The organism is Chryseobacterium koreense CCUG 49689, assembly GCF_001045435.1.
Taxonomy (GTDB): Bacteria; Bacteroidota; Bacteroidia; order Flavobacteriales; family Weeksellaceae; genus Kaistella; species Kaistella koreensis.
Map to the genome: position 1 here is coordinate 57,672 of NZ_LFNG01000011.1, position 57,671 is coordinate 115,342.

At 39.4% G+C, this 57,671-nt stretch carries 57 protein-coding genes, 1 tRNA gene and 1 riboswitch (2 of these 59 cut by a window edge); of the genes, 22 read left to right on the forward strand and 36 right to left on the reverse strand.

The features are described 5' to 3' along the window. The 4 genes from ACM44_RS08905 to ACM44_RS08920 all read right to left on the reverse strand — a co-directional run. A protein-coding gene (locus ACM44_RS08905) for an alpha/beta fold hydrolase (RefSeq protein ID WP_048499690.1) crosses the window boundary here: on the reverse strand, window positions 1-171 show its 5' end (the start). The gene continues 612 nt to the left of window position 1, outside the view; 171 of the gene's 783 nt are visible here — the first part of the coding sequence; the start codon lies at window positions 169-171; its stop codon lies off the left edge, out of view. 19 nt (window positions 172-190) lie between these two features. Beyond that, entirely contained in the window at window positions 191-694 is a 504-nt protein-coding gene (locus ACM44_RS08910) for a hypothetical protein (protein ID WP_048499691.1), read from the reverse strand. A gap of 68 nt (window positions 695-762) precedes the next feature. Beyond that, window positions 763-1,212, reverse strand: coding sequence for a D-aminoacyl-tRNA deacylase (gene dtd, locus ACM44_RS08915; protein WP_048499692.1), 450 nt, complete (start codon window positions 1,210-1,212; stop codon window positions 763-765). A gap of 11 nt (window positions 1,213-1,223) precedes the next feature. Beyond that, window positions 1,224-1,673: a hypothetical protein gene (locus ACM44_RS08920; RefSeq protein ID WP_048499743.1), complete on the reverse strand. Its 450-nt coding sequence runs from the start codon at window positions 1,671-1,673 to the stop codon at window positions 1,224-1,226. Window positions 1,674-1,773: 100 nt separating this feature from the next. On the opposite strand from ACM44_RS08920, the gene greA reads away from it, so the two are divergent. The 7 genes from greA to ACM44_RS08950 all read left to right on the forward strand — a co-directional run bounded on the left by greA (window position 1,774) and on the right by ACM44_RS08950 (window position 7,756). Next, a complete protein-coding gene (gene greA / locus ACM44_RS08925; protein ID WP_048499693.1) occupies window positions 1,774-2,244 on the forward strand; it encodes a transcription elongation factor GreA in 471 nt (156 codons plus the stop codon). A gap of 86 nt (window positions 2,245-2,330) precedes the next feature. Further along, entirely contained in the window at window positions 2,331-2,720 is a 390-nt protein-coding gene (locus ACM44_RS08930; protein ID WP_048499694.1) for an HIT family protein, read from the forward strand. A 90-nt stretch (window positions 2,721-2,810) separates the two neighbouring features. Continuing rightward, window positions 2,811-3,992 carry an ATP-dependent Clp protease ATP-binding subunit ClpX gene (clpX, locus tag ACM44_RS08935; RefSeq protein WP_048499695.1) on the forward strand — a complete coding sequence of 394 codons (1,182 nt, stop codon included), beginning with the start codon at window positions 2,811-2,813 and terminating at the stop codon, window positions 3,990-3,992. 88 nt (window positions 3,993-4,080) lie between these two features. Beyond that, window positions 4,081-6,063 (forward strand): T9SS type A sorting domain-containing protein, encoded by a 1,983-nt coding sequence (locus ACM44_RS08940; RefSeq protein ID WP_083993683.1) that lies wholly within the window; start codon window positions 4,081-4,083, stop codon window positions 6,061-6,063. A 65-nt stretch (window positions 6,064-6,128) separates the two neighbouring features. After that, a complete protein-coding gene (locus ACM44_RS15005; protein ID WP_241477164.1) occupies window positions 6,129-6,290 on the forward strand; it encodes a hypothetical protein in 162 nt (53 codons plus the stop codon). Between the two features lie 60 nt (window positions 6,291-6,350). Beyond that, window positions 6,351-7,634, forward strand: a complete 1,284-nt coding sequence (locus tag ACM44_RS08945; protein ID WP_048499697.1) for a TlpA family protein disulfide reductase — start codon at window positions 6,351-6,353, stop codon at window positions 7,632-7,634. Between the two features lie 48 nt (window positions 7,635-7,682). Then, window positions 7,683-7,756: transfer RNA gene (locus ACM44_RS08950), tRNA-Met, on the forward strand. 282 nt (window positions 7,757-8,038) lie between these two features. Here the strand turns inward: ACM44_RS08950 and ACM44_RS08955 are convergent. The 4 genes from ACM44_RS08955 to ACM44_RS08970 form a co-directional block, all read right to left on the reverse strand. After that, window positions 8,039-9,106, reverse strand: coding sequence for a DUF3810 domain-containing protein (locus ACM44_RS08955; RefSeq protein WP_083993685.1), 1,068 nt, complete (start codon window positions 9,104-9,106; stop codon window positions 8,039-8,041). Next, window positions 9,096-10,544, reverse strand: coding sequence for an MFS transporter (locus ACM44_RS08960; RefSeq protein WP_048499698.1), 1,449 nt, complete (start codon window positions 10,542-10,544; stop codon window positions 9,096-9,098). Before ACM44_RS08960 ends, ACM44_RS08955 begins: the two co-directional genes overlap by 11 nt. A gap of 42 nt (window positions 10,545-10,586) precedes the next feature. Beyond that, window positions 10,587-11,312 (reverse strand): lysophospholipid acyltransferase family protein, encoded by a 726-nt coding sequence (locus ACM44_RS08965; RefSeq protein ID WP_083993686.1) that lies wholly within the window; start codon window positions 11,310-11,312, stop codon window positions 10,587-10,589. 77 nt (window positions 11,313-11,389) lie between these two features. Further along, a complete protein-coding gene (locus ACM44_RS08970) occupies window positions 11,390-11,848 on the reverse strand; it encodes a GtrA family protein (protein WP_048499699.1) in 459 nt (152 codons plus the stop codon). Between the two features lie 223 nt (window positions 11,849-12,071). Between ACM44_RS08970 and ACM44_RS08975 the strand changes: the two genes are divergently transcribed. Together ACM44_RS08975 and ACM44_RS08980 are read left to right on the forward strand one after the other, a co-directional pair. Further along, a complete protein-coding gene (locus tag ACM44_RS08975) occupies window positions 12,072-12,323 on the forward strand; it encodes a hypothetical protein (RefSeq protein ID WP_048499746.1) in 252 nt (83 codons plus the stop codon). A gap of 94 nt (window positions 12,324-12,417) precedes the next feature. Continuing rightward, complete coding sequence (locus ACM44_RS08980; RefSeq protein WP_048499700.1) at window positions 12,418-13,842, forward strand: CCA tRNA nucleotidyltransferase; 1,425 nt, start codon at window positions 12,418-12,420, stop codon at window positions 13,840-13,842. A gap of 74 nt (window positions 13,843-13,916) precedes the next feature. Here the strand turns inward: ACM44_RS08980 and ACM44_RS08985 are convergent, their stop codons facing one another. From ACM44_RS08985 to ppk1, 3 genes are all read right to left on the reverse strand, one after another. Then, entirely contained in the window at window positions 13,917-14,966 is a 1,050-nt protein-coding gene (locus ACM44_RS08985) for an NHL repeat-containing protein (RefSeq protein ID WP_048499701.1), read from the reverse strand. Between the two features lie 9 nt (window positions 14,967-14,975). Continuing rightward, a complete protein-coding gene (locus ACM44_RS08990; protein ID WP_048499702.1) occupies window positions 14,976-16,805 on the reverse strand; it encodes a TonB-dependent receptor plug domain-containing protein in 1,830 nt (609 codons plus the stop codon). A 31-nt stretch (window positions 16,806-16,836) separates the two neighbouring features. Beyond that, a riboswitch (cobalamin riboswitch) is annotated at window positions 16,837-17,061 on the reverse strand. Window positions 17,062-17,122: 61 nt separating this feature from the next. After that, window positions 17,123-19,198, reverse strand: coding sequence for a polyphosphate kinase 1 (ppk1, locus tag ACM44_RS08995; protein WP_048499703.1), 2,076 nt, complete (start codon window positions 19,196-19,198; stop codon window positions 17,123-17,125). A gap of 205 nt (window positions 19,199-19,403) precedes the next feature. Between ppk1 and ACM44_RS09000 the strand changes: the two genes are divergently transcribed. After that, window positions 19,404-19,961 (forward strand): fasciclin domain-containing protein, encoded by a 558-nt coding sequence (locus ACM44_RS09000; RefSeq protein ID WP_048499704.1) that lies wholly within the window; start codon window positions 19,404-19,406, stop codon window positions 19,959-19,961. A 129-nt stretch (window positions 19,962-20,090) separates the two neighbouring features. Here ACM44_RS09000 and ACM44_RS15520 read toward each other — a convergent pair whose 3' ends face one another. The 9 genes from ACM44_RS15520 to ACM44_RS09045 form a co-directional block, all read right to left on the reverse strand. After that, window positions 20,091-21,311, reverse strand: coding sequence for a hypothetical protein (locus ACM44_RS15520; RefSeq protein ID WP_183325370.1), 1,221 nt, complete (start codon window positions 21,309-21,311; stop codon window positions 20,091-20,093). After that, window positions 21,311-21,865 carry a Crp/Fnr family transcriptional regulator gene (locus ACM44_RS09010; protein ID WP_160303995.1) on the reverse strand — a complete coding sequence of 185 codons (555 nt, stop codon included), beginning with the start codon at window positions 21,863-21,865 and terminating at the stop codon, window positions 21,311-21,313. Before ACM44_RS09010 ends, ACM44_RS15520 begins: the two co-directional genes overlap by 1 nt. Window positions 21,866-22,029: 164 nt before the next feature. Then, window positions 22,030-22,797, reverse strand: coding sequence for an ABC transporter permease subunit (locus ACM44_RS09015; protein ID WP_048499706.1), 768 nt, complete (start codon window positions 22,795-22,797; stop codon window positions 22,030-22,032). Continuing rightward, the gene (locus ACM44_RS09020) at window positions 22,794-23,507 is read right to left on the reverse strand and encodes an ABC transporter ATP-binding protein (RefSeq protein WP_048499707.1); all 714 of its coding nucleotides are present in this window, start codon (window positions 23,505-23,507) and stop codon (window positions 22,794-22,796) included. Before ACM44_RS09020 ends, ACM44_RS09015 begins: the two co-directional genes overlap by 4 nt. Window positions 23,508-23,704: 197 nt before the next feature. Further along, window positions 23,705-24,931, reverse strand: coding sequence for a nitrous oxide reductase family maturation protein NosD (locus ACM44_RS09025; protein ID WP_048499708.1), 1,227 nt, complete (start codon window positions 24,929-24,931; stop codon window positions 23,705-23,707). A 5-nt stretch (window positions 24,932-24,936) separates the two neighbouring features. Beyond that, a complete protein-coding gene (locus ACM44_RS09030; RefSeq protein WP_152669327.1) occupies window positions 24,937-25,347 on the reverse strand; it encodes a nitrous oxide reductase accessory protein NosL in 411 nt (136 codons plus the stop codon). 61 nt (window positions 25,348-25,408) lie between these two features. Continuing rightward, window positions 25,409-25,993, reverse strand: a complete 585-nt coding sequence (locus tag ACM44_RS09035) for a hypothetical protein (protein WP_048499709.1) — start codon at window positions 25,991-25,993, stop codon at window positions 25,409-25,411. Between the two features lie 133 nt (window positions 25,994-26,126). Further along, window positions 26,127-28,127, reverse strand: coding sequence for a Sec-dependent nitrous-oxide reductase (gene nosZ / locus ACM44_RS09040; RefSeq protein ID WP_048499710.1), 2,001 nt, complete (start codon window positions 28,125-28,127; stop codon window positions 26,127-26,129). Window positions 28,128-28,175: 48 nt separating this feature from the next. Then, window positions 28,176-28,673, reverse strand: a complete 498-nt coding sequence (locus ACM44_RS09045) for a c-type cytochrome (RefSeq protein WP_048499711.1) — start codon at window positions 28,671-28,673, stop codon at window positions 28,176-28,178. A gap of 146 nt (window positions 28,674-28,819) precedes the next feature. Here ACM44_RS09045 and ACM44_RS09050 point away from each other — a divergent pair, with 146 nt between their 5' ends. Beyond that, complete coding sequence (locus ACM44_RS09050; protein ID WP_048499712.1) at window positions 28,820-29,200, forward strand: c-type cytochrome; 381 nt, start codon at window positions 28,820-28,822, stop codon at window positions 29,198-29,200. 145 nt (window positions 29,201-29,345) lie between these two features. Beyond that, window positions 29,346-31,241, forward strand: coding sequence for a molecular chaperone DnaK (gene dnaK / locus ACM44_RS09055; RefSeq protein WP_048499713.1), 1,896 nt, complete (start codon window positions 29,346-29,348; stop codon window positions 31,239-31,241). A 416-nt stretch (window positions 31,242-31,657) separates the two neighbouring features. Here dnaK and ACM44_RS09060 read toward each other — a convergent pair whose 3' ends face one another. The 13 genes from ACM44_RS09060 to hutI all read right to left on the reverse strand — a co-directional run bounded on the left by ACM44_RS09060 (window position 31,658) and on the right by hutI (window position 42,476). Then, the gene (locus tag ACM44_RS09060) at window positions 31,658-32,182 is read right to left on the reverse strand and encodes a DUF4252 domain-containing protein (protein ID WP_048499749.1); all 525 of its coding nucleotides are present in this window, start codon (window positions 32,180-32,182) and stop codon (window positions 31,658-31,660) included. Between the two features lie 173 nt (window positions 32,183-32,355). Continuing rightward, the gene (locus tag ACM44_RS09065; protein WP_048499714.1) at window positions 32,356-33,618 is read right to left on the reverse strand and encodes a DUF4252 domain-containing protein; all 1,263 of its coding nucleotides are present in this window, start codon (window positions 33,616-33,618) and stop codon (window positions 32,356-32,358) included. A 65-nt stretch (window positions 33,619-33,683) separates the two neighbouring features. Continuing rightward, a complete protein-coding gene (locus ACM44_RS09070) occupies window positions 33,684-34,334 on the reverse strand; it encodes a hypothetical protein (protein WP_048499715.1) in 651 nt (216 codons plus the stop codon). Window positions 34,335-34,344: 10 nt separating this feature from the next. Then, window positions 34,345-34,857: an RNA polymerase sigma factor gene (locus ACM44_RS09075; protein ID WP_048499716.1), complete on the reverse strand. Its 513-nt coding sequence runs from the start codon at window positions 34,855-34,857 to the stop codon at window positions 34,345-34,347. Between the two features lie 109 nt (window positions 34,858-34,966). Further along, the gene (locus ACM44_RS09080; RefSeq protein WP_048499717.1) at window positions 34,967-36,184 is read right to left on the reverse strand and encodes an outer membrane beta-barrel protein; all 1,218 of its coding nucleotides are present in this window, start codon (window positions 36,182-36,184) and stop codon (window positions 34,967-34,969) included. Window positions 36,185-36,237: 53 nt separating this feature from the next. Then, the gene (locus ACM44_RS09085; RefSeq protein ID WP_048499718.1) at window positions 36,238-36,651 is read right to left on the reverse strand and encodes a PaaI family thioesterase; all 414 of its coding nucleotides are present in this window, start codon (window positions 36,649-36,651) and stop codon (window positions 36,238-36,240) included. Between the two features lie 98 nt (window positions 36,652-36,749). Then, entirely contained in the window at window positions 36,750-37,094 is a 345-nt protein-coding gene (locus ACM44_RS15745) for a hypothetical protein (RefSeq protein ID WP_241477165.1), read from the reverse strand. Between the two features lie 264 nt (window positions 37,095-37,358). After that, window positions 37,359-38,489: a 3-hydroxyacyl-CoA dehydrogenase NAD-binding domain-containing protein gene (locus ACM44_RS09095; RefSeq protein ID WP_048499720.1), complete on the reverse strand. Its 1,131-nt coding sequence runs from the start codon at window positions 38,487-38,489 to the stop codon at window positions 37,359-37,361. Between the two features lie 85 nt (window positions 38,490-38,574). After that, entirely contained in the window at window positions 38,575-39,372 is a 798-nt protein-coding gene (locus ACM44_RS09100; RefSeq protein WP_048499721.1) for an enoyl-CoA hydratase/isomerase family protein, read from the reverse strand. A gap of 146 nt (window positions 39,373-39,518) precedes the next feature. Beyond that, window positions 39,519-39,980 (reverse strand): 1,2-phenylacetyl-CoA epoxidase subunit PaaD, encoded by a 462-nt coding sequence (gene paaD / locus ACM44_RS09105; RefSeq protein ID WP_183325368.1) that lies wholly within the window; start codon window positions 39,978-39,980, stop codon window positions 39,519-39,521. Window positions 39,981-40,105: 125 nt separating this feature from the next. After that, complete coding sequence (paaC, locus tag ACM44_RS09110; protein WP_048499723.1) at window positions 40,106-40,855, reverse strand: 1,2-phenylacetyl-CoA epoxidase subunit PaaC; 750 nt, start codon at window positions 40,853-40,855, stop codon at window positions 40,106-40,108. A gap of 77 nt (window positions 40,856-40,932) precedes the next feature. After that, window positions 40,933-41,214: a 1,2-phenylacetyl-CoA epoxidase subunit PaaB gene (paaB, locus tag ACM44_RS09115; protein WP_048499724.1), complete on the reverse strand. Its 282-nt coding sequence runs from the start codon at window positions 41,212-41,214 to the stop codon at window positions 40,933-40,935. 38 nt (window positions 41,215-41,252) lie between these two features. After that, a complete protein-coding gene (hutI, locus tag ACM44_RS09120) occupies window positions 41,253-42,476 on the reverse strand; it encodes an imidazolonepropionase (RefSeq protein ID WP_048499725.1) in 1,224 nt (407 codons plus the stop codon). Window positions 42,477-42,721: 245 nt separating this feature from the next. Between hutI and ruvB the strand changes: the two genes are divergently transcribed. From ruvB to coaE, 4 genes are all read left to right on the forward strand, one after another. Next, the gene (ruvB, locus tag ACM44_RS09125; RefSeq protein ID WP_048499726.1) at window positions 42,722-43,744 is read left to right on the forward strand and encodes a Holliday junction branch migration DNA helicase RuvB; all 1,023 of its coding nucleotides are present in this window, start codon (window positions 42,722-42,724) and stop codon (window positions 43,742-43,744) included. A 38-nt stretch (window positions 43,745-43,782) separates the two neighbouring features. After that, complete coding sequence (locus ACM44_RS09130) at window positions 43,783-44,391, forward strand: FMN-binding negative transcriptional regulator (RefSeq protein WP_048499727.1); 609 nt, start codon at window positions 43,783-43,785, stop codon at window positions 44,389-44,391. A 71-nt stretch (window positions 44,392-44,462) separates the two neighbouring features. Beyond that, complete coding sequence (locus ACM44_RS09135) at window positions 44,463-45,329, forward strand: MBL fold metallo-hydrolase (protein WP_048499728.1); 867 nt, start codon at window positions 44,463-44,465, stop codon at window positions 45,327-45,329. Window positions 45,330-45,343: 14 nt separating this feature from the next. Beyond that, on the forward strand, window positions 45,344-45,967 hold the full coding sequence (coaE, locus tag ACM44_RS09140) for a dephospho-CoA kinase (RefSeq protein WP_048499729.1): 624 nt from the start codon (window positions 45,344-45,346) through the stop codon (window positions 45,965-45,967). A gap of 114 nt (window positions 45,968-46,081) precedes the next feature. Here coaE and ACM44_RS09145 read toward each other — a convergent pair whose 3' ends face one another. Then, window positions 46,082-46,711 (reverse strand): response regulator, encoded by a 630-nt coding sequence (locus ACM44_RS09145; protein ID WP_206540195.1) that lies wholly within the window; start codon window positions 46,709-46,711, stop codon window positions 46,082-46,084. Next, a complete protein-coding gene (locus tag ACM44_RS09150) occupies window positions 46,701-48,653 on the reverse strand; it encodes a tetratricopeptide repeat-containing sensor histidine kinase (protein WP_048499730.1) in 1,953 nt (650 codons plus the stop codon). The genes ACM44_RS09145 and ACM44_RS09150 overlap by 11 nt, the downstream gene beginning before the upstream one ends. A gap of 190 nt (window positions 48,654-48,843) precedes the next feature. Between ACM44_RS09150 and ACM44_RS09155 the strand changes: the two genes are divergently transcribed. The 6 genes from ACM44_RS09155 (at window position 48,844) to ACM44_RS09180 (ending at window position 56,215) form a co-directional block, all read left to right on the forward strand. Beyond that, complete coding sequence (locus ACM44_RS09155; RefSeq protein WP_048499731.1) at window positions 48,844-50,700, forward strand: T9SS type A sorting domain-containing protein; 1,857 nt, start codon at window positions 48,844-48,846, stop codon at window positions 50,698-50,700. A gap of 62 nt (window positions 50,701-50,762) precedes the next feature. Then, on the forward strand, window positions 50,763-51,401 hold the full coding sequence (locus tag ACM44_RS09160; protein WP_048499732.1) for a T9SS type A sorting domain-containing protein: 639 nt from the start codon (window positions 50,763-50,765) through the stop codon (window positions 51,399-51,401). 11 nt (window positions 51,402-51,412) lie between these two features. Continuing rightward, window positions 51,413-53,101: an SBBP repeat-containing protein gene (locus ACM44_RS09165; protein WP_160303998.1), complete on the forward strand. Its 1,689-nt coding sequence runs from the start codon at window positions 51,413-51,415 to the stop codon at window positions 53,099-53,101. Between the two features lie 38 nt (window positions 53,102-53,139). Continuing rightward, window positions 53,140-54,414 carry a hypothetical protein gene (locus ACM44_RS09170; protein ID WP_048499734.1) on the forward strand — a complete coding sequence of 425 codons (1,275 nt, stop codon included), beginning with the start codon at window positions 53,140-53,142 and terminating at the stop codon, window positions 54,412-54,414. Between the two features lie 114 nt (window positions 54,415-54,528). Then, window positions 54,529-55,563, forward strand: coding sequence for a hypothetical protein (locus tag ACM44_RS09175; RefSeq protein WP_048499735.1), 1,035 nt, complete (start codon window positions 54,529-54,531; stop codon window positions 55,561-55,563). A gap of 25 nt (window positions 55,564-55,588) precedes the next feature. Continuing rightward, complete coding sequence (locus tag ACM44_RS09180; RefSeq protein WP_048499736.1) at window positions 55,589-56,215, forward strand: T9SS type A sorting domain-containing protein; 627 nt, start codon at window positions 55,589-55,591, stop codon at window positions 56,213-56,215. Window positions 56,216-56,520: 305 nt separating this feature from the next. On the opposite strand, the gene ACM44_RS09185 is transcribed toward ACM44_RS09180, so the two are convergent. Next, window positions 56,521-57,671: part of a T9SS type B sorting domain-containing protein coding region (locus ACM44_RS09185; RefSeq protein ID WP_048499737.1), annotated on the reverse strand (this coding region is incomplete at its 5' end). Its footprint extends 748 nt past the window's final position; the window shows 1,151 of its 1,899 annotated nt.

A 57,671-nucleotide genomic window follows, 5' to 3' on the forward strand; every position in this document is an offset into this window, starting at 1 on the left:
AACTTCGCCATAAATTTTCGACAAGCCGTGTCCCGGCAAATCAATCTTGATGATGGTGAAATCTTTGGAAAGACGCTGCTCCATCTCTTCCCACACCAAAATATTCTCCATGAAACCGTGGAGTAAAACGAGCTTTTCTTGTCCGTTTCCGGAAATTTCGTAATTCAGCATGTTTTTTAACGTTATGGGATTAATAATAAATGTCGATATACTCCACAAAACCCTCCCCATTCACTTTGTTTTGCAACCTCCAGAATTTTCCTTTTCCTTCGTCCATGAAAGTTGTTCTCCTTGTCCTGACAAATTTTTTGCCATTGATGACTTGTGAAATCCTGCCTTCAAAATTCAAATGTTTGTCTGAAACCCGCCGGATGACACCGGATAAAGAGACCTTATTTTTTCCGGAAACCGCTTTTCCCATTACATCATATTGGTCACGATCCACTTTTATGAAATCTACATTTCCCTTAAAAGTGACGAAATCATCAGTGAATGTCAAAGTTTTTCTTCCGGAAAGATCTCCCCAAATATTCCTTTGATTTAATATCCTAATGCTGTCGTTGAATTTTGTCCGCACAACATTGATGGATTCGATGATTTTAGCGCTGTCGGCATTTTTTGAGGAAATTCCGGTGGCGTTCTCTGAACAAGAAACCGCAAGCAGTACAAAAAAGAGAAGGAAGCATCTGTTCATAGGGGGATGTTTTTTCAAATTTAAAAATAATATTGAAAAAAAACCACTTCGCGATAAAAATCCTTTTCTTAAAGTTTTGTCTTGGAATCCATCACGATGGTGACGGGGCCGTCATTGAGCAGAGAAACCTTCATGTCTGCGCCGAAAATCCCGCTTTCGGTTTTCAGTCCGGATTTGGAAATTGCTGACTTAAAATATTCGAAAAGCGGAACTGCCTTTTCGGGTTTTGCAGCTTTGATGAAAGATGGGCGATTCCCTTTTTTGTAGTCTGCAATCAATGTGAACTGACTGATACAAAGTATTTCTCCGGAAATATCCAGGATGGAGCGGTTGAGTTTTCCGTCGTCATCACCAAAAACCCTCAGGTTCAAAATCTTTTGGACCAGCCAGTCTGCGTCTGCTTTTTCGTCGTCCTCATCAATTCCGATCAGTAGTAAGAATCCATTGCGGATTTCGCCCACTGTTTCGCCGTCTACTTTCACGTGGGCTTCGGAAACTCTTTGAATTACAGTTTTCACCTAGCAAAATTTTAATTGAAAATAGATAAGACCCCGGAATTGGAATCAAAATTATAACGATAAGTTTTTGGGGGTATTTGAGCAATTTTGGTTGGTTCGCCGGTAATCAGAATCCATTCTGCGCCGTCTTTGGGACAAACCACTTTTATGCTGCCTTCCACGTTTAGTGTGGTGTTCTGTTCCGGGCAAATATGGGGCGCATTTCTGTCATAGATTTTGAAGCCATTTGTGGTTCTCGCTACGATTAATCCTCGCGTTCCACATTCCTGCTCGTTCACATAAATCCAGCCACCCACATTTTGAAGTGCATAATAAGCGGGATAATTCAGGTTTAAAACGACATTGATTGGGGAGTTCGGGAAACAGTTCACCGTCTCATTTCGCTCGCTGCAGGAATTGACGAATAATGTGCTGAAAATGAATATTATTGATAAAAAAAGACGCACGATTCTTCTTTTCATTTTAAAATAATTTATATCTTTGTAAAACGAAACCACATAGAAAACATTGTCCGGCAAATGTCGGATTATTTTTTTATACTAACGATAAAGTAGAAAAATTATGGCAAGTTATGTAACCCAGGAAGGTTTGAATAAAATGAAAGTTGAATTGGAGCAACTGGAAACCATTGAAAGACCAAGAATTACTCAGCAAATCGCGGAAGCAAGAGATAAAGGAGACCTGTCTGAAAATGCGGAATATGACGCGGCGAAGGAAGCCCAGGGAATGTTGGAGATGAAGATATCCAAACTAAAAGACATGATCGTGAATTCAAAAGTGATCAATGAAAGCTTGCTCGATACTTCAAAAGTTTCCATACTGACCACGGTAAGACTGAAAAATAACGGGACCAATAAGGAACAGGTTTTCACTTTGGTTCCTGATAATGAAAGTGATCTGAAATCAGGAAAAATATCAGTGAATACACCCATAGCAAAAGGGTTGCTTGGGAAATCGGTAGGCGAAACGGCAGACGTGCTATTGCCCAATGGAAACCAACTTTCTTTTGAAGTTTTGGAGATCTCCCTTTAATGAAGGTTTTACCGGAGTCCCTCTACTGTGGAACTGTTTTTGCTGATTAAAGTGGCGAATTACCTAAAGCTAATAAAATAAAAATCATGAGTTCCATTTTCACGAAAATCATCAGCGGCGAAATTCCCTCCTATAAAGTTGCGGAAGACGAGAATTTCCTTGCCTTTTTAGACGTTAAGCCGATTGCTAAAGGACACACTCTGGTCATTCCCAAAAAAGAAGTTGACCTCATATTCGATTTGGAAAATGAGTATTTCAAGGATCTTTGGGGATTTGCCCAAAATGTGGCCAAAAAACTGGCGAAAGCATATCCCGAGCAAAGGATCGCTTCGGCCGTGGTGGGGCTAGAAGTTCCACATGCCCATATCCACCTGATCCCGATAAATAAGATGGAGGATATGAATTTCAAAAATGTCCGCTTGAAATTGACGGACAGCGAATATCAAGAAATTCGAGATTCCATCAGGAACGCTTAATTTAAAAACAACTTTTACCAGTTTTCTGAATGAGCTGGTAGCTTTCAATGGGTGATCATCTATCCCCGTTGTTCTATAATTATATAATTTATGAATTCAAACCAATGTTCTTTCTGCGGAAGGAAAAGAAATGAAGTGAAAATGCTGGTTTCTGGAAATAACGGGTTCATCTGCGAGAATTGTATCGAACAGGCGCACGTTATCGTGAAAGACAGCATGACGAAGAATGGTTTTTCCCCAGCCGATAAAATCGAAGACCTTAAAAAACCAAAAGAAATCAAGGAATTCCTTGATCAGTACGTGATTGGCCAAGACCAGGCGAAAAAACAACTTTCCATCGCAGTTTATAATCATTACAAGAGACTGCTCCACGCTAAAAGTGAAAATAAGGAAGTGGAAATAGAAAAGTCCAACATCATCATGATCGGGGAGACAGGAACCGGGAAAACCCTCCTTGCCAAAACCATCGCAAAGGAATTAAATGTGCCGTTCTGTATAGTGGATGCCACCATTTTAACTGAGGCAGGATATGTGGGCGAAGATGTGGAAAGCATCCTTTCCAGACTTTTGATGGTCGCAGATTATGATGTGGAAAAAGCCGAGAAAGGAATCGTCTTTATCGATGAAATAGACAAGATTGCCAGAAAATCAGATAATCCAAGCATCACTCGGGATGTGTCCGGAGAAGGTGTGCAACAAGGTCTATTGAAGTTGTTGGAAGGAAGCATAGTGAATGTTCCGCCGCAAGGAGGCAGAAAACACCCGGATCAGAAATATATCCAAGTGGATACGAAGAATATACTTTTCATTGCCGGTGGAGCATTTGACGGAATCAAAGAAATCATTGAAAGAAGACTGAATAAACAGGCCATCGGTTTCAGTTCGGAGCGGCTCAACAAGGTTGAAGAAGAAGATTTTATTTTGAGCCAGATCAATGCAATTGATTTACGGAAATTCGGTCTGATTCCTGAGCTTTTGGGTAGATTCCCGATTGTGACTTATTTGGACCGGCTCACCAAAGAAACCATGATCCGGATTATGAAGGAACCGAAAAATTCCATCATCAACCAATTTGTGGAATTATTCAAAATGGACGGGGTGAAGTTGAAATTTACCGATGAATCAATTGAGAGAATTGTGGAGGAAACCATAGAAAAAGGACTTGGAGCGAGAGGGCTTCGTGGAACAACCGAGAAAGTGCTGGAGGATTATATGTTTGACATCGCTGCCAGGAAGGAAATTGTTCTGTCTGGCGACAATGTTAAATTGTGAGTTTTCAGCTAATTATGTAATATTTTCAAAAAATAATGAATATATTTGCATATGAATCTGACTTCAAAAAACACAAAAACAAAACATAATGAAAAGAAATTTATTAATCGGTACTATGCTGTGTGCGTATATTTCGCTTCATGCACAGATGACCACAACACCGAAAGTACTTAGCCACATTGATGATGGTGCGGTGGTCTACGTAGGTAAAAATACATTGGTTTATAATGGAGGGGGATTGGAGGTGAAAGACACCGGTATCTTAGAAAATCATGGAAATATAATGATTGTAGCGTCAGATGCTGCAAATGATGTATTTCGGACTTTGGACGGAACCAATGATAAAATTGAAGGGGCCACTTCCGGAGGAACAATCTTGAATGTATTAAACGAACCTGCCACTTACTCCACCTGGAATGTCAATAACTCCACGGCAACGCCCACTTATACTTACGGGCAGTTGTATGTTCGGGGAATCAGCCAGGCAAATATGAAAGGGATCATTGATCAGCAATTTCGCGCTCCTAACCATGGTGCCTATCAGCAATTCTCATTGCCGTTTTATGGAAAGACTGCATCAACTTTGAGCAATGAACTTGGAAAAGTGTTCAATACCCAAAGATGGTCGCAGAACGAAATCCTGGTTTGGAATAATGACCAAATTGTATTTGACAACCTTCCGAATATTTCAACCGTATTAGGCAGTGCCACCTATGTTCCGTATTCGTACTATATTTTGGGCGGCAAGAATTTAGATGTGGCATCCCAAACCAGAACGGTGAAAGGAGTTCCAGTATCAGATGTCTCCTTTTTCTCTCGTACACTTTCTGGCGCAGGAGCCGGCATCAATTATGGAACGAACGGAAGTGCAATCAACCAATATAACGAGCGATATAATACCTATCTCGGAGATTCTTTCGCCTATTCAAGAGGCAAAGTTTGGGATGGTGTCGATTACGGAAAAAACATGTATTTTTTTGCTAATCCGTATCTTACCAATGTCGACCTTTTCAATCTGAATGTTCAAACAGATCCCGATTATGTTCCAAATATCAATGGTATTCGCCTTGAACCAACTAATGTTCAATATCATCCAAATGTGGGTGGAAGCATGGTTGGATTTAAGTTTGTAACCAACGTAAATGGGGTTTGGACAGGGGATACCGATTATCTAATGATTCGTCCTATGGGCACTTTCATGATCAAGCTTTTAGATAATTCTGTTGCTCCAACGATCAATCTGGCGAATCTCAGAAGATTTAATTATTATTCAAGAAATACTGGGACAACCTATGCAGTAAATGCAAATCGAGGAACAGCTAATGGAACGGTGAAGGAATTAGCTATAATCGGTCTGAACGCTAATGGAGGAGAGGTTGCCAGAACTTACTATGTTGTTTATCCCAATGGCGTTTCCGGGCATTCAAATGAAACAAAAGCACAGGTAACTGCCGGTTCCAGCAGCTTGCTGGGAACTTATGAAGAAGATCCAATAAATGGAGGTTACGATAATAACTATACTTCGTCATATTGGCTATATATTAATGAAGCCAACGACGACAATTTCAAAGGAAAAAATATTAAACTGGTGAAATATTCCGGAGATATTGTTTCCTACAAAATGCAAGTGAAGGAAAATGGTAACCTGATTCCTGATGGTGAACATTTATTGTCGAGTAACGATGGTTTTTATTTTAAAGGTTTTGATGGTGTTACCCAGCCAATCAATCAAAATATGATTTTGACCGCAGGAGGTGCTGCCACACAAGATTATGATGTTTATTACGGACTTCCTTCGGGTGTACTGGCAAATGGACAGGCAAATGTCCCTTCGAGAACGGTTATTGCATATAATCCAAGTATTGAAAATCATATAGTGATTTTTGATCCAAATTGGAAGAAGGCAGACATCCAAGTATTTGATATGAGCGGTAAACTTATAATCTCTGAGCGGGGAATTTCAACTTCCGGGAATTACACGATCAATCTGATGAAAAGTCTAAATAATGTATTTCTGGTGAAAATAATTTCTGACAAAGGAGAAATTGTACAAGGTAAGATTATCAAATAAAAACACCAATTATGAAACTATCCAATAAATTTATATTATTAGCTTTCTCATTAATGCATTTTTCAATGTATGCAGCAGATCCGCCACTTCCACCACCTGATGGAGGCGATACCGGAACACCGGGTGCTCCCTCTTCTCCGATTGATCTCTACTTATATGTTTTAATCATAGCGGCAATCGTCTTAACTTTCTACTTTATGAGGAAGTCCAACAGACAGATCGCATGAAATAATTTGTAATCACGATATGCTCACTGAAATCTCAGTGAGTTTTTTTATATTTACTCCATGAAAAAAATATTCGGAATAGTGGGCTTGGTCGCCATCAGCTCTGTGCAGGCACAGTTTAAGATTTCTGTTGAGGTACCGGCTGCGTTTGCGCCCAAGGAAGTCTATCTTTATACTTTAAACGGTTCTAAAGATATATTGAGTACAAAAGAGATGAGAAAAGGAAACACCTGGCAGCTTTCATATCCGAGATCGTATCAGGGGATGATGAAGCTGTATTTTCCTGAAAATGGCACATCTCTCAATTTTATTTCAGAAAATAAAGACGTCAAGCTGAAATTTGATACCAATAAAAATAAAATTTCAAAAATTGAATACCTGGATGAAAGCAATGCGCTGATGAATAATTTGCAGGATATCCAACAAAAGAAAGAATACATTCTACCGGCACTTTTTCAAATCAAAGAGTATTATAAAGACGGACAATCATTTGGGAAATCGCTTGAGGAAGAAATCCAAAGACTCTCGGCTGATAATGGCGATTTAAGCAAATTTCCGTTTGTGCAGTATTACCAAACCAATTATAAACGGTTTTTAGAAAAATCTACTACCAAAAAGCCATTGACACATGAAGAGATCATCCAATTTTTGGTGAACTCAGATGAAAAGCTGGAATCCTCCTCCTTATTGCGCCCGATTCTGGTGGCCTATCTAAATATTGGTCCCAATACCAATTTGACCAATGACGTGGACAAACTTTTGGCTCAGGTCAATACCGAAACTCCACGGGGACAAACCATACTGTCTGAACTGATCGAAATATTCGACACCTATGATATGCAGGAACTAAAAACCAAATACCTCACCGAAGCCAAGAATCTTAAATGCACCATTAACCAAAGATTGTCAGGAACAATTGCGGCCAATGTCAATACGGAAGTGGGAGCGAAATTCCCCGATTATAAGTTTAATCATGCGACCAACACCGCTGCAAAATCGATTTATGACTTGAATGCGGAAAAGAAGATCATCCTCTTTTGGTCATCCACTTGTTCTCACTGCGAAGCCGAGCTGCCTAAAATTATCGAAAAGTATAATCAGATAAAAGGTCAAAAAGCAGAAGTGATCGCGTTTTCATTAGATCAGGACAAGGAGGCTTATGAAAATAAGGTGAAAAGTTTACCATGGGTGAATGATACTGAACTCCGCGGTTGGTACAGCAGTTTTGTGGATGTTTACAATGTTCATGCTACGCCAACTTATTTTGTGCTGGATTCTAACAATAAAATTATAGCCAAACCTGACCATGTCGCAGATTTGCTTAAATTTTTAAACTTGAATTAATTTTTGCCACATCACAAAATATTTTTATCTTTGCACCACTCAAAACCAGGCGAGGTAGCTCAGATGGTTAGAGCGCAGGATTCATAACCCTGAGGTCACGGGTTCAATTCCCGTCTTCGCTACAAGCCGCCCCATAAACGGGGCGGTTTTTTTATTAGCATGAGTTATCCTTACCGAACAAGCATTAGTAAAAATTCAAAAAAAGATGGGGGTTATGCCTTAAATTCTCAATAAATACATGATATTTGATAGGAATGTCGGTATTTATGAAATAAATATTTTGGTATTTCGAAATTTTGTAGTACTTTTACCGCGCCTTAAATATGACACCTGTCTGTTTGAGGTAATAAATTTTTTTTCATCATTTGTGTTTTTAGAATCGTATCGCAAGATACGGTTCTTTTTTATTCAAGGTTGTTACTGTATTCATACCGAATCAGCAGATTGACGAAATAGGAATAGGTCACACTTCCTTCCTGCCGATTGGATTTTAGAAACAAATCATTGGTGATCCCAAAAAATGAATCCAGAATTCCTTCATGCTGTTTCACAAAAGCGTTCGCTGCAAGGCGGTCCCGCTTCATTCCAGGTGAGTATTCATTCAAAACCCATTTCACAAATTCCGGATTCTTTTCTGCCAGTGAATTCAAAAGTGATTTCAGCACAAAATATTCGGTACTGTATTTTAAGTCAGAATTCCTGGACTCTTTCCCGATGAGGTATCCCATAAAATTGGCTTCCTGTTCGCGGGCATAACCCAGTTGGTGCGAGCTTTCGTGTGCTAATGTAAAAGGAAGAAAAATGGAGGGAAGTTCCACATTGATTTGAGCTTCTGCCGAAAATGGATTGTAATATCCGAATATTCCCGTGTAACTCATGATGCCTCTAAAAAGACTTGGTTTAAAGGAGTTGATTCCAGTCGGTTCTTTCGATCCGAACATTTTCGGCAGGTGTTTTTGTCTTTCCAGGATTTCGGTTTCAATTTCCCGGAAATTTCTGATTTCGAAAACGCCGTTCCGATTTTCGTGGACCAAATTTCTGGATTTCCGGCAACGATCCAGGTAAATTAAAGCCAATTCCTTAGTTTGTTCCGCGGTGATTTCTCCTGTAGGAAGTTTTTCGCGGATGGGTTTCTGAAAATACATCATCCCCCATAAAATTTGGTAGATGAAATAGAAAGCATTTACCGCAACAAAAAGCCAAACCAAAGCTCTTTGGCGGGATGCTCGGCTAATGGTCTTAACCAGGAGGAAACAAAGAAAAATGAAAATAATAACATAAAACAAATCTCCCACGGAGAAGGGGACACCTGCAAATAAATGCTGATGAACCCTTTTCTTCAGTTCAAATGATTTTTCGAAAAGTCCAACTGCAAAGGTTATTTTTGAAAGTATGAAAAACAAAATAATTTGGGCAAGTAAAATACCTGCCCAAAACCTCTTTCTTCTAAATCTGTTTTTTTTAATGTTCACCTTCTTTTTGAAGCTTATCCAAATCAATTCCCTGTGCTTTTAATATTCCACTCACCCGAATCGCGTAGAAAGCCAGGTATGCAAAACAAAGAACTCCCACGATGTAGCTCAGATGAATATTTGTGGCATCGGCAAGAGATCCCTGAATCCATGAGATAATGCCTCCCCCCATAATCATCATAATTAGAAAACCCGAACCTTGGTTGGTGTGTTTCCCCAAACCATTGATCGCCAAAGCAAAAATACATGGCCACAAAGTAGAGCAGAATAACCCCACACTGGTGAAAGCATAAACTGACGTCATTCCAGTGGTCAGCATACCGATCAAGAGTGCCAGAATTCCCATCACTGAGAAAATCAAAAGCATCCTTGCCGGATTACCTTTGCTCATGATATCACAGATAATCATGACGAAAATGATTGTTCCATATATGTAAAAATGGGACAGATCATGTTGTGCAATCGCATTGACCAATAGGAAAACTCCGAAAGCAAGATAAGGTGCCAAAAACCTGAGTATCCTTTTGATTCCTGCGCTGAAATCGAATGCTTCCACTGCGCCTGTCCACCGGCCAATCATCAATGACGCCCAATATAGCGAAATATAGGGAGCAATATCCTTGGTCTCAAAACCCAGTGATTTTTCCATGTATGCCGGAAGATTACTTGCGGTGGAAACTTCCACGCCTACATAAACAAAAATAGCAATCATTCCCATGACAAGCTGCGGATATTGCAGCGCTGAAGTGCGGTGTTCACCCGGAACATCATCGTCCGTATTTTCAGTAATCGTCGGTGTAATTTGTGGGAGTGATGAAAATTTCAGGAGTATAGCTACCAAAATAAAAGCGCCTCCCAAAACGAGGTAAGGAATTTTCACGGATTCGATGCTGGCTTCCGTATTTGACGCGGTCGCTGATCCGAAAATGGCAAAAGCTACAATTAACGGACCTATCGTTGTTCCCAAATTATTGATTCCTCCCGCCATGGTCAAACGTTGGGAGCCGGTTTCAGTTGGGCCGATTTCAATAGCCAACGGATTTGCAACGATTTGCTGCAAAGAAAATCCGAGTCCCACGGTGAAAAGTCCAGAAATCATCAATGGAAATGAACCCATATTTGCCGCCGGATAAAATAACAGTGTTCCCGCCGCGGAAATAAGAAGCCCCGTAATCAGACCGTTTTTATAACCGATTTTATTGATCAAGTCCTGTTTAATCGCTTTTGAAATAAACATATAAATTAGTGAACCAACGGTGTAGGCCACATAGAAAGCAACCGCTACATACTGGCTTTGACTTTGGGTCAGGTTGAAAGCTTTCTTGAAAACCGGGATCAAAATGTCATTACTCGCAGCAACAAAACCCCAGAAAAAAAATACAGTTACCAATGGAACGAACTGCCCCCAATTGGTCTGTTTAGAATAATTTGTAGACATCTGTTAAAATTTGCTAAAAACAAATATAATTAAATAAAGGACTTAAACCGGGTTTTCCAAAACTTTTTTTATTTCCTGGTAAGCCACTGCTTTCAATTCGGCAGCTGAATTGGTCGGTTCCAAAATATCGCTGAAATAAACCCGCACTTTTCCGGGATGTCCTTTGGAATTGTCAAACGGGAACATTTCCTTTAAACCCACAAATGTGAAAACCGCAATTGGGACCTCATGTTTCGAAGAAAGGATAAATGCGCCGTCTTTGAAACTGTCCAGAAGAATCGTAGTGTCGTCCGGAACTCCGCCTTCCGGAAAAATCACGATACTTTGTCCTTCCTTCATTCTTTCGGCACACCTGCGGTATACATCTGCGCGGCTTTTTGCCGAATTTCGGTCAACCATCACGCAGATCCGCTTATAGATAGTCCCGAAAATCGGAATTTTCACCAGTTCTTTTTTTCCCACATAGCAAAGAGGGTGATTCGGCATCAGCAGACAAGGCAGCATCACATCCATCAATGAGGTGTGGTTGGAAATAAATACGTATTGCCGGTTTTTGTCGATTTTCTTATCGGTCAATTTAATCAGCTCGTAGCGGAACCCCATTCCGTAAAACATTCCGAAACACCAGATTCTGATGAACTTGTAGGCATACTTGTAATGCTCCTTTCGGATGGATAGGATCAGGACCGGAACCCCCAAAGTGATGGTCAAAATCGCGCCAAGAAGAATCATCCAGCCGCGCCAAATATAGTTTAGGAATTTCGTCATGCTATGCAGTACAGTAGTTTTGTAGTTTTGTGAAATAGTTGGTTTCAATAGGCCATCGGCAAATCCTCATATTATAATCAGCCATTGAAAATCACATTCTTTTTCACCGAATAATTTAAGATTGAAACCAAAAGGATCGCCGAAATTTTGCTTAACATCTCTTGGCTGAAGACAAAGAAACCGGTATCAAGATGGTCTGTGAATACAAACCTAAAGAAAATTTGGAAGAAAGTCAAGCTGAGAATCGTGGAAAGGAAGGAAACGAACATGAAATAAGCAAATTCTTTCTTTTTTGAATGTTTGCCGCGTTCAAACACAAACCAGATGCTTAGAAAATAATTGGTGATAATTCCACAAGTCGTTGAAAAAACATTGCTTAATGGAAAGTGAATCCCGTGAAAATTGGTTTCTCCTGAAAGAACGTGGGGAAGATAAACGCTGAAAATCTTAAATGAACCGATCTCCATAATCGCACTTAAACCGCCGGCAATGATGAATAGCAAGATCTGTCGCTGTCTCAGGAGAACTGTTCTCATACTTTGTTAATAGATGCAAATTTAAAACTATTGTTAAACAATTAGAACTATTGTTAAAATATTTTTTTTTTTCGATTTAATGTCTAAATTTATTCTTTCAAACGAGGAAGTTTTACCTGATAAATTTTCATTTTCAATGTGTTGTGAGATTGACTTTTATCTTGAAGACCTGTTTTTAAGTTGATAACATTTGACCACAACATTGAAAAAAAAAAAAAATAACATGAAAACACCGAACCGTTACCGAAAATTCATACCGGAACAAAAAAAGATCGAACAACTGGAGAAACGCAGTCCGCGTTTCAAAAGAATCTACTCCGAATACGAGCTGATGTCTGAGGAATTATGGAATCTGGAAAATAGCGATGCCTCAAATATTCCAGACGATTTCCTGGAGGCTGTGAAGTTGCAAACCGAATATTTGGAAGACGAAATCCATGACTGGTTGCTGGATGATCATCCGTCTTCGCAATAATTGCACCAAAATAATAGCTCAAAAACTCATAGCAATATGGGTTTTTTTCTTTTTTGGCTATCTTTGCACATTCTTAAAATCAGCCTACATCGCTATGCAAATCAATCTTAAACAAAATAAAAACCTTGCCCTCTTCAAACTCATTTCCCGGGTTGCAGAAGTGAATAATCAATCGGTTTTTATTGTAGGCGGTTATGTCCGCGATTTGCTGATGAAGCGCGAAGCACCAACTGACATCGATTTCGTGACCGAAGGAAACGGAATGGATCTCGCCAAAAAAACTGCTGCAGAAATAGATCCCAAACTGAAAGTCTCCATTTTTAAAACTTATGGAACTGCAATGTTCAAACACAAAGGACTCGATCTGGAATTTGTCGGAGCACGAAAAGAGAGTTATTCGGAAGATTCGCGAAAACCCTCGGTGGAAACAGGAACTCTGGAAGATGACCAAAAACGAAGGGATTTTACCATCAACGCTTTGGCGATTTCACTGAACAAAGAAAATTTCGGCGAATTGATCGACCCGTTCGACGGACTTTTAGACCTTAAGCAAAAAATCATCCGAACTCCACTGGAACCGTCACAAACGTATTCCGACGACCCATTGCGCATGATGAGGGCGATTCGTTTTGCCTCCACCTTGAATTTCAAGATTGAAGAAAATTCTTTGAACGCCATCAAAAATGAATCCGAGAGAATCAAAATCGTTTCCAAGGAAAGAATCATGGTGGAATTCAACAAGATCATGCTCTCAGAAAAACCGTCCGTCGGATTGAAGTTGATGGAGCAAACCGGACTTTTGCCTTTAATCATCCCTGAACTTACCGCCCTGAAAGGTATTGAGGAAGTGGAAGGTCAAACCCACAAAGACAATTTCTGGCACACTTTGGAAGTGGTGGATAATATTTCCAAAAATACAGATCAACTCTGGCTTCGTTGGGCGGCATTGCTCCACGATATTGGAAAAGCACCCACCAAAAAGTTCGACAAAAAAATCGGTTGGACTTTCCACGGACATGAGTTTGTGGGCTCGAAAATGGTGAAGCATCTTTTTCACCGGTTGAAACTCCCGCTTGGAACGGATATGAAATATGTGCAAAAGTTGGTGAAGTTGTCATCCAGACCCATTGCGCTGATCGATGATGGAACTTCGGATTCCGCATTGCGAAGGCTTTTGTTTGATTCCGGAGAAGATTTGGAAGATTTGTTCACTTTGTGCAAAGCTGACATTACCACTAAGAATGCAGGAAAACAGGAAAAATTCAAGAAAAATTTTGAGGTTGTTGCCCAAAAAATCAAGGAAGTGGAAGAAAAGGATCAAATCCGAAATTTTCAGCCGCCAATTTCGGGTGAGGAAATCATGGAAATGTTTAAAATAAAACCTGGCCGAGAAATCGGAATCCTGAAGGAAAAAGTAAAGGAAGCCATTTTGGAAGGTGAAATTGCGAATGACAAAAACGAAGCCAAAGCATTTGTCATTAAGGAAGCCGCGAATCTCGGATTGAAGATTCAAGCGTAATCTCCTTCCACATAAAATAGAAAACCCTTTCAAACCAATGGTTCGGAAGGGTTTTTTAAGATATTGATTTGAATTTAGTTTTTGTAAAAACCGTTGGTTGAAATCCCGGTAGTGATGGTTTTCATCAAAGTTCCGGAAAGGTTGTAGATTCTCACTTTGCTGTCGCCGGTGAAATTCGGATCAGAGACAAATACTTTAGAATCGATGATATTAAATCCATAAATAAAACCTGTGGCAACATCAAAAAGTGGAGTAGCGTTGCTGCCATCAAGTCGGTGAACTTTCTTCTCTGCCGTCACGAAATAAACCTGACCCCCATCTACCGCTAATTTTTCTCCGTATGGAATGTCAAACACTTCCTGTTGGGTAAACGCGCCGGTTTTTGAATTGATTTTGTAGAGGTAAGTATAAACCGCATCAGAAGTTAAAACATAGGTCGAAGTCTGATCAGAGACCAAATCACGGATGATTCCCGTATCGTTCAGCGTTATGGTTTTGTCCACGGTATTTGTCAAAGGATTAATTCTTGAAATGGTGTGTCCGGTCGCAATTTCATTGTAGTTGGTGTCATAAGTCAAACCGTCGGTCTGCACATAGATAAAACCGTCAGATGAGGTGATTTTCTCAGCATAATTTGGGAAATCAATACTTTTTACGAAAGCATTTGCATTGTCATAAATATTCACCTTTTTCACGTTGCTGAAATTGTTGTTGGTCACATAAATGTTGTTCGTGGAAAATGCGATGTATCTTGCCTGTTCCAGATTGGTAGTGATGGAACCGGTTTTTTTGAAGGTATATCGGTTCACGATTTCAATTTTATTCGGAACATTCAGAACCAAATAGGCCAAATCACCTCTGAAGCCAATCGATTGCAAAACATTTCCCAAACTTGCATTGGAGTTATTGTTTTTGAAAATCTGGTCTTCCTGAGTGACTAAGTCGTTGGAAAGATAGGTCACCGTGGAAGTGGGTGTGGAAAAACCACCTTCATTGGTGATCAGGATTCCGTTTTCATATTTCCCGAATGAAACCGGTGTCGGAGCTTGATCGTCTTTGCGGCAGGAAATGTTGAACAATAAAGTTCCTGCGAGAAGCAGTGTGGAGATTTTTGAAAATTTCATGTTTAAATTTTAAAAGTTGATTAATAAATTGACGCTGTAATTCCTTTTTGGCAAAGGATAAAAAGCGGTGGTTTCATAAATTTGGTCAAAGATATTCTGGATTTTAAAACCGAATCGATAATGTTTTAAAAAAGTCAGATTCAATCCAGCGTTGGCCACAAAATAAGATTTTAAAGCGTCCGAAATGCTTTCGTCTGAAGTAGTGAAAGTCAATCCGTTGTACATTCCCTGCAAGAAAATTTCTGCAAAATCATAGCGGTAACTTGCATTGGCAAAGAATTTATATTTTGGGACATACATCAGAAAACGGTTGGTTTCCAAATCTTTCGAATGGGTGAAAATAAAACCTGCTGAAATTTTCGCATGGTTTTTTCCAAAACTGTTCTCGAAATCCAGTTGTGATTCCAAACCATAAGATTCTACTTTTTCTGTGTTAATGGGCGACCAAATTCCCGAAGAAGTCGGCAGCCAACGAATCATATTCTCGATTTGCATATAATAAGGAGTCAGATTGAGCTTGAAATTCTTGTACTTGAAACGGTTTCCGAGTTCTGCCTGATGAGAAATTTCCGGCTTTAAATCCAGATTGCCGCCCGGTTTCCAATAAAGGTCGTTGAAAGTGGGGTATCTGAAATTTTTGGAAGCGTTGAAAGTCAAAGAATAGTAATCTGCGAGCTGAATATTTCCTGAAAAAGAAAACAAAAACGGCGCTTCAATTTTTTCCACGAATTCCTTTTTCGCACCGGCCTCCAAATACATTTTTTTCGAAGGTTTCCAGCGAATCAAACCCGCTACAGAACCTGCATTCCTGGATATATTCTGAATTCCTGAAAGGTAACCTTCCGCTTTGTTCACTTGAAATTCGGTGATCAGGTTGAAATCTATTTTTTCTTTGATGGAATAATTAAAATCATTTTTTGCGATATAGTTTTTCCCAATTCCACCGCTGCTTTTGGGATTGTCGATGTTTTGGAAGTAGTCGAATTCTTCCTCCAAATAAGCCCACTTCAAAATATTCTGAACTTTTTCGCCCCTGAAATTCCAACTCAGCAAACTTCTGAAATTATCGGTAAGGTATTTCGTTTTTGTGGAAAACTCCGAGAAAATCGGGTAGTGCTGATTTCCACTGTACAGCTGGCTTTGCCAAAAAACCGTATTCCGATCATCGATTTTGTAGCCGAAACCTAAACTGAAATTTTTATTGTGGTATTGCCCGTTAAGATTGATATATTGCTTCTCTGGAACTTCGTAATTATTCTCACTTTCCGAATAATTCGCGGCCAGTTTCACGCTGAGTTTTTCATTGCTGAAAGAAGATTTTAAAAAAGTGTTGTAAGTTTCAAACGAACCATATTCAAAGAATGCGGAATTCTTCAAACCGCGATTAAAACTCAATTCGTTGTTCAGGTGAATTGTTCCGCCGATTGCCGAACTGCCGTAAATCACACTTCCTCCGCCGGATTGGATTTCGAGATGATCGTAACCGAGAAGATTGAGATTGTTGAGGTCGCCTTGACCAAGAAACTGCGAATTCACATTAATTCCGTTCCAAACGAATGCGGTTTGCTGCGCCGTGGTTCCGCGAAAAGAGGGAGCCGAAACCATTCCGCGTCCACTTTCCTTGATATAGATCGGAGATTGAAATCGGAGAACTTCCGAAAGATTGGTAGCGTTTTTCAGTAAATCCTCTTCCTTTAATTTGGAGGTCTTCTGGATTTTTTTGGCGTTAACGAGTTGATTGTCAAAGATAAAAACCGTGTCTATGGTTTTTTCCTGTGCAGCAATCGAGAACGAAAACAACAGCAATACTGCCGATAAAATAGGTAAGGTCTTGAACATTTTCAGGGCTTTTCCTCCGAAAGCAATTTTTAGGGTTAATTTTCAGCAAGGTCTCCTGACTTTCACATTTCTGCGCCTTCTCTTCATTTTGTGAAAATGGCTGGTTTGCAGAAACTCTTTGCGGAATTAAGGAATTATTAATTCTTACTTAATCCTCCGTGATTTACAGTTGCGGGGACAGTTCGCGGATTTCACGCGATTCCCTTTTCTGAAAGTTTTACAAAGATAGTTTTTTTAATGATGGAAATACGGATTTTGGCTAACAAAATTGCAGGAAACTATTTTCATTTGGGACAGTTTTTTTTGAGGCTACAGTTTCAGTCCACCTCTTTTTCTGTTTTCCTCTTCAAATATTTATACGTCTCAATCTGCGACCGCACCTCGGTTTTTCCGCTCTCCACGTATTTGTTGCTCATTTTTTTGTCCAGGATTCTGGCTTTTACATTGTCATTTAACTGGATTTCCAGAATGTCCATGAGTTCTTTTTTCAGGTTTTTCTGGGTGATTTTTGCGGCGGCTTCAATCCGGTAATCCAGGTTTCTGGTCATCCAGTCCGCCGAAGAAATGTAGAGGTCTTCACTGCCTTTGTTGTAGAAATACATCACTCTGGCGTGTTCCAAATATTCATCAACAATACTTATTGCCTGGATTTTTTGTTTGAATCCCTTTTGGTTCACCGCACAATAAATTCCTCGAACAATCATCTTCACTACTACTCCGGCTTTTGCGGCGTCGTAAAGTTTGCTAATCAGATTCCGATCGCTTACTGAATTGACTTTGATGATCATTTCGGCTTTTCGCCCCGCTTTTGCCTCCTCAATTTCCTGCTCGATGTGGCGCACGATTTTCTCACGCATGAACTGCGGACAAATCATCAGATTTTTGCAGGTTTTCAAAACGGGATTTATGTCGTCTTTTGGTTTTCGCAATACGTGGAATACTTTATTGATGTCTGCCATAATTCCTCTGTCAGAAGTCATCAGCAAATGGTCACCATAGATTTTTGCTGTTTTCTCATTGAAGTTTCCGGTGCTTACAAATCCGTACTGAATGGTTTTGTTGTGGACTCTTTTTTTGATGACGCAAAGTTTCGCGTGAACTTTTTTATTGGGAATTCCCACTAAAACTTTCACCCCTTCCTGTTCCAGAATTTCCTTCCATTCCAGATTGCTTTCTTCATCAAATCTTGCCCGAAGTTCCAGCATCACCGTTACTTCTTTTCCGTTCCTCGCGGCATTAATTAACGCGTTCACGATCTTGGAATTACTCGCCAATCGGTACGCGGTAATTTGAATGGATTTCACATCGGGATCCATCGCGGCTTCACGCATCAGATCGATTACGGGAGTGTAGGTGTGATAGGGAAAAGTGAGCAGCACATCTTTTTTCTGAATCACATCGGTAACTCTTTTTCCAACAAATTCCTGGTGGTCGAAGGAGGTTCTTTCTTCGGGCTTTTTATAAGCTTTGAAAACATCCGGGAAATCCATGAAGTGTCTGAAATTGTGAATTTTTCCTCCGGGAATGATGCTGTCTTTTTTGCTGAGGTTCAGTTTCCGGATCAGGAATTCCAACAATGCTTTGTCCATTTCTTTATCAAAAACAAACCGGGTTGGTTTTCCTTTTCTCCTCGATTTAATCCCTTTTTCAATTTTTTCGGCCAGGGTAGTTTTAATGTCATTGTCCAAATCGAACTCCGCATCTTTAGTGACTTTGAAACAGTTTGCCTCAAAATCGTCATAGCCAAAATAGGAGAAAATGTGGGGTAGGTTGAATGTGATGACATCTTCTAATAGCATCACCGTTTTTTCATCTTTATCTTCGGAAGGAAGCAGCACAAATCTGCCAATAATCCGCGACGGAATCTCAATGATGGCGAATTTGCTTTCATACTGCCATTCTTTTTTCCGCATCGCAATTCCCAAGTAGAGTGATTTGTCCCGCAAATAGGGCATCGGAACATTATCGTGCAGCAAAATTGGAATCACGTTGCTTTCTACCACTTCATCGAAATATTTCCGAACGAATATTTTTTGTTCTGGACTGAGATTCTTGGCGCTTTTAATAAAGATTTTCTGCTCCGCCATCTCCAGCTGGATTTTCTTCCAGGTTTTGTCAAAATCCTGCAGTTGTTTGATGACGATTTCGTTGATGTTCTGCAGAATTTTTGATGGCGGCTGATAAAATGATTCCGTGATGAATTTATCCTTGAAGTCCATTGCACGCTTTAATCCGGCGACACGCACCCTGAAGAACTCATCCAAATTATTGGAGAAAATGCCCAGAAATCGTATTCTGAGGTGGAGCGGTACGTTCTCGTCCATTGCTTCCTGCAAAACTCTTTCATTAAAGGCAAGCCACGTGATGTCTCTCGGATTAAACTGATTCGGCATTTTCGGGGTTATATGATTGCTCAAAAATAGAGATTTCAGTGAAAATTTCAATGACAAAGGTGGAAATTTAATATTGAAGACTTTGTCTTGGCCAAATCTTCGTGGGCAATCGTGATAAATGTCACGAAATCAATTCTTTATTATATGACTATAGTCATACTACATCATCAGAAAATCTGACTACTTTTAACAAAAAATTAAACAGATGAAAAGGTCAATTCTAATTTTAAGTATGGTGGGATTTGCATTGCTTTCTTGCCAGAAAAACGAAGCAGCGGCAGCTGAAAACACAGCTTCTGCAACTACTGAAACCGTAGGACACGGACAGGAAGGAGTACAGGACGAGGATTCCAATCCGAACATCGTGCAACTTGCAGTGAAAAATCCGGATCTTTCCACATTGGTGAAAGCGGTTCAAACAGCAGGATTAACTACTTCTTTGAGCAACGCAGGTCCTTTCACGGTTTTTGCACCTGTCAATGCGGCTTTTGACAAATTGCCGAAAGGTACCGTTGAAGATCTGCTGAAACCTGAAAACAACGGGAAACTCACCGATATTTTGGGTCATCATACCTATGTGGGCGTGATCAAGGAAGATCAAATGAGCGACGGACAAAATCTAGGGATGGTGGACGGAAAAAATATTACCATCAAAATGGTGGATGGAAAACCAACCATCAATGGGACAGCACATATTTTAGCAACTGTTCCGGCTTCTAACGGTATCGTTTATGCAATTGACGAAGTGATCGTTCCGGAATAAAAAGATGTAATAGTTTATTAAATTTAATGTTTTTTGGTGCGGTTTCAGGATTTCTTGGAACCGCTTTTTTGTGGAATTAAGAAAAAGGCCGATTTAAACAGCTGCCATTTTCAAAATGTGCGTTTCGAATCAGAGCTGGTTTCGGTTTTTGTATTTCAACTGCACAAAAATGACCAACAAAGAAAACATCATCAGCAGTGAAATATAAAACAAAGCATGATTGGCGTAAGGAATGGAATTATAAGTAATTGAGAAAATACCCATTAATCCAAGTACTGCCTCATTTAAAAATATACCGAGAAGGAGCAGTTTTAGTCCCAAAAAAAGAGATTTGCTAGTGCTGAAAAGATTGGTTGCCAGGATTTGATTGATCAAAAACATTGCGATACACATCAGCAAAACCAAATGCAGATAAGCAATCACAATGTTGCGGAATCCAAATGCGAACTGATTCACTGCCCGAATATTGGAACCGAGCTGCAGTGCAATTTTCACCGCAAATGCAAACCCGGCAAAAAGCAGGATAAAGCGCTGCATGGGAGACCAATTTGCTGAAATTTGGTTCCAGTTTTTCTTGACAAATCCATACAGCATCGCTGCTCCAATTGTTTGCCCAATGGTGGCAATAGCGATCAAAGTGAATATATAAACCGGCATTTTGAACCAAAGAATAGAAAGTCCAAAACCAATCAGGCAACCCATAAACATTAACCAAAAAAGTACATTATTCTTTTTTTCACCAATTGGGGAACCGATTTCCTTCATGGAGTAAAGCAGCAATCCGATACAGGAAAAAATGAAGAACCCATTGTATTGGAAATGGAGATAATAATATTCCGAAGCCAGAAACATATTCTGTGTGGTACTATTTGTGGCACTCATATAGCCTAAGTTGAACACGCCAAGCGAAGAAATCACTGCAAAAAATAATCCCCCGAGAAACCATTTTTTTGATGGATCCTGAAATTTCCGGGAATCCGAATAAAATAGATAAGCGAAAACAAAACTGACGAGCAACGCGGCGGTGGAAAAAAATACCGACAGCGAAAAATAACCGCCATAGATGAAAGCAACCAGCATCCCAAAAGACGATATGATGTTGGCAATAATGAGCGCCTTGTATTTGGTCAGTTTCAGATCGGGTTTCATCTTACTCAGATAAATCGCCACCAAAACATAAATAGCATTGGTAATCCAAGCATAAAATGCAAAGTGCGAATGGGCTTCCTGCAAATGCTTCTGGTCTAAAAATGGAAATGAATAAACGATTTTATAGCGCATAATTACGCCCAAAACTGCTACTAGGAAAAAGTTAAAGACTGAAAATTTTAGCCAGAAAGCTTTGTTCATCAGAATAAGATTTTGTGATTAATAAGTTCTATTTTTTGCTCCCGTTCCATTTTTTTTACCGTTCGGATCACCGTTTCGATCGCTAAACCGGTGGAATTTGCCATTTCTTTTCTGGTCACCTCGATGATGCATTTTTCGGTGAGTTCCAGGTTGTTGCTTCTTTTGTAGTTTTTCAGAAAATTCAGAATTCTTTCGTGGGGATTTTGGTGCACGATCGATTTCAGCTTCATGGTTTTGTTGTACGCTTTTCTCGCAATCTCATTCGTGAATTTGAGCAGCATATCCGGATTTTCAGTCATAAACTGCTTAAAATGTTCATTGCTGAATCTGAAAATTTCAGCGGTATCACTGATGATTACGGAATTGGCGGGGTACCTTTCGCCTAATAAAAACGGCGGCTCACCCAGGAATTTGAAATGGGAAACCTTTTCGATCAGGAACTCTTTGCCTTCAGAATCGGTATTGTAAATTTTGATTTCTCCATCCGTCAAGAAATACAGATTCACAGCTTTTTCATCTTCGCGGAAAAGGGTGTCTTTCCTCTTCAAAAGCATTCGCGGAACCTTATTTTTCAACAGAATTTCTCGAGAAAACATATTTTTTGGTTTGATCAAAGATAGTTAAAAAAATAAATATTTGTTGCTGATATCAGTCAGCGAGAAACTTCGCCACGGTTCAATATTCCCATTAAAATCCTCCTTCAATTCCAAAAGATTTCTTATAAATCCTTCTTGTTGAACTTGATCAATGACAGTACAAATGGGATGATTGCCCAAACCGCCATTACCACCAATGAGATTCCCATTCCGCCGCCAGAACCAAAAACTTGTTTGAAAATCGCTCCCGAAGCTCCAAGCATTGCTGAAACATCAAGCTGAAGCAAAACGAAAATTCTCGCCAAACCAATCGGGTTCAATCCCGCCAAAGTCGCCATAATTCCCTCAATGGGGTAATCTGCAAACTGGAACATCAGGACCAGAAGAATTCCATCATAAATAATTGCAAAGAAAATCCATAGGAAAATGGAGATTCCGATTCCTTTGGCCTTGTCGCGACTTGAAATCGCGGAAAGCATGGCAAACGAAGTGAAAATAATGGACAGAAAAATACCGATTATTATCAGAGAAAAACCAGTCTCAATCGATGAATAAAGCAATATTGGGACACCGCAACCAATCAGGAATGCGAAAACCAGCGCGGTGGAAAGTCCCAGAAAAATATTGAACCAAACTTTGGTTCTGGGAACCGGCTGACTCAATAGCAATTCCACAAACTGACTGCTGTTATAGACATAAATGGTGGAAAAAATGATGCTTACCAATGGCACCACCAGTAAAACCACGTTTAGTAAACTCAAAGTCGCTTTGGTGTAATTGCTTTCCAAACCTAGAACAGACCAAGAAAGTATAAACAGCAACACCGTGTAAAACAGGATGATTTTGTTTTTTAAAATATCAAAAAGGATAAAGCGTGCTATTTTGTTCATTTCTTCATTTCTTTTAAAATACTGACGATCGATTCTGAAATTTTTCCGGAATTGGTTTGTTTCAGCAGTTCATCCACGGATTGGTGAACCAGAACTTTTCCTTCGTTCATGAAGATGATTTCGCTCACGATTTCGTCAAGCTCACTCAATAAATGCGAAGTAATCAGGATGAGTTTTCCCTTGTTTTTTTCCTTGATGATTTTCTTTTTCAGGATTTCGGAAGCCAGTGGATCGAGTCCTGCAGTCGGTTCGTCCAGGATGATGATCTTCGGGTCAAACATAAAGGCCAAAACTGCACTCACTTTTTGGGTGGTTCCTCCCGAAAGGTTTCCCATTTTCTTGTCGTATATTTTTTCCAGCTCGAAGGCTTCCAGAAGTTCGGTGTCCAAATGTTCTTCAGGCAGTTTCCGGGTGTCCTTGATCATTTGGATGGTGTGACCAATCGTCATGTTTTCCGGATATCGGCCGATTTGCGGCATATATCCGATATCTTTTCTGTAGAGATAATGGTCTTTCACACTTTTTTCATTCACCAAAATATCTCCTTCTTCCACCACATTTAGGCCGAGAATGCATTTGATCATGGTCGTTTTGCCGCAACCGTTTGGACCGATGAGCGCAATGGAATGGCCGTCCTGCAAATCGAGGGTCACGTCTTTCACCGCGGTGAATTTCCCGAATTTTTTGGTTAATTGTTTTACTTCAATCATTTTTTAAGAGGGAAGGTGGTTGATGTAAGTTTTCAAAAGAACTTCTATCTGCCGTCACCTTCAATTTTTTTTATAGTTGATTTATCAATGCGATTATTAGGTTCATTAACTTAAAACAGAACTCATCATTTTTTTGAGAAACTTCATTTAAACTCCTTTTTTTGCCTTCTTTCACTTTCTGTTTCGAATTACACGCTTTAAATCTTCACTTTTTTCATCAGCGGTTGCTCATCCACAAAGGTTTCAGGTGTAAGACTGGGAATCACTTTTTCGGTTTTGTCCAATAAATCCACGATGAATGTCTTGAACAAAAGCATCACGGACGGATTTTTCTCCACCAAATAAGAATAGAGACTCAACGGGTGAAATGCAATGTCGCCGATTCCGTCTTTGTTTAAGTCGTAACCTTCATACTTGTCCCAATAATTATTTTTAAAATCATTCATCACCATCGTTCCGTTGGTACTCACGTCGAAAGTATTGTTGATGAAATTATTTCTTTTCACGCGGTTTTCCATGCAGTTGGCATTGATTTTCATTCCCCATCCGTTGTTTTGGAAATCGTTTTGGTAGAAGTCGATTTTTGTGGCTCCGTCTAAAAAAATGGCTACCGTGTTGCTTTCGAAAACATTGTGTTTGATTTTGCTGAATGAGATGTCCTTCAGCAATAATCCATAACTTCCGTCGCCCCAGTTGTTGATGAATTTATTTCCGACCATTCCCACATTATTGCTGTACATCACGGCAACTCCCGCATTATTATTGTCGAAAATGTTGGAAACGTACACATTGTCATTAGAAAACATGAAATGAAGTCCATAACGAAGATTTTTCACCGAATCATTATTGTAAATGTATGATTGGACCACTTTTTCCAGGTAAATTCCGTCTTTGTGCCCGGAAATATAGTTGTTTTTAATCCAAAGTTCCTGGCTTACCCAAGCGTGAATTCCATCACCAACTCCTTCTTGGGATTTGGCACGGCTGGTCGTGATTCTGTTGTTTTGGATCAAGCAGCGGTAACCGCGCTGAACATAGATTCCAAAATAATTATTCTCGAAAATATTATTTTCAATAGTGGTAAAATGACTGTCGTAAAGGCGGATCGCGCCAATGTTTTCCACTTCGTCTTCGCCCGAATTGATGATTTTGAATCCTTTTAGGATGATGTGGTTGGACCGAAAGGAAAGGATTTCGTATTTGAACTCGCCGTCCAAAACCGGTCTTCCAATCCCGATGAGCACTAATGGTTTGGTGATGCTGATGTTTCCTTCTTTATAAACGCCACTTTCCACCAAAATACTGTCGCCACTTTTTGATGAGGCGACAGCGCTTTTAATGGTTTTGTAGGTTTCATTTTTCCCAACTTTCAGCACTTTTGAAAAGAAAATTACGGGAAAAAGCAGAAACAGAATTCTGAACATTTTAGCTATTTCGTTAAAGTTGCACCGAGTTTTGCGGCTGCTTTTTCAGCATCTGCCTTATTTTTGAAAGCCTGCGTGTTTCCACCCATCGGAGATTTGATGTTTCCACCTTCGATTAGTGTGGCATTCTTTTTTTCCAAAAACTGATCTGTAGGAAAATCTATGACATAGGTTTTTGCATTTTTTGCCTTGTCAGGATTGGAAACTTCATACATGTTCATACAGCTGATATCGTCAAATTTATAGACTTTTCCTTTCTCAGTGATGAGTTCGGTACCGTACTTGATGTCGGTGATTGTCATTTTGCAATTATCACACTGGTCGCTTCCCAAAAGAAAATCTTTCGGTCCGGACTGTTGACAGGACATGAATGCCAATACCGAAACTGCGGCAATTAGAAATGGTTTTGCTTTCATAACTTTTTTAATTATAGCGTTTATATTTTAGCAGGATTTTGGGTAGTTCAGCTCCTGCAATTTATGCATTTTTTCTTTTTCTGATTTCCAGATAGGCTAAGATAACCAAAATTCCGGCAACTGCGAACATGATGATTCCGCCAATATCCGGATAGGAATATGCGCCAAAGTTCAAGAGCTGTTTAAATCCTATTAATGGCGGTTGGTAAGACATTCCGGGAACCACGATGGCCGCGTTCGGATCCAAATTGTGTCCGTAATTGTATTCCCAAGCCCAGAAATCTACCATAAATGCAACTCCGAAAATCAAAAATAGAATAGTGGTCAGATAAAGCCACAGCTTTTTATTGAGAAAGGCGGCGATCAAACAAAGCAGGCCGAAAAATCCCAGTGCATAAGGCAGAACTTTGAATTCCCAAAAATCTTCTTGGTGAATGGTTTTCATGCCGATGTAGTGATTCAGTCCATTGATGATTTGATAATCACCGGTGATTTTATTGGACCACAGAAACATTCCCAGTCCTTCAGGATATTGGGGAGCTTCCAAATAAATTGCCCATAGTGGGACAAAAATTGAAACGAACAAACCTAGTCCGCAAATGATTAGAAAGATGCGTGACCATTTGGATAATGAGGGGTTTTTCATTTGTAATGGTTTTGAATAACTGCTAGTAAATTTCGTGATTTTTGAGCAGTGCTCATGTGATTGAAATCACAAAATGACAACTATCATTAAAAGAAAAAAGGGCAGTGAAAACCGCCCTTTAAATTGATCTTTATTATTTGGTTTCACCTTCTTTCACAGGACCTACTGCATTGTCCTTCTTATTATTCAGCGAATAAATCAGAGGAGTATTGCTTCCCGCAGGTGATACTCTCACATAACCCTGCATTTCTTGGTGTAGTGCGGAGCAGAAGTCGGTACAATACATTGGGTACATTCCCGCTTTTTTAGGAACCCATTTCAGCGTGCAGGTTTCTCCCGGCATAATTAAGAGTTCTGCGTTTTCATTTCCTTTGATGGCAAATCCGTGCGGAACGTCCCAATCTTGCTCCAGATTGGTGACGTGGAAGTAAACTTCGTCTCCTACTCTGATTCCCTCGATATTGTCAGGTGCGAAGTGTGACCGGATTGAAGTCATGTAAACATGAACTTTGTTTCCTTCTCTCACCACTTTGCTTTCTGCTTCACCTTTGGTCACGTAAGGGTTTTTATTGTCCGCGATTTTGAAGAATTTCACTTGGTTCTTAGAAAGCAAATCTCCAGGACAAGCTTGTGCGTAATGCGGTTCACCAAAAGTTGGGAAATCCAGCAACAGTTTCATTTTATCACCACTGATGTCAAAAAGCTGAGCAGATTGAGCCAATTCAGGGCCGGTTGGTAAATACCTGTCTTTGGTAATTTTGTTGTAAGCGACCAAATATTTTCCGAAAGGTTTTTTGCTGTCTCCACCAGGAATCATCAGGTGACCTACCGAGTAGAAAGTCGGCTGTCTGTCCAAAACTTTCAGCGATTTGATGTCCCATTTTACCACTTCTGAAGATACAAACATGGAGGTATAACCGTTTCCTTTTCCGTCAAATTCAGTGTGTAGAGGGCCTAAACCTGGTTTTTGAACCTCCCCGTGCAATGCTGCTTCATATTTGATCACATGAACTCCGTCATAATCAGATGCGAAGGCTTTGTCTGCGATTGCTTTTTGGATTTTGTCGAAGCTGAAAACCGGGATCAACGCTGCCAATTTTCCGGAAGCCACGATGTATTCACCGGTTGGATCCACATCACATCCGTGTGGGGATTTCGGACAAGGGATCAGGTACATAGCTTCCTTCATGTCATCAATGGAAAGCACTGTAACTTCTTTCTTCATCGTTGAAGTTGCGGAATGGGTGCTTTCGTCGAACTTGTTGTGTGCGTATTCTGTCTGCACTTTTCTGCCTTTTCCGGCTTTCACCAATTCTGCTGCTTTCACCCAGTTCACTGCCAAAATGAAATCTTTGTCATTTTGTGAAGCATTTACTTCAAGAAGCGTGTTGGCCTTTTCGGAGTTGTAGCAAGAAAAGAAGAACCAATCGTGGGATTTTCCTTTACCTGCGTGAGAGAGGTCGAAGTTGATTCCCGGAGCTTCAATTTGGAAAGAAAGATCCATATCTCCGCTGTCTTTATTAATTCCGATGAAAGACAAAACTCCTTTGAAGTTTTCTTTCATGGAATTAATTGGAACATCTCCGTTTTTGTCATCGGTTGGAACGGCGAAACGAGTTCCAGCTACCACATATTCTGTATTTTCCGTTAAGAAAGGTGAGGAGTGGTTCCCCGCAGAGTTGGGCAATTCCAATATTTCAACAGTCTTGAATGTTTTCAGATCCAATCTTGCCACTCTCGGCGTGTTATTGGCATTTGCAAACAGCCATCTTCCATCCACTTCTCCATTGGTCTGTGACAATGAAAGGTGGTGTTGGTCATCCCAAGGAATAAATCCATGAGAGGTTTGTAGCATCGGTTTGGTTTCTTCACTGTAACCATAACCGTTTTCCGGGTTTTGCGAAAATACGGGAAGTACTTTTAAGAGTCTTCCGCTTGGCAAACCATAAACGTTTACCTGTCCATTGAAGCCACCGCTGACGAAGTTGTAAAACTCGTCATATTTTCCCGGGGCAACATAAACTTTCTCGGCAGCATCGCCACTTACAGCGTTCTCCGTTCCCTTTGGTTTACAGCCTGTCATCATCAAAATTGACATAAGGGCAGACCATCCAAAAAATTTTAGACTTTTCATATGAAATTGATTTACTGGATTTTTTCTTTTTTCTGCTTGAGAAAAGAATTACTTCGCTCCGTCGATTTCTCTCATGTATTCGAGAACTTCACGAGCATCTTTTTCATTTAAACCTTGGTTTGGCATTCTCACCAAGCAAAGTTCAAGTTGTTTTTGTAATTCTGGATCCACGTCGATCATTGGATCTGGATTAGAGATGAAATTCATAATCCATTCAGGGGTTTGTCTTTTGGTAACTCCTTTCCAACCCGGACCAACTAGTTTTTCTTCGGTTGGTTTGTGGCATGATGTACATTTCACTTCTGCAATTTTCTTTCCTGCAGCAGCCATCGCTGGATCAAATTTGCTCACATCGATGTTTTCATGTGGACCAAGACCTCTTTTTGGATCATAGGTTGCAGGATCTACCGCAGCTGGAGTTGCCGGTGCTTCCGTAGCAGCTCCATCAGAAGAGGCAGTCGGGATGGAGTCAGTTTTTTTGTCTCCTCCGCAAGAGAAGAGTGCGAACGCGAATGCAGCTAATGCAATTGTTTTTAAAGATTTCATATTTTATATAATTTAATGGTTCAAAAGTACAAGTTTTGCTTCCATGCTGATATGATCGCAGTCATATAAACGGTATGACATTTATCGCAAATTTTTTATTCGATTATTTTTAATAAATTTGGCGAATAATAAATATTGATAAAGATATGAATAAATTTTTGATTTTAGGAGGATTTTTTATAGCTGTTTCTTGCACAAAAAACGTTGATACTGAAAAAGAAAGCAATATCATGATGGAAGAGCCTGCTGCCACTACTGGAGATGCTGCTTCGGGAAAACATGAAGGTTTGGCACTCATTGAAGGTGCAGACTGTTTGACTTGCCATAAAATGGATACCAAAGTTGTAGGTCCTTCTTATCAAGATGTTGCAAACAAATACACGGATGCAGATATTGATATGCTCGCACAAAAAATCATCGACGGTGGAAAAGGAAACTGGGGTGAAATCCCAATGACTCCGCATGCAGGAATGAGCAAAGAGACTGCAAAAAAAATGGTTGAATATATTCTTACCTTGAAAAAATAATAATTCCAATTTTTGGGATACCGACGCCAGACATTACCGTTTGGCGTTTTTTTTTGTTCTATCTGTCAATTTGTCACAAAACTTTGGTCGGCATAAAATTGGAGAAAGCCAACACAAATCTTACTAATTAAAAAATATTAACAATATGAGCAAAATAATTGGAATTGACTTAGGTACAACCAACTCTTGTGTTGCCGTAATGGAGGGAAAAGACCCTGTTGTAATTCCTAATGCAGAAGGGAAAAGAACCACGCCCTCCGTAGTAGCTTTCACGAAAGATGGGGAAAGATTGGTGGGCGATCCCGCAAAAAGACAGGCGGTAACCAACCCCCATAATACCGTGTACTCCATCAAAAGGTTTATCGGGACCCATTTTAAAGACGATGCGAAAGAAGTGTCCAGAGTGCCATACACCGTGGTTTCGGGACCAAATGACACCGTAAAGGTAAAAATAGACGACAGAGAATATACTCCGCAGGAAATTTCAGCAATGATTCTTCAGAAAATGAAGAAAACTGCTGAGGATTATCTTGGCCAGGAAGTAACAAGAGCGGTGATCACTGTTCCGGCGTACTTCAACGATTCACAAAGACAATCTACCAAAGAAGCCGGTGAAATCGCTGGTCTTAAAGTTGAAAGAATTATCAACGAACCTACCGCAGCCGCTTTGGCGTATGGTTTGGATAAAAACCACAAAGATCAAAAGATTGCGGTTTACGATTTAGGTGGAGGTACTTTCGATATCTCGATTCTGGATTTGGGAGATGGCGTTTTCGAAGTGTTATCCACAAATGGAGACACCCATTTAGGTGGAGACGATTTTGACGATGTAATCATCAACTGGTTGGTTGACGAATTTAAAACAGAAGAAGGGGTTGACTTGAAAGCTGACCCAATCGCACTTCAAAGATTGAAAGAGGCTGCTGAAAAAGCAAAAATTGAACTTTCTGCCGCATCACAAACTGAAATCAACCTTCCTTATATTACCGCCACTGCAACCGGTCCGAAACACTTGGTGAAAACTTTGACCAGGGCGAAATTTGAACAGCTTTCAGAAGATTTGGTGAGAAGATCCATGGAGCCTTGTAAAAAAGCGTTGTCTGATGCCGGATTGCAGACTTCTGATATTGACGAAGTAATTTTAGTAGGTGGTTCCACCAGAATTCCGATCATCCAGGAGCAGGTTGAAAAATTCTTCGGCAAAAAGCCATCAAAAGGAGTAAATCCGGATGAGGTGGTAGCAGTAGGTGCGGCAATCCAAGGTGGGGTATTGACCGGTGATGTGAAAGATGTACTTCTTTTAGATGTGACTCCGCTTTCATTAGGTATCGAAACCATGGGTTCTGTTTTCACCAAACTCATTGATGCAAATACCACCATTCCTACCAAAAAATCTGAGGTGTTCTCTACCGCAAGCGACAATCAGCCTGCAGTTTCCATCAGAGTTGGGCAAGGTGAAAGACCAATGTTTAATGACAACAAGGAAATTGGAAGATTTGATTTGACAGATATTCCACCGGCACCGAGAGGCGTTCCACAAATCGAGGTAACATTCGATATTGATGCAAACGGTATCCTGAGCGTTTCCGCTAAAGATAAAGGAACCGGAAAAGAGCAGTCTATCAAAATCCAGGCAAGTTCAGGACTTTCTGAGGCCGAGATCGAAAGAATGAAACGTGAAGCCGAAGAAAACGCTTCTGCAGATGCCAAGAAAAAAGAAGAAGTAGAGCTCTTCAACAAAGCAGATGGCTTGATTTTCCAAACCGAAAAGCAGCTGAAGGAATTCGGTGAAAAACTTTCCGCCGACAAAAAAGCAGCGATCGAATCTGCTGCTGCAGAATTGAAAACCGCGTTCGAGGCAAAAGACACCGAATCGGTGAAAACCAAAACCGAAGCATTAGACGCAGCTTGGATGGCGGCTTCCGAAGAGCTATATGCAGCTGGACAGCAAGCACAAGGTGCAGATGCAGGTCCTCAAAACCCAGGCGGAAACGCAGGTGCAGAGGATGTGCAGGATGCAGATTTCGAGGAAGTCAAATAGTAATTTTCAGATAGTCCCTCTCTTTTTGAGAGGGATTTTTTGGAAAATATCAGTAATAAAAAACTGAAACAGAAAAACTATTTTTTCCATGCAATTTGCTTATATAGGTTCAGAAAGTGGCTTGTTGGCCACTTTTTTTTATTGAGGTAATTGGATTTGATTATTTGCCAAATTATTGGATAGAAGGATAATTCAGCAATACGTATCTTCTGGTAAGTCATTCAATCCATCTGCCATTTTCCGGCAAGAAATTGTCGTGTACTGAACGGGACAGCCAAGAAATGCTCTACTGGTTTTGTCAATGAGTCAAGGATTTTGCTGAGATAAAGTGATCTCATAAGTAGGAATGATTTTGAAATCTATTCAAAAAAATAACCGCAGCAAAACCGCGGTCATTAAAACAATTAAAGATAGTGTTACTTTGAAACCAGTTTCTTCATGTCATTCTTTTCTGAGAAATTAATGACTCGTGAGATATCTTCGGCGGTGAATTTTCCGCGCACATCCACATAAACCAATTTTGATCCGGAAGCGACGGTGATCAATAGGTTCCGAATTTCGTCACCTTTTTGTTTCGCCTGGAAATTGATGGTTTCCTTTTCCTTTTTAATGGTCATCCATTCTTCGAAATTATTTTTGGTAAGGTATTTCGAAAAATCGGCAACCATTTCCTGGTTTCCATTTTCGATCGTCATTACTTTCAGCTTGCTGATTTTCTTCACGATTGCCACAATCTCCTCGCTTTCGCCATCTTCGCGCAATGCTTTCTTCACAAAAGGTTTTGCGAGCCAAACCGGAACATTGATGCTCACAAACTTGGCGTCTTTGTAATCGTAATAAGGATTGTCAAAGAATCCCATATTCGGATTTTTGGAAACGATGCAGGATTGCAGACTGAAAATCAGGATTATAGACAGGTAAAATAATATAATTCTTTTCACGGTATTTTTTTTAAGGTTTATTATTTTTGGCACATTAGTCATATTAGTTTTGCTTGCCAATATTTTGTTGTATTTCAAAATTTTTGGTGGAAGGGTTTTTGATTTTTTTCCGACTGTCATTTTTTTGGAATCAAGAGTATTACCAATATGAATAATGTGCAAAAAAAGTTTGTTTAATTAATAGGTTTCGTGGAGCCGCCGCTATTGTTGGTGGATGAAAAATTATTCGGTTTCCCGGCATAGCGCACATTTCCGCCGGAAGAGGTGTTGGAAGAAAGGCTTTCAGTGGCATTCACTTTTAGACTTCCTGCTGAAGATGCATTTGCCGACACGGTTTTCGCTACCAGGTTCTGCGCATTGCAGCTTGCCGCACTCGAAACTTGAAAGGTAGCGGAGTCACTATTCCCCGTAATTGATGACGATGAACCACTCGTTCCGGTGAAGGAAAACGCTTTGGTCTCCACCTTCAGTTTCAGGGTTGCTCCGGATTCCGCATTGGTCGTGATTTTATTCCCATTTAATTCTGCGTTGATCGCGCTACCCGATTCTGCATTTACAGTGAAGGATTCCTCATTAATCTCATTTAAAGTTGAAATCGATGCGCCGGATTTGGTGGATATGCTTTTCAGGTTTGGCGCTTCCACATTCACGAAAAGCTTTTTGAAGCGGATGTTTCTGTTTCCGTCAGTTTTTAGATAAATCTTTAAAATCCCGTTTTCTACATTGGTTATGAGGTATTGTGCCTTATCGGAATCCACATCCACCGTCACGGATTGGTTTTTTGATTGGGTGAAGTTTACCTTAATTCCTGAAGAAACTTCTATTCCGCTGAACTTTTCTACATTTCTTACCTGAGTTATTCCGGCCGGACTGGAGATTTCGGTGGTAACGGTGTTTCTTTGCGAGGATTTTTCGGCTTCGTTGATCAGTTTGTTCACGTCATCCATGGAGATTTTCCCATCGAGCATCATCAGAACTGTGCTGTCTTCGGAATTGATGCTCAAAATCAGGTCGTCCAGGTTTCCGTTGGTCGCATCGGAAGAAAGGAATTTAATTTTGCTGTCTTTGCTGTTGACGGTGATCAGTTCCTCATATTTCAAATTTTTAATGGAATTTGTAATATCGTTTTTCAGGTTTTGGAAACTCATCAAAGGTTTTTGGTTTTCTGTTTCCAGACCTTTTGTGAACGAGGGTTTTTCCACGATCAGGATTTTTAATCCGTTGATTTTTGCCAATAATGGCTTGATTTGCTGAAGTTCGCCATCGTCTATATTCAGTTTGCCGAGCATGCTGAACATTGGTTTTGCTATCTTGATGGAAGTGACTCCGGCAGATTCCTGGTATTTGTCGAATAACAGGTCTAGTTTATCTTTCTGCGCATTCACGTTGAAGAAATGCGAAAAGAAAAATGCGAGTATGATTAGTAATTTTTGCATGATGCTTGGTTTAATATTTTTAAAATGGAATAGTGCCAAAGAGGCTATTCTTTTAATGCTTTTTTTTATTCATTAATAAAATTCGGAATCGCTTCCGTTTTTGCCACGGTTTTTGATACATTTTCAGACAGGATTCTGAATGAATATTTGGTCAGATCGATGGCTTCTTTTTCGTTTTCAATCCGTTGTCCGTTGATGATCACGTAATTGGATTGGTATTCCGGTGTTGCAGATTTTTTGGGTGCAGATTTTTCGGGTGCGGAAACATAATGCTGCCGAACCTGTTTCTTCAGCCGACCTCTTGCCGGCAGGATTTTGTCTATGATTTCATCATCGCTGGTTATGGTTGCCGAATCGGTGACGATGCTGTCTCGAACGGTTCTCAGCGAATCCGCGGTGTGCACTGCCACTATTTCGCCGTCATTTCCGAAATCGGGTTTTTGTTTCAGGATTTCGTTTTTCACGAAATCATCCTGTTCAGTGATCGATTTTTTATGGAACACCTTAAAGAAAATTCCGACTGATACAAGCAGTACTACACTTGCGGCCATTGAAAATAATTTCGGGAAAGACGCGCTTTTCTTTTTTGAAATGATCTGAATTGGCTTTTCCTTTTCGGTCTCTTTCAAGAAATCCTCGAAATCCCAGTTCATCTTCTCGGATTTTAATTCCTTGAAAATTTCACTGTATTTTTCCTTGGGCTTTTCGTTTTTCATTGCAATGCATTTATAAATTCTCGATCATTCTATTTTCAAAATCCATGAGGTTCTGGATTTGTTCCTTAATCTTGGTTCGTGCCCTCATCAAGTTTACCCGAACTGCATTCTCCTCCATTTCCAGGATTTCAGAAATTTCAGAAACTTCATATTCCTCCACATCTTTCAGGTGAATCACGGCTTTTTGTTTTTCGGGAAGCCCGTTGATGAAGGCGATGATCTGTTCCTTCAGATTGTTGGTCTCGATCTGGTAAAGCTCACTTCGGTGCAATTGGAAATCTGCAAAACCCATTTTCACGTCGTGGTGCTTCAGCCGGTTCAGGCACTCGTTTTTCACCGATTTTAGCGCATAAGATTTTAGGTTTCCGAATTGGGCGAGTTCTTCTTTTTTCTGCCAAAACTTCATCATCAGATCCTGCACTACATCTTCCGCTTCGTCACTGCTCATCACGAATCTTTTCGCAAAACGGTACATCTCGTCCTTGAGGCAAAAGACCGTGTTTTTGAATATCTCGTGAGTCATAGTTTCGTTTCTAGTAGTAAGACAACGAAGGTCGGAAATTTATTATATGGAAATAAAAAAAACTTCAAAAAATGAATTTTGAAGTTTTGTGTTAAATATTTAGTGCTTGCTAAAAGAGGGTGTAACTCAATATCAGAGAGAGATTCTTGTAACTGGAGCTCCAAAATACATATTCTGCCGTAATTCCGTGAGGAGTGGTCATTCTTGCTTCCGCGGCAAATTTGTTTTTGTAATTATATCCTAAACCGAAAGCAATGGAGGGTTGCACTTTGGAATCAAGAGAATTCAAAACTGAATTATCTGATCTTTTCATGGCGATTTCAGATGACAAGACAATTCCGGTGACATATTGCGCGTTTAAGAATAGTTTTGATTCGTTATTTATGTACATATAGTGTCTAAATCCAATCGGGATTTCAATTACGCTATATTTTGCAGAGATCAGTAATTGGCCTCCGGAAACTTGTGACCAATTATTGGTGATTTCCGATTGGTAATACTGGTAATTGGGTTCAATGATGATTCCCCATTTTCTTTTGTTGAATGGAAGAATGTACTCGAATTCCAGGCCAATTCCAAAAGTGGTCTTCGATCCCATATTGAAGTTTAGTCCTTCATAACTGTTTGAAAACTCTAGCGAATTAAAATTCATTCTTGGCCGAATGTTGAGGTTAAATTCGCCTTTTGTCTCTTGCTTCGCCACCGTTATATTTTCCGGATTTTTACATTGATTGTATTTGGCGAAAATAGCGGTCAAATCTTTTTCTTTATATTCCGTGTTTTCAATTTCTTTTTCGGTAATGGCTGAACAGAGAAGATCTTGCTTCAATTGGTTTTTAAATTCCTTATTATAAACCATGTCACCTGCTCCCAGAAGGTATGGTTTATAGATTAACTGCTCTATCGCTCCAGTATTGTTTTGGATGAAATATCTGTTCTGATTGGGTTCTGCGTATTTGAAAAGGCTAATATCGCCTTTAACCAGTTCTTTTAAAAATAGGGTTTCCTCTCTAAGATCCGGATTTTTATCCGTAGTTAGATTATTCAAACTGATGCTTGAACGGTCAATTTTTACTTCGGCTCTGAGGAATCGAGTCCCTCTATAAATACCGAATTCTTTTACATTTTTAATCGTTGCGGTTTGTGCTTTGTCTGCTTCAGATGTTTTATAATCAAAGGAATCCGGATTATTCTTCCAATCCATGTTTTTGATTAATACTTCCTGTTTAGTGTTTTTATTATCAATAAGGTATCCTTTTTCAAATTTGATTTGTCCAAAAGAAAATGCCGATAAGAGCAGCATAAAAACAAGTAAAGATTGCTTCATTATTTTGATTTAATGGTTTGAATTTTTTGAATAGGTAAATATAATTATTAAACTCATAGCTCCGTCACTTTTTTCTCAATCTTATAAACCGTTCCCCGAAAAGTCGCCACCAAGACTTTGTGTTGGTTGGTAATGGAAATATCATACACGCCGGTTTTTCGGGTGTCGGAAATCAAAACGCTTTCTGCGGTCAAGGTGTCGCCCAATCTCACGGCTTTCGTGAAATTCATGATGCAGTTCAGTGCCACGGAAGCTTCATTCGTGTTGTTGCTCGAAAAAGCCAGCGCCGAATCGGCGAGTGAAAAAGTAACGCCGCCATGAACGGTTTTCAGTCCGTTGATCATTTCCTGTTTCACGGGCATTTCTATTAAACAATATTTTTCGCGGACTTCAATCAGTTTTATCCCCATCCATTGCGAGAAATGGTCCTGATTGAGCATGTATTGGGCGAGTTCGTGTGGAGACATATTGAGTGATTAGGTTTTTGAGTTATTGGGGCAATTTGAAAATGGGTTAATTTTCAAATCTTTATTAATGAAATGATTGATGAGGGAATTTTACGCTTTTATTTTTCAATATTTTGGCGGTATAATGTTTTTCCAATTTGATATTGAAAAATTATGAAAATCAGCCCCACCAAAATTTTTACAGATGCGGTAGCAATCTCTGATTTTATATTTAAAGTATTGATGTCTTCAACCAACTGTTTATTCATGTTGAACACTTTCGAAAGAATGAATAACTTATTCACCAATTCGGGAATCGCATCAAATAAAAGCAATATTCCAATAGATAAAATTGCTATTTGCAACAGATTTTCGGCATTTAGTTTCTCAAAATTTATTTTTTCTTCTAAAAAATTCTGTGGCTTGATTTTATTAATAATCAGATCAGGATTTATGATGAGCACATAGAAAACTGCAAGGATCAGTGCTACAATTAAGATCAGGTAAATCCAGGTTTGAAAGATTCCGGTTCGCACATCAAATGGAAAAAGCAAATCAGCATTTATGATATACGTGAATTGTTGCGGTAGAAATGTGAAAACTAAATGTATAACAGCATATAATCCGAAAATTCTGAAGATAATTCGCAGTAGATTTCTGATTTCCATGATTTTTTTTTGGTAAATTTATTAATTGCTGTGTTTTTACATTGCGCCATTAATTCATTCTCACATTTTTCTAAGCAAAGGGCTTTGCCGATAGCGTTCTTCCTGATATTCGTTGTAAAGGTCTTGCAAAGTTTCGGAAATTTTTCCGTAGCCTATTTCAAATCCCCACGCCAATAATCCTTTCGGATAATTCACGCCTTTTTGCATCGCCAATTCCAAATCCTCGTCATTGGCAATTCCCAATCTTTTAGCTTCCACGGCTTCATTGATGAGCATGGAAATAATCCGGTTGAAAATGGTTTGGTACAGTTCGTCGTCTTTTTCTGGAGCAGGTTTTTCCGCATTTTCCGCATAGTCAAAAAATCCCTTTCCGGTTTTTCTTCCAAGTAGTTTTGCTTCCGCCATTCTTTGTTGGAGTAGGGAAGGTTTGTATTTAGGGTCGTAGAAATAATCGGCATACACTGTTTTCGTAACCGAGAAATTCACATCAATTCCAATCAAATCCATCAATTCGAAAGGTCCCATCCGGAAATTCCCCAAAGTCCGCATCGCATCATCGATTTGTTCGGGTGTGGCAATGTTTTCTTCAGCGATTCTCAACGCTTCCCCATAAAACGGACGAGCAATTCTGTTGACGATAAATCCCGGAACATCTTTCGCAATCACGGGAACTTTTCCCCAACTTTCCATTAAGGAATAGATTTTTCGCGCTAAAGTTTTCTCGGTTAAAAGTCCTGGAATTACTTCCACCAAAGGCATCAGCGGAGCCGGATTGAAAAAATGGATACCGATAAAACGCTCCGGATTTTTTAGTTCTGAAGAAAGTGAAGTAATCGAAATAGAAGAAGTATTGCTGGAAATAATACATTGATCAGAAACAATTTCTTCTAAACTTTGAAAGACTTTTGTTTTGATTTCTTTATTTTCAATGATAGCCTCAATCACCAAATCGCAAGCTGCAAAATCCTGAAGTTCGGTACAGGGCTTTATTCTATTAAAAATATCCTGACTTTTCTCTGAAGATATTTTTTGTTTTTCGACTAATTTTTTTAAAGTTTTGTTTAAATTCAATAATGCTTTTTCGGTTTGTTCCGAATTGGCGTCATACAAAAAAACATCAGAGCCTGAAGTTGCCGCAACCTGCGCAATTCCGATTCCCATGGTTCCGGAACCAATTATTCCAATTTTCATAAATTAAAAATGTGAAAATCCATCAATGTGACAATCAAAATGCAAAATTGGCAGATTGCCGCATTGATAAATGGTTAGATTAATCTTATTTTCCTCTGTATTCTGGTTTTCTTTTTTCCAGAAAGGCCGTAACTCCTTCCATGAAATCTTCCGATTCTGCGGCTTCCTGCTGCAGGATTCCTTCAATATCCAACTGTTGGCTTAAAGTATTTTCGTAAGATTCGTTGAACGCTTTTTTGGTTAAGGAAATTGCTTTTGTAGGTAAATTTGAAATCTGTGCTAAAATCCCCATTGCATTGACCATGAAGTTTTCATCTTCAAAAACATCGGCGATCAACCCCATTTCTTTAGCTTCCACTGCGGGAAGTTTTTTTCCGGTGAAAGCCAGATAATTTGCCTGCTGTCTTCCCAAAAGTTTTGGCAGCCAATACGTTCCGCCGGTATCCGGAATCAGCCCGATGTTCACGAATGCTTGTGAAAAATAAGAGGATTGTGTCGCCAAACAGATGTCGCAGATCAAAGCCAACATTGCACCTGCTCCCACTGCAGGACCATTCACTAATGAAATTACCGGTTTTCTGCAGTTGGCAATTTCTTTTACCAAAGGATTATAATAATCGATCACCATTCGCTGGATCACTCTTTCTTCCTGCGGATCGCTGAAAGACATGGCGTCTTTTAAATTCTGGCCAGAACAAAACGCTTTTCCGCGACCTGAAATCGCAAGACAGCGGACGTCCTGATTGCGGCTTCCATCGTGAATGAAATTTTTCAGTTCAGAAAGTAAGGTTTTATTTAAACTGTTATAAGTTTTCTCGTCGTTGAGATAGGCGATGAGCAGTTTCCCATCAAGATGAGTTTCTATTTCGAGTTGTTTGTACATAATTTTGTTGCGATGATTTGAGAGTCCGTTCAAATGGACTTTAACAAAGATAAAGTTTTAATACTATTTAAAATAAAAGTTGTTATGTTCAGAATAGGGGTGATTCCAATCGTCGAATCGGCTCATCATCAAATCCTCGCATCACTTTAATGGCATTTAAAATAATCGAATGGTTCCAGGCAATCGTTGCATTGGTAGGTTGCTTTGCAAAGCGTTGAACCAAACCTGCTGATTTCCCGGGTGTTTTCTGAGCCGCATCTCGGACATTTTTTAGGTACGTTCAGATGATTTTCATTCGCCCCTTTTTCCGGTGGCGTGATTCCGTAAGATCTTAGTTTTTCACGGGCTTCGTCGGTCATCCAATCGGTGGTCCAAACCGGGGAAATTTTAGTGGTCACTTTTGCGGAAATTCCTTTTTCCCTAAAAAGTTTAATGATGTCTTCCTCAATATTAAACATCGCCGGACAAGCCGAATAGGTCGGCGTGATCACGATTTCTGCCTCATTTTCCGAAATCATTTTCGCGTCGCGCACAATTCCGAGCTCCACGATGTTGATTACGGGAATTTCGGGATCGGGAATCGTTCTTAGCAATGTTAATAATTCCATATTAATTTAATGTAACAATGTAGCAATCTGTACTAGTATCTGAAATTGCTTATCTGCTGCAACGTGAAACGTGAAACTTGAAACGTGAAACTTGAAACCTAAAACCTCAAACCTCAAACTTGTTTTTACCAAACACAATCCGGATACGTTCGCTGCATATATTGCAATTCGCAAAGGATATAACCGAAATATTCCGTGTGGTAACCGGTTCTGGAACCTTTCTGCATAAATTCGCTTTCAGGAATCGCAATTCCGAATTTGGCGAAATCTTTGGCGACTTCTTTTTTCCATTCCCCGTAAATCATTTTACCGTCTGGAACGATTTCGAGTTTCCGCAAATCCTCTTCACCGGAGGTTTCCGCAAAGATTCCGGCAGTGTATTCCCAAAGGTTTTCCACCGCATTTTGAAGCCGGGTTTTGCTTTCGTCGGTTCCGCCCGCAAACATTTTAATCCACGTCGAAGCATGTGTGTAATGGTATTTCACTTCTTTTAAAGACTTCTCTGCAATGCCGGAAAGTTGCGCGTCGCTGCTTTTCATCAGATTTTCATAAAGAAGTTTCAGGTAAACCGAAAAGAAATAGACTTTCAGGATGGTTTGAGCATAATCACCGTTTGGAAGTTCCGATAGTTGACAGTTCAGATATTCTTTTTCCAGACGCAGGAAAGCCAAATCGTCTTCAGTCTTCCCTAAATTCTGGACTTGGGCGGCATATTTGAAAAAATTATTGCTCTGTCCCAAATAATCCAGCGCGATATTAGTCAAAGCGATGTCTTCTTCCAGATAAGGTCCTTTTCCGCAGAGTTCGCCCAACCTTTGACCAAAAATCAAAGTATCGTCGGCTAATTTTAAAGTATAATTAAAAAGTGGATTCATTTTTTTGGATTAAAGATGATAGAATAAAGAGCAAAGTCAAAGGACTTTTGTCTATTCTCTTTTTTCTTAAGGTCTTTTTACATATTTTTCACATCATTCGGAATTTCGTAAAAAGTCGGATGACGGTACAATTTGTCATCGGCAGGATCAAAAAATGCTTCTTTATCGACGCCTTCGGAAGTGACCAAATATTTACTCGGCACCACCCAAATCGAGGTTCCTTCCATTCTTCTGGTATAAACGTCTCTTGCGTTTTGCAACGCCATTTCAGCAGTCGCGGCTTGCACGGTTCCCGCGTGTTTGTGGGAAAGTCCGGGTTTTGTTTGGATGAAAACTTCCCACATTTCTAAGTTGCTCATTGTGCTAATTTTTATGGTTTTAAAGATAAATCTTTTTTTTAAATTTTTTCGCCGTCAATGTAAACGGATTCCGCCTTTAAACTTCCCTGTTGATAAAGAATGTTCTGAAAATTATCGGTCTTAAAAGTGACAAAATCTGCCTTTTTGCCTTTTTCTAAAGTTCCGCGGTCTTCTAAACTTAATGCAAAAGCCGAACGAAACGTAATTCCAGCCAAAACTTCTGCCGTGGAAAGCTTCTCGAAAGTGGCTAAAATAGAAGCTTGGGCAATGAGATTTCCCATCGGGGCGGAACCGGGATTCCAATCCGATGCGATGGCGAGAATTCCACCCTGGTCTAAAATTTTTCTGGCCGGTGTAAATTTTTCGCCTAAACCTAAACTTGCTCCCGGAAGTGCAGTTGCAACCGTTTCGGATTTTGCCAAAAATGCTATGTCTTCATCAATCGTTGCTTCCAAATGATCAGCGGATTTTGCTCCTACTTCTACCGCGATTCTGGAACTTCCGGGCGTGAACTGATCGGCATGAACAGTGATTTCAAAACCTAAATCTTTAGCCTTGATCAAAAACGCTTTGCTTTCTTCCGGCTGAAATGCAGATTTCTCAATGAAGATATCTACTCGGTTTGCAAGATCTTCTTCTTTCACTTTAGGTAAAATCTGCTCCAAAATATAATCCAGATATGCTTTGGAAGTTCCTTCAAAATCTCTGGGTTTCAAGTGCGCAGAAAGACAGGTCGGAACCAAAGTCGCTTTAGTAAGCGTTTGCGCTTTTTTGATGACGCGCAACATTTTCAGTTCGTTTTCCAGATCCAAACCGTAACCGGATTTTATTTCAATAGTTGTAATTCCCAAACTGATCAGAAAATCAATTCGTTCTAACGTTGTTTTCAATAATTCCTCTTCTGATGCATTTCTGGTATGCTGAACGGAACTCCAGATTCCGCCGCCGCTTTCTGCAATTTCAAGGTAAGTTTTTCCGGCGTTTCGCATGGCGAAATCATTCGCACGGTTTCCACCGAAACAGATGTGTGTGTGGGAATCTGTAAAAGCGGGAACTGCGATTTGAATGTCATCGGGGAGTTCTTTTTCTGCAGCAGGATTTTCAGTATTTAATTTTTCGTAATTTCCCACTTCTGCAATTTTTCCGTTTTCAATTAGAATTCCACCGTTTTCGATGATTTCTAGTTGGTGGTCTGAAAGTTTTCCGCGCAAAGGAAGGTTGGCTAAAGTGATAATTTGCTTAAAAGGACCGATTAATTTCATAAGCGTAAAATTAGGAATTAAAATTAGATGTTGAAAGATCGATTTAACCGGCATATCACGGCTTCGCGGTTTCCTTTTAGAAGTGTGATTTTTTCTGCCAACATTTTGCTGCTTTACACCTTCGTTTTATCATTTTGGTTTAAATTGTAAACCCTATTTTTCTAAAATATAATCTTTGGATAATCCATTCACTCTACCCAAATCCTCGCAGAAATCCTTATCTTTGGAATTCAAAACAGACCGTAATGCCCGATTTTTTATATGCCGATAAGGAGAATTATTCCCACGAGGAATTGATGCAGGAAGAGAAAATCCGTCCGCAGAGTTTTGCGGATTTTGCCGGACAAAGGAAAACTTTGGATAATCTGGAAGTTTTCGTGGCGGCCGCGAAAAATCGTGGTGGCGCTTTGGATCATGTGCTGTTGCACGGTCCTCCCGGATTGGGAAAAACTACTTTGGCCCACATCATCGCGAACGAACTCGGGGTGAACTGCAAGATTACTTCGGGTCCCGTTTTGGACAAACCCGGAAGTTTGGCTGGATTGCTCACCAATTTAGAGGAAAACGACGTTTTGTTTATCGATGAAATCCACCGTCTGTCGCCGATTGTGGAAGAATATCTGTACTCGGCAATGGAAGATTACAAAATCGACATCATGCTGGAAACCGGACCGAATGCTAGAAGTGTTCAGATTGGTTTAAATCCTTTTACGCTCGTTGGAGCAACCACCAGAAGCGGAATGTTGACCAAACCGATGCTCGCAAGATTCGGGATTCAAAGCCGGCTGGAATATTACACGGTGGAGCTTTTGGGAATGATTATCGAAAGAAGTGCAAGGGTTTTGGGCGTGAAAATCTACGAGGATGCCGCACTGGAAATTGCCAGAAGAAGCCGGGGTACGCCAAGAATTGCGAACGCATTATTGCGGAGGGTTCGTGATTTTGCCGAGATAAAAGGAAATGGCGAAATCGAAATTGAAATTACCAAATTCGCATTAAATTCTTTAAATGTTGACGAATTCGGATTGGACGATATGGACAACAAAATCATGCGGGTCATGATAGAAAATTTCCGTGGGAAACCGGTGGGAATTTCTGCGTTGGCAACTTCTATTGGCGAAAATCCGGAAACTTTGGAAGAGGTTTATGAGCCGTTTTTGATCCAGGAAGGATTTATTATCCGAACGCCGAGAGGACGGGAAGTGACGGAGAAAGCGTACCGACATTTGGGTATTTCGAGAGCGAAAAATCCTGGGGAACTTTTTTAGGGTTTTCTCAAAGATTATAAATCTTTAAATGAAGCAAAATGCACATCCCAAAAATCTATAGAAGCGAAGATGTTTCATTAATGAAAAAAATCATTGATGAAAACGGTTTTGCACTTTTAATTTCGGATAAGGAAAAATTATCTGCAACCCATTCGATGTTTTTGATGAATGAAAATGAGGGCGGTTTTTATCTGGAAACACATCTTTCAAAAGCCAATTTTCAGGCAAAGGTTTTGAAGGACGGCGATGAGGTGCTGTGTGATTTTTTGGGAGCGAATTGCTATATTTCTTCAAGTTGGTACAACCATAAAAATGTTTCGACCTGGAATTATCAGGCAGTCCAAATCCGCGGAAAGGTAGAGGCGATGACGGATGACGAACTTTATGACCATTTGAAACGGATGACCTTCAAATATGAAAAATCCCAGAAATGTCCTTTTCTTGTGGAAAATATGGGTGACGATTTTGTGAGAAAGGAAATGAGGGGCGCATTTGGAATCAATATCATACCGACCGAGATTTCGATTGCAAACAAACTCTCGCAGAACCGGAACGAAGAAGACACCAAAAGGATTATAGAACACCTGCAGGAACTTGGCGATCCGGGTTCGCTGCAAATTGCTGAAAACATGCTGAAATTAGAATAGCGGTGTAAGCGTTGTTAGCGCTTTAAGCGCTAACAACGCTGCTCGCTTTTAAATACACAAAAATATATTTTATGAAACTCTATCCCATACAATGCGGAAAATTTAAACTAGACGGTGGCGCCATGTTCGGTGTGGTGCCGAAAACCATTTGGGAACGCACCAATCCCGCAGATGAAAGAAACTTGATAGAACTCGGAACCCGCTCGCTTTTGGTGGAAGACGGCAAAAAACTCATCCTCATCGATTGTGGGCTGGGAAACAAGCAGGACGAGAAATTCTTCGGCCACTATTCACTTTGGGGAGATGATTCTCTGGATAAGAACCTGAAGAAATATGGCTTTGTACGCGATGATATTACCGATGTTTTCCTGACGCATCTTCATTTCGACCACTGCGGTGGTGCGATTGAGTGGAACGACGAGAGAACCGGTTATCGTCCCGCCTTTAAAAATGCACATTTCTGGACCAATGAAAACCACTGGAAATGGGCTACAGAACCGAACGCAAGAGAAAAAGCCAGTTTCCTGAAAGAAAATATCCTTCCAATGCAGGAGAGCGGACAACTCCAGTTTCTACCGATTCCATCAACCGGAAATTACGGTTTCGCGCCGGATTTGAAAATGGATGTGATTTTTGTGGACGGACACACCGAAAAACAAATGCTTCCCGTTATTCAATATCAGGAAAAAACAGTGGTTTTTGCGGCAGATTTGATTCCGACAGTGGGACATATTCCGCAGGTTTATGTGATGGGTTACGATACCCGACCACTTTTGACCATGGATGAAAAAGGAAAATTTCTGAAACAGTGTATTGATAACGAATACCTGCTTTTTTTCGAGCATGATGCACATCATGAACTGGCTTCCTTAAAAATGACGGAAAGAGGAGTTCGTTTGGATGAAACCTTTTCGATGAACGAAGTCTTTGGTTATTAATAGAAAGTTGGAAAATGGACGAAGAAAGTTTTCACACTAATTCAAAGATTATCGGCTTAACCGGCGGAATCGGTTCGGGGAAATCTACCGTGGCAAAATTCATTGAGGAGATGGGTTTTCCGGTGTATTATTCGGATCTGAGAGCAAAAGAAATTGTGAATGATGATGAAAACCTTAAAGTGGGAATCACTCAGCTGTTGGGAGAAAACGCTTATGACATACACGGACTTTATAACCGAAAATACGTTTCCGAACTGGTTTTTAATAATGAGGATTTGCTGCACCAATTGAACGGAATGATTCATCCTGCGGTGAAATACGATTTTGAGAACTGGGTTTCGCGGCAAACTAAAGATTTCGTTTTTAAAGAAACGGCGCTTCTTTTTGAATTAAAGTTAAACGAAAGCTGCTACCAATCGATCCTCGTAACTGCGGACGACAATCTACGGCTGAAACGCGTGATGGACCGCGACGGAAAAACCTACCGAGAAGTTGAAAGTGTGATGAACAAGCAGATGCCGGAAAAAGACAAAGTCAAACTCGCAGATTTTGTTATTTACAATAACGAGGGAATCGATGAATTGCGCGCTGAAACTGAAAAAGTGATCCAGAAGTTGCTGTTGCAGGAAACCCCTTAGTTTAAGCTCAAAATAAAAAAACCTGAATCCAAATCGAATTCAGGTTTTTTTATGCTTTAAACCTTCAAGGTTTAATACGCCAAAAGCAAATCTTGATGTCGTGATCAGCGGCGTTCAGCGAATTAGGTTAAACTTCACTGCCTGTTTGATCAGGTTTGCCGTATTGTGGGCGTTGAGTTTTGTAAGCAAGCTTTTCCGGTGACTGTCAACGGTATAAGGACTTATGAAAATTTTCTCGGCGATTTGTTGGTTGGTTAATCCTTCCGCAATCAATTCTAAAACTTCTCTTTCGCGACTTGTGATGATTGGGATTTTCTTGAGTTCCGTTTTTTCGTTGGTGCTTAAATTTACATCGACACTCAGATACATTTTGCCTTCTGAAACGGAAAGGATGGCTTTTTTTATTTCTTCTTCGGAAGCATTTTTCACCAAAAAACCATCTGCACCGGAAGCAATCATCTGTGTGATGTAGTTTCTTTCGTTGAAGGTGCTCATCCCGATAATTTTTATGTCCGGGAATTCTTTTTTTATTTTTACGGTGAGTTCAATTCCGTTGATTTCTGGCATGTTGATGTCGGTTAGTACCAATTCGGGCGGATTTTTTTTAATTTTTTCCAAGGCATCAAAGGCATTATTTGCAATACCTGTTAAATCCACAAATTTTATTTGATTCATCATGGCGCGCAATCCTTCCTGTACCATTGGATGGTCATCAACAATCATTATTTTTATTTTATCCATCATGTTCCTCTTTGCATTCGATATAGATAGAAGTTCCTTTTTTTGGTTCGGATTTGATGTCCATCGTTCCTTTCAGATAATTTACTCTGGACAGCAAACTTTGCATCCCGGGAGATTTCAAAATAATTTCTTTGTTTTGCTCCATTCCCTTTCCGTTGTCTTCTATGGTAATGAATATATTATGGTTTTCATCGCGAAGAACCTGCACCAAAATTTGAGTGGCTTCTGCATGTTTTACCGCATTGTTTACCAATTCCTGAATAATTCGGTACAAAATTACTTCGGTTGCATTGCTCATTTTTTCATCAATACCGTGAAGTTCGCAATTAATTTTGAACTTTTGATTTTGGGAAAGCGAATCACAATATTCTAAAATTGCCTGTTTCAAGCCAGTTCTCACTAAAGATTCGGGCATCATGTTGTGTGCAACTCTGCGCATTTCGCTGATGGACTCGTCTAATTTCAACAAAGCCCTATCGAAAGTTATCTTGTTTTCTTCCGATAAAATTAAATTTCCTTTCATAGATCCTAATTGTAGTTTTACGCCACTCAGAAGTCCTCCCAAACCGTCGTGAAGGTCTTTTGCGAGGCGGCTTCTCTCTTCTTCCTGACCTTTGAGTAGGGATTGTGTGGCGAGTAATTGTTTTTCGGTTTCGAGTTCTGTGATGCGCTGTAGCTGTAGTTTTTTGCGGTGGCTGTAGTTGCGGTAAGTCAAAAATAAGATAGTGAGTAAGCCAATTACACTACCGAATGCGATATAGTTGAGGATGTTTTTATTTTTGATTTGGGCTTGCTGAAGTTGTATTTGGTTTTCTTTTTTTTCGGTTTGGTATTTTTTGTCGAGGTTTGCTTCAAAGTCACTTAAATCCTCTTTGTCCAAAATTACCTGTATTGAGTCTGATTTCAATTGATATTCCTTTCCTTTTGCATAATTATGTTTAGCAAAATTTATAAGACAGATTAATTTAAATAAGATTTGTTGTCTTTCATTATCATTTTTTGTTAATTCTAATCCTTTATTCGCTTCTTTTTCTGCTTCATCAAACTTGTCTGAATATAAGTAATCGTAGGCGATATATTCATTTAAGCGACTCAAATCTGACTTTGCAAAAGGAGCATTAGGATTTTTTTTTATAAAAAATTGCAACTGGTTTAAGTAATAGTGGAGTTTTGTTTTATTTCCCGTATATACACCATTATTGATCAAATTGACCAAAGCTTTAACCTTAGAACGTGCTAAATTATTTTTTTCAGAAATTTTTAATAATTCTAAAAATAAACTTTCTGCTTGTTTTATATTTCCTAATTCCTGATATGAAACTGCAGTGTTGTTTATGCTGATTGCCAAACCTTTCAAATTATTATATCGTTTTCCGGCATCAATGCCTTTTTTTCCATAAATTATAGATTTTTGAAAATTGCCTATTTCAAAATAAAGCCGTGAAAGATTTCCGTAGGCAACAGAAAGATTAGCAGTATCTTTTATTTTTTCTGTAAGTTTAATTGCTGATTGCGCTGTTCTAACTGCTAAAGTGTCTTTTTTTAGATTCAAATAAATTACAAATAATGACCTTAAAGCTTCGGCTCTTTGAAAATCGTTATTATTTTGTTCTGCTGTTTTAAGAGCTTTCAAATTATATTTTAATGCTTTGTCAAATTCTTGTGTGGCATGACAAATTTTTAATCCCGAAAAATAATAATCATAGTCATATTGGTGAGCGTTTGTTTTGCCAATCAAACTTTTACCCATTTTCAAAAAATACTTCGCCGAATCTATATCGTCTTGAATGTATTCACTTGTAAGCGTGAAATATAAGTTAATTTTTGCGCTGTCAGTTTTTGAAGTTTTTATCAGGTTTTTTATACTGTCAGTGTTTATTCGTTTTTGCGCAAACAAACCTGGAAAAAACAACACGATAAAAACAAAGGCAGTAATGGTTTTCATAATACAAAATTAGTTCTTGGTTTTTAGAATTTGCCTCCCCATAAAATGGGATTTTGGGGGCATAAAATTTCCCTTTTTTCAGGATTGCCTATTGAGAGACAGCAAAATAACTTTGCTTCATCATCACAAAGATAAATAATGAATCATCAATAAAATTCAAAACATCATGAAAACATTTCAATATTTTTTAATGCTTTTATCCTCCTTGTTCTGGGAAATGGCAAGTGCCCAAAATATTACCACCGTGGGATTGGGATACCCGTTTACTTACGCCACAGATATTGCGCAGGACACCAGTGGAAACCTCTATATCTGCGACAGTACCGATGATTTGATCATGAAAATAGATTCCCACAACAAAACAACCGTAATTTCTGCAGGGAACGGCAAACCCGGTGCAATTGCGCTGGACAGCAACAATAATCTATATGTTGCCTACGACAGTCCGGGAACCAACGGCGGTAAGGTTTTTAAAATGAATACCGACGGAAGTAATCCGGTATTATTTTCAAGTCCAAATGTGGCCATTACCAAAATGAAGTTCATAGGTATTAATCTATGGTATGTTTCTCCTGCACTACAAAATAAACTGGGAAGAATAGATATTGCTAATGGCAGTTTAGGTGCTGCAAACCTGCCTACCAACGTTTCCGGTGCCGAAGACTTTACTTTTGATAATCAGGGCAACAGTTACTATGTGTTTGCAAACAACCCTAAAATTCTAAAAATTAATAATATTTTTACTTCATACTCGGAATCAAACACAACCGGAACCAATATAACGTGCATAGACTATTGCCCAAATCTGAATGCATTGGTTGTAGGCGGAATGTCGGACATTGTATTGATGGATACTTCGGGAACTATGATTACCCATTATACACTTCCTGTTTATCCTGCCGGTCAATTATTTTTACCTCAAGCAATTTCGGCAAAGGATTATCAAAATGCACATTTTGTATTTTTTGATACTGATGGGCGATATAGAACCTATGATTTCAGATACCCCGACAATATCTACATAAAAAGAGGCAGCAATTTCAATACACCTATAGGAATTGTGTTCGATCCTTCTGCATCATTTGAAACCTACTTTGTAAATGATGCAGACGTAAAAACAAGTTATAATGCACTAAAAAAAGTAGTGACCAACTTTTCCGGAATTAATATTTCAAATATATACTATACTTCAAATGTCTTGGCGGGAGGTATATCTATGACTCCCAATCACGGAATCTACGTTTCGGACAGAACGACAAACATCGTAAAAGAAATAAGTAACAGTGGAAGCAATGTAAGTGATGCTATTACAGGAATAAGCTCTATTTACTACGCTGTCAACAATGGACAAAAAGATTATTATTCCCAAACCAATAATTCTGTTATTTTGAGTAGATATTTCTATTTACCAACATTTTCCTGGATTTATGAATATTGGGGAAGCGGAATTGTAAATGCGCGGGGTTTTGACTTCGACAGCGCAGGAAATATCTATGTTGCAGATTATGGTGGAAATGCCATAAGAAAAATTGCGCCCAATAATACCACCACAACTATTGGTCCACAAATAAACAATCCAAGTTCTGTGGCGGTTGATAAAATTCACAATGTAATCTATATTGCCGAAACAGGCAGCAATGCCATAAGAAGAATGGATTTAGACGGAAACAATTTTATCAACATCGGAAGCAATTTCCTGAATCCGGAAGGCGTTTCTTTAAATAACGACGGAACAAAACTCTTCGTAACAGATACGGGGAACAATGTGATTAAAATTGTTGATTTATCCTCCTATCTCTCCACTTCAGAGACCACCGCGGAACAGGTAATCAAAATATACCCCAATCCTGCATCCGACTTTATCTATTTTTCAGCCCTTAAAAAAATAAAATCTGCAGAAATTTATGACCTCAGCGGCAGACAGTTATATAAAAGTAATTCTGTTGGCGATAAAATCTCTGTAGAAAACTTGAAGAAAGGAATTTACCTTATAAAAATTACATTAGAAAATGGGAAAAGTCAAACTTCAAAATTTATTAGAAACTGATCTATTTTTAAGTGCTAAATAAGAAATTTAAGATAATTTTTAAAACATAAAAATAATATATCATGAAAAAAACATTCATTTTTTTTGCCTTTATTGCCTGTTATTTTATGTACAGCCAAGGAATTCAGGCATTAGACGGTTCTAATGTTTATTATCGCTACGCTACCGTTTATGATTGGGATTGCTGCTTGATGAGTCCGGGAATTAATGACGGACAACCTTACAGTTGGCCTGTAGATGGCCATTTCAAGGTAATGTACGACGATTTTGGACAAGGCACAGTTGTAGAGGCAACAGGAGCTTATGCAACTATTAATCCTGTAGGTTCCTCCTATAATGTTAGTTTTGGATATTCCTCAAATCCGACCTATAAAAGCCTTAAAGTTGATGCAAACTGTTGCAATGAATTAGGCGATAAGCTTTATGTACAATTAAGCGAACAGATAATGCTGTCTGTAGATAATATTAATAAAAATTCATTTAAAATATATCCGAATCCGGTTGCTGATTTCATCACCATTCAAAACCCTGAAAACTTTAAAATCAATAAAACAGAAATTTTGGACTTGAACGGAAGATTAATTAAAAGTACCACGATAGAAAACACCAAAATTTCTGTGGAAAACCTCCCAAAAGGAATCTACTACCTGAAAATATCTACTGAAAAATCCGTAGAAAACTTGAAGTTTATCAAAAATTAAATCCCATGATCATGAAAACTCATTTTACCCTTACCGTGTTCATGTTGGCAACCATCATACTGCAAGCACAAAGCTTTCAGTGGGCAACAGGAACAGGAAGCACCAATTTTGATTACGTAAGTTCTGTAAAAACCGATGCCTCTGGAAATGTATATATTACAGGGTTTTTTCAGGGAACTATAGATTTTGATCCCGGGACTGGCACCTATAATCTATCTTCTAACGGAGCAACTGATGTTTTTGTAGAAAAATTAGATGCTGCCGGTAATTTTCTTTGGGCAAAATCCTTTGGAGGAACCGGTAATGATGAAAGTAATTTCATGAATTTGGATGCTTCGGGAAACTTATATATTGTTGGTGTTTTTGCAGGGGCAGTAGATTTTGATCCCGGAACAGGCGTAGCAAATCTTACATCAAATGGAACCACTGATGCGTTTTTACAAAAACTGGATGCCAACGGTAATTTTATTTGGGTAAAATCACTTGGTGGAAATTCCACAATTCAATATGGAAATGCCGTTTCCGTAGATTTTTCGGGAAATGTATATACGACCGGATATTTTTATGGCACACTAGATTTTGATCCCGGAACCGGTGTATCCGAACTCACATCAAACGGAGGCGTAGATGTTTTTATACAGAAATTAGACAACAATGGTAATTTTCTTTGGGCAAAATCTTTTGGAGGATCAGGCAATGAACGTGGAAAATCCATAGCAATAGATACTTCCGGAAACGTGTTTACAACCGGTTACTATACGGATACTGCAGATTTTGATCCCGGAACCGCGGTTTTTAATCTCACATCAAATTATGGTTACGACATCTTTGTACAAAAATTAGATCCCAATGGAAACTTTGTTTGGGCAAAATCCTTCGGCTCATCAGTATTGAATGATTATGGAAATTCTGTTGCCACAGATGCTTCCGGAAATGTATATACCGGCGGTTATTTTGGCGGAACGGTTGATTTTGATCCAGGTTCAGGCACCTACAGCCTCACAGCAGATGTGTATGATGTTTTCATACAAAAAATGGACTCCCAGGGTAATTTTCTTTGGGCGAAATCCTTTGGCGGACCAAACGATGACGAAGGGAATTCTATTGCATTAGATACTTCGGGAAACGTTTATACTACAGGTTTTTACAGAGGTACTGTAGATTTTGATCCGGGAGCGGGAATTTACAGTCTTACTTCTTCAGGAAACAGTGATGTTTTTATACAGAAATTAGATTCAGGCGGTAATTTTAAATGGGCAAAATCTTTTGGAGGCTCTGGTAATGATGAAGGACATTCTATTGCTGTAAATACGTTGGGAGATATTTACACCGCAGGATTATTTTTTAACACTGTAGATTTTGATCCGGATGCGGGAGTCTATACTCTTACTTCTACAGGAAGTGCAGATATTTTTGTGCAAAAACTGAATGATCCCAGCCAAAATCTCGCTTCATCAGAAAATGCCATAAAATCCAACCTTAGAATTTATCCTAATCCCGCGACAGATTTCCTCAACATCCAAAACCCCGGAAATCTTAAAATCTCCAAAGCAGAAATCCTGGACTTGAACGGAAGATTAATTAAAAACACCACGATAGAAAACACCAAAATTTCTGTGGAAAAACTGCCGAAAGGAATGTATTTTCTAAAAATAATTACGGAAAAAGGCATAGAAAATCTGAAGTTTATCAAAAAATAGAATTAAAGTTATTTAAAGTACCTGTAGTGTAATTTATTATGAAAAACTTCATCTTCATTGCATTTTTTTACTCCATTTCTCTTTCTGCCCAAAACTGCAATAAGGGCGATGACCTGTCGCAGCTTTCGGGCTCAAGTGTAGATGCGGCACATTGTGAATGGCCACAGCAAAAAGCGCACTGGTTTGATGAGCTCAAAACACCGGTTAATAAAGCTGCTGCGAATAAGACACTCACACAAATTGAAAATCTTGAAAAAGAAAGCCGGAAAAATTATGCAATAAAAGGAGGCATCCTGAAAATGGCTTTCGGCACTCCATCTAATGCGAATACCTATTTCGGAAAAAACGGGTTGCTGAGCTATGACCTCAACCAGGGTTTCTACGAATATTTCTGCAATAATAACCAACCCAAAGTAAACAGTGAGTACGCCATAGTTTTCAGGGCTTATGTGAACCGTCCTTTTTATGGCATAGAAACCGCATACACCTTTGCAGACGACAATCCCTACTACGAACAGTACAACCAGTACAACGGAAAATTTATCGCGCTCTGCAATTTCCTGAAATTAAATGAAGAAAAAATAAAACCAAACAGCATCAAAGGCTATTATCAGGACATTCCGGAAAGCACCGTGAAATCAGGGAACAGAAGCACCTTCATGACCAGGCACTGGTACTTCACCAAAACGGGGATACAGCCTTTAGTTCCCGTAACACGCAAACAATACCTGGAAGCTCTTTTGGTTTATTATGACCGAGAAGCAATGGCAACTGCCCAAAAAATCAAAGAAATAGAAACCGAATGCGCCAAAATGATGAAAGACCCGGTAAAATTTCCGCAACTTTATGAAAACGGAAAGAAAAATTTGGTGGTCAGAAAAGCCAGATTTCCTGATTGGCAGAAAAAAAACGAAGCAAAAAAAGCGATTGTACAGCAAGCACTGAAAGAAAACTCTGCAGAATGGCTATCGCAACCGGCGGTCGTAAAGCCCCAAAAAGAGATTTTTTACTTTAAAAATTACTACGGCTCCGGCTCTAATGAGTATGTGAATGTAGAAGTAGATTATGCCGACTCATTAGCCGATGCGCAAAAAACCGGGGAATTCACTTTCAGCGGATTTTGGGACGCAAAAGGCGGGACAAAGCTCTACCAATATAATCCTGACTATTTTAAAGGTTCGGAAACTAATCCCACAAAACCTTATCAGATTGAACTTACTTACAGATATATTAACACAATTCTCGGAAAATCATTGGTTGAAAATTTTACAGAGAATTTTGATTTTGAGGGGGTAAGAAAATTATTAGAATAATCAAATATATGGGAACCATTCCAAATGCGAAGGCGATGGAAAAATTTCTTATCTCAACGAAACAACTGCATCAAGCTCGGTAAAACTCCCACCGGGTTTTTAAAACCATTTACTATGAAAACAACCATTTTATTTTTGCTCATCATCCTTTCCACGGGCTTCACTTTTGCCCAAAAAGAAACTTTTGATTTGGTAAGTTATACACCGGTAAAAGGTTGGAAGAAAGAACAAACAGATAAAAGCATTTCTTTTTCCAATATTGAGCAACAGAAGAATACCTTTTGCGTAATCAGTATCTACAAATCACTGGAAGGCGGTGCAGACAGCAAAAACAATTTTGATAATTCCTGGCAAAAAATAGTGCAGGAACCACTCGGCGCGGGAAATCCCAAAATGGAAGCACCCGGAAATGAAAACGGCTGGAATCTTCAGACAGGATCGGCAAAATTCAGTAAAGATGGTTTGGAAGGTATCGCCATATTGGTTACCGCATCATCAGGCAACAAAATGATGAACCTGCTGGTGCTGCTGAATTCAGATAAGTATATGCCGCAGGTGAATGGGTTTATCAGCTCAATTGAATTAAAGCAAACCGGTAAGAGCGTAAATGATGGCGTTTCGCAAACGTTCGCCAGCAAAAGCAATTCATCAGTTACCGGATTATGGACCAATTATATTTTGGAAACAACGGGTTACAGTATCAATGGTATGCCGCAATACACTGCAGGATACCTTAGAAAAGAATACAACTTTTATCCTGATGGCACTTACCTGTTTCGTAACAAACAATGGCTTACTAAGGCAAATAATATTGTATTCATTTACGAAAAGGGGACTTATTCTGTAAACGGCAACCAGATTACCATTACCCCCAAAAACGGGAAATCCGGGTTTTGGACAAAGACCTCGAGTTCTAAGGAATGGGGCAAACTGGTGAAATATTCCGATTATAAGTTGGAGAAAACCACTTACAATTTTGAGATAATAGAAGACCCGACCTATGGGAATAGTATTGTTCTTAAACCGGGAAAACCAACGTTAAGGGACGGCGGCCAATTCAATGCAGCCAATGACCCTTATGAGTTTCGCTACTCGTACAGGACATTGGAAACGTCCATCGACAATCCGCCGGGTTTTAGAATTAATTAACCGATTTTTTCAATAAATAATAAAAATGAAATTTTTAGCATTCCTTTTTTTCAGCATTCTATTAGGGGGCTGTGCCTTTGCCCAAAAAGAAACCTTTGATATTGTAACCTACAACCCACCTTCCGGTTGGGAAGGGAAGCAAGGAAACGGTAATATTTCGTATTCAAAAATTGATGGCGGAAGCTGGGCGCAAATCACCATTTATGAACATCGGAATAGCGAAGGTGATATCAATACCGATTTCGGGGGTTATACAGTGACAGATTCTTCAGGAAATATTTATCTTACCGGAAATACGTTTTCCGACAGTTATATTGCTACAGCCGGGTCTTATCAGGTAAATTACGGAGGCTCCTCCGATGCTTTTTTAGTGAAACTTAACAGCAATGGAGTAATGGCAGTAAATAACGCAGATACACTTATAAATTCCATCAAAATTTACCCCAATCCAACAACGGATTTTATCCATATTCAAAATCCTGCAAATCAGAAAATCATTAAAGCCGAGGTTTTTGACTCAAATGGAAGATTAATTAAAGTTTCTAAAACAGTTGATAACAAAATAGATGTAAAAAATATTGCAAATGGTCTGTATATATTAAAAGTTTCAACGGAGAAAGGTTCTCAAAATCTGAAATTCATTAAAAAGTAAAAAACTGATAATCTTCTCTTATAGTGAGATCTCCTGGAAATTTTCAGGAGATTTTTTTTGATTAAATCAGTGCAGTGACACTTCATGTCCTATTGTTTTTTGCGAACATTATTCTAACGGACATCACACATAAAAATAGTTGCAAAAAATATTGCGAACCTCGGTGAATAAAGACATAAATAAAAATTTTATGAGACAGATTTCATAATTTTTTTGGTATAAGAATGTCAAAAAACAAATGGTCAAACAAAAAAACCTGAATTCAAATCGAATTCAGGTTTTTTTATGCTTCAAAATTTTATGGATTAATCACGGTTTTTCACCAGAACCCAACCTGTGTACTCGGAAAGTGAGTTCATGCCCGGTTCAATCCAGTGCATCACTACCCAATAACTTCCGGTAGGAACAGGTTTTCCGTTTGCGGTTCCGTTCCAGGTGAATCGGTTTGCTTGATCACCGGCAAAGATCAGTTTTCCGTATCGGTCATAAATCTGCATGAAAGGCTCTTCTTTTTTCAGCATGCCGGAATAATTCAGAACATCATTGAATCCATCGCCATTCGGTGTAATCACATTATATGGCTCGAAAACATAGATGTCTGCAGTTACCGGAGCACAATTGTCCGCGGAAATCACAAAGATGGTGTGGTCGCCTCCTTTCACATTATAGAAGACATTTGATGATTGATAGTTTCCGCTGTCGATTGCATACTGGTATGGCGGATTTCCACCGGTAACCTGCACGGTGACAGTGCTTCCCTTGATCTCAACTGCTGTGATTACCGGAAGTGCAACTGCGGTTACCTTCACGTTTTGTCGGTAAACGCAACCATTCCAATACAGATCCACCCAATAATTTCCGACAGGAACATCGATGGTCTGAGTGGTTTCGCCCGTACTCCATAAATAACCGTCGAAGTCTGAACCCGGATCTAATTCTGTGATGGTTCCCGGACAGATCGCTTTATCTTTCAGAATTGTGGATGGTTTCGGCTGTTTGAATTTCAGGTTCAAAGTACCAATCACGTCACAGAAACCAGTTTTGTGGAATCTCAAGTAGAACGTTTTATTTGCCGTGATGGTTTGGGTTGCGGAAATATCCTCTCCCGGAAGGTCGTTTTGTGCTTTGGTGAGGTCGTCAAAATATTTCACGGAAACAGCGTTGTCCGCAGTAAATAAGTTCTTATAATCAGAAAGAGTCACGGTTGTGCTTCCGCTAAGTGTATTGTCACAAACATCTTGATCCGCTGTTGACGTGATCAAAGGAATATTTGGTCCGAATTTGAAATCAAGCTGTTTCCATTCCGGTGGACAGTGCGGAGAATTTGCTCTTACCCAAATTGTGGTATTTGCGGAATAACTCCATGCTGATGGATTTGCAATGTAATTGTTATTGCCGGCAACAGCATCCGAAAGATTCAGGTAATAATGAACCGTAAACAGTGATGCATTGGTAA

Excerpts from the sequence above, each read along its gene's own strand:
- ACM44_RS08980 (WP_048499700.1), top strand. The coding sequence starts at position 12,418 with ATGCAAATCAATCTTAAACAAAATAAAAACCTTGCCCTCTTCAAACTC.
- hutI (WP_048499725.1), bottom strand. The coding sequence starts at position 42,476 with ATGAAATTAATCGGTCCTTTTAAGCAAATTATCACTTTAGCCAACCTT.
- ACM44_RS09080 (WP_048499717.1), bottom strand. The coding sequence starts at position 36,184 with ATGAAGCAATCTTTACTTGTTTTTATGCTGCTCTTATCGGCATTTTCT.
- dnaK (WP_048499713.1), top strand. The coding sequence starts at position 29,346 with ATGAGCAAAATAATTGGAATTGACTTAGGTACAACCAACTCTTGTGTT.
- ruvB (WP_048499726.1), top strand. The coding sequence starts at position 42,722 with ATGCCCGATTTTTTATATGCCGATAAGGAGAATTATTCCCACGAGGAA.
- ACM44_RS09160 (WP_048499732.1), top strand. The coding sequence starts at position 50,763 with ATGAAAAAAACATTCATTTTTTTTGCCTTTATTGCCTGTTATTTTATG.
- ACM44_RS08970 (WP_048499699.1), bottom strand. The coding sequence starts at position 11,848 with ATGAGAACAGTTCTCCTGAGACAGCGACAGATCTTGCTATTCATCATT.
- ACM44_RS09030 (WP_152669327.1), bottom strand. The coding sequence starts at position 25,347 with ATGAAAGCAAAACCATTTCTAATTGCCGCAGTTTCGGTATTGGCATTC.
- ACM44_RS09165 (WP_160303998.1), top strand. The coding sequence starts at position 51,413 with ATGAAAACTCATTTTACCCTTACCGTGTTCATGTTGGCAACCATCATA.
- ACM44_RS09070 (WP_048499715.1), bottom strand. The coding sequence starts at position 34,334 with ATGAAAAACGAAAAGCCCAAGGAAAAATACAGTGAAATTTTCAAGGAA.
- ACM44_RS09135 (WP_048499728.1), top strand. The coding sequence starts at position 44,463 with ATGAAACTCTATCCCATACAATGCGGAAAATTTAAACTAGACGGTGGC.
- ACM44_RS08960 (WP_048499698.1), bottom strand. The coding sequence starts at position 10,544 with ATGTCTACAAATTATTCTAAACAGACCAATTGGGGGCAGTTCGTTCCA.
- ACM44_RS09180 (WP_048499736.1), top strand. The coding sequence starts at position 55,589 with ATGAAATTTTTAGCATTCCTTTTTTTCAGCATTCTATTAGGGGGCTGT.
- ACM44_RS08940 (WP_083993683.1), top strand. The coding sequence starts at position 4,081 with ATGAAAAGAAATTTATTAATCGGTACTATGCTGTGTGCGTATATTTCG.
- ACM44_RS15520 (WP_183325370.1), bottom strand. The coding sequence starts at position 21,311 with ATGAACAAAGCTTTCTGGCTAAAATTTTCAGTCTTTAACTTTTTCCTA.
- ACM44_RS09010 (WP_160303995.1), bottom strand. The coding sequence starts at position 21,865 with ATGCTTTTGAAGAGGAAAGACACCCTTTTCCGCGAAGATGAAAAAGCT.
- ACM44_RS09155 (WP_048499731.1), top strand. The coding sequence starts at position 48,844 with ATGCTTTTATCCTCCTTGTTCTGGGAAATGGCAAGTGCCCAAAATATT.
- paaD (WP_183325368.1), bottom strand. The coding sequence starts at position 39,980 with ATGGAATTATTAACATTGCTAAGAACGATTCCCGATCCCGAAATTCCC.
- ACM44_RS09025 (WP_048499708.1), bottom strand. The coding sequence starts at position 24,931 with ATGTTCAGAATTCTGTTTCTGCTTTTTCCCGTAATTTTCTTTTCAAAA.
- ACM44_RS09050 (WP_048499712.1), top strand. The coding sequence starts at position 28,820 with ATGAATAAATTTTTGATTTTAGGAGGATTTTTTATAGCTGTTTCTTGC.
- ACM44_RS09020 (WP_048499707.1), bottom strand. The coding sequence starts at position 23,507 with ATGATTGAAGTAAAACAATTAACCAAAAAATTCGGGAAATTCACCGCG.
- paaC (WP_048499723.1), bottom strand. The coding sequence starts at position 40,855 with ATGAATCCACTTTTTAATTATACTTTAAAATTAGCCGACGATACTTTG.
- paaB (WP_048499724.1), bottom strand. The coding sequence starts at position 41,214 with ATGAGCAACTTAGAAATGTGGGAAGTTTTCATCCAAACAAAACCCGGA.
- ACM44_RS08930 (WP_048499694.1), top strand. The coding sequence starts at position 2,331 with ATGAGTTCCATTTTCACGAAAATCATCAGCGGCGAAATTCCCTCCTAT.
- ACM44_RS08910 (WP_048499691.1), bottom strand. The coding sequence starts at position 694 with ATGAACAGATGCTTCCTTCTCTTTTTTGTACTGCTTGCGGTTTCTTGT.
- ACM44_RS09085 (WP_048499718.1), bottom strand. The coding sequence starts at position 36,651 with ATGTCTCCACACGAACTCGCCCAATACATGCTCAATCAGGACCATTTC.
- ACM44_RS15005 (WP_241477164.1), top strand. The coding sequence starts at position 6,129 with ATGTATGCAGCAGATCCGCCACTTCCACCACCTGATGGAGGCGATACC.
- nosZ (WP_048499710.1), bottom strand. The coding sequence starts at position 28,127 with ATGAAAAGTCTAAAATTTTTTGGATGGTCTGCCCTTATGTCAATTTTG.
- ACM44_RS09035 (WP_048499709.1), bottom strand. The coding sequence starts at position 25,993 with ATGAAAAACCCCTCATTATCCAAATGGTCACGCATCTTTCTAATCATT.
- ACM44_RS08920 (WP_048499743.1), bottom strand. The coding sequence starts at position 1,673 with ATGAAAAGAAGAATCGTGCGTCTTTTTTTATCAATAATATTCATTTTC.
- ACM44_RS08965 (WP_083993686.1), bottom strand. The coding sequence starts at position 11,312 with ATGACGAAATTCCTAAACTATATTTGGCGCGGCTGGATGATTCTTCTT.
- ACM44_RS08985 (WP_048499701.1), bottom strand. The coding sequence starts at position 14,966 with ATGAAATTTTCAAAAATCTCCACACTGCTTCTCGCAGGAACTTTATTG.
- greA (WP_048499693.1), top strand. The coding sequence starts at position 1,774 with ATGGCAAGTTATGTAACCCAGGAAGGTTTGAATAAAATGAAAGTTGAA.
- ACM44_RS09075 (WP_048499716.1), bottom strand. The coding sequence starts at position 34,857 with ATGACTCACGAGATATTCAAAAACACGGTCTTTTGCCTCAAGGACGAG.
- ACM44_RS09175 (WP_048499735.1), top strand. The coding sequence starts at position 54,529 with ATGAAAACAACCATTTTATTTTTGCTCATCATCCTTTCCACGGGCTTC.
- ACM44_RS09170 (WP_048499734.1), top strand. The coding sequence starts at position 53,140 with ATGAAAAACTTCATCTTCATTGCATTTTTTTACTCCATTTCTCTTTCT.
- coaE (WP_048499729.1), top strand. The coding sequence starts at position 45,344 with ATGGACGAAGAAAGTTTTCACACTAATTCAAAGATTATCGGCTTAACC.
- ACM44_RS09145 (WP_206540195.1), bottom strand. The coding sequence starts at position 46,711 with ATGATGGATAAAATAAAAATAATGATTGTTGATGACCATCCAATGGTA.
- ACM44_RS08990 (WP_048499702.1), bottom strand. The coding sequence starts at position 16,805 with ATGTTCAAGACCTTACCTATTTTATCGGCAGTATTGCTGTTGTTTTCG.
- ACM44_RS09015 (WP_048499706.1), bottom strand. The coding sequence starts at position 22,797 with ATGAACAAAATAGCACGCTTTATCCTTTTTGATATTTTAAAAAACAAA.
- ACM44_RS08975 (WP_048499746.1), top strand. The coding sequence starts at position 12,072 with ATGAAAACACCGAACCGTTACCGAAAATTCATACCGGAACAAAAAAAG.
- ACM44_RS09000 (WP_048499704.1), top strand. The coding sequence starts at position 19,404 with ATGAAAAGGTCAATTCTAATTTTAAGTATGGTGGGATTTGCATTGCTT.
- ACM44_RS09095 (WP_048499720.1), bottom strand. The coding sequence starts at position 38,489 with ATGAAAATTGGAATAATTGGTTCCGGAACCATGGGAATCGGAATTGCG.
- ACM44_RS08945 (WP_048499697.1), top strand. The coding sequence starts at position 6,351 with ATGAAAAAAATATTCGGAATAGTGGGCTTGGTCGCCATCAGCTCTGTG.
- ACM44_RS09150 (WP_048499730.1), bottom strand. The coding sequence starts at position 48,653 with ATGAAAACCATTACTGCCTTTGTTTTTATCGTGTTGTTTTTTCCAGGT.
- ACM44_RS09045 (WP_048499711.1), bottom strand. The coding sequence starts at position 28,673 with ATGAAATCTTTAAAAACAATTGCATTAGCTGCATTCGCGTTCGCACTC.
- clpX (WP_048499695.1), top strand. The coding sequence starts at position 2,811 with ATGAATTCAAACCAATGTTCTTTCTGCGGAAGGAAAAGAAATGAAGTG.
- ACM44_RS09065 (WP_048499714.1), bottom strand. The coding sequence starts at position 33,618 with ATGCAAAAATTACTAATCATACTCGCATTTTTCTTTTCGCATTTCTTC.
- ACM44_RS09130 (WP_048499727.1), top strand. The coding sequence starts at position 43,783 with ATGCACATCCCAAAAATCTATAGAAGCGAAGATGTTTCATTAATGAAA.
- ACM44_RS09100 (WP_048499721.1), bottom strand. The coding sequence starts at position 39,372 with ATGTACAAACAACTCGAAATAGAAACTCATCTTGATGGGAAACTGCTC.
- ppk1 (WP_048499703.1), bottom strand. The coding sequence starts at position 19,198 with ATGCCGAATCAGTTTAATCCGAGAGACATCACGTGGCTTGCCTTTAAT.